51 protein-coding genes (2 of these 51 cut by a window edge) are annotated in these 56612 nt (G+C 64.8%); 23 read left to right on the forward strand and 28 right to left on the reverse strand.

Annotation, left to right across the window (positions count from 1 at the left end; genetic code table 11):
• Together aguA and AC27VQ_RS00525 are read left to right on the forward strand one after the other, a co-directional pair.
• Positions 1–1078, forward strand: partial view of an agmatine deiminase gene (gene aguA / locus AC27VQ_RS00520; protein ID WP_488714748.1) — the 3' portion only. The gene continues 35 nt to the left of window position 1, outside the view; 1078 of the gene's 1113 nt are visible here — the last part of the coding sequence; its start codon lies off the left edge, out of view; its stop codon occupies positions 1076–1078.
• A gap of 10 nt (positions 1079–1088) precedes the next feature.
• Positions 1089–2183, forward strand: a complete 1095-nt coding sequence (locus AC27VQ_RS00525; protein ID WP_488714749.1) for a polyamine ABC transporter substrate-binding protein — start codon at positions 1089–1091, stop codon at positions 2181–2183.
• On the opposite strand, the gene AC27VQ_RS00530 is transcribed toward AC27VQ_RS00525, so the two are convergent.
• From AC27VQ_RS00530 to AC27VQ_RS00560, 7 genes are all read right to left on the reverse strand, one after another.
• A complete protein-coding gene (locus AC27VQ_RS00530) occupies positions 2172–2933 on the reverse strand; it encodes a helix-turn-helix transcriptional regulator (protein ID WP_488714750.1) in 762 nt (253 codons plus the stop codon). The genes AC27VQ_RS00525 and AC27VQ_RS00530 overlap by 12 nt on opposite strands.
• A gap of 64 nt (positions 2934–2997) precedes the next feature.
• Positions 2998–3975 (reverse strand): NAD(+) synthase, encoded by a 978-nt coding sequence (gene nadE / locus AC27VQ_RS00535; RefSeq protein ID WP_488714751.1) that lies wholly within the window; start codon positions 3973–3975, stop codon positions 2998–3000.
• Positions 3975–5495 (reverse strand): class I adenylate-forming enzyme family protein, encoded by a 1521-nt coding sequence (locus tag AC27VQ_RS00540; RefSeq protein WP_488714752.1) that lies wholly within the window; start codon positions 5493–5495, stop codon positions 3975–3977. The genes nadE and AC27VQ_RS00540 overlap by 1 nt, the downstream gene beginning before the upstream one ends.
• A 6-nt stretch (positions 5496–5501) precedes the next feature.
• Positions 5502–5756 (reverse strand): acyl carrier protein, encoded by a 255-nt coding sequence (locus AC27VQ_RS00545; RefSeq protein ID WP_488714753.1) that lies wholly within the window; start codon positions 5754–5756, stop codon positions 5502–5504.
• 17 nt (positions 5757–5773) lie between these two features.
• Positions 5774–7702, reverse strand: coding sequence for an asparagine synthase (glutamine-hydrolyzing) (gene asnB / locus AC27VQ_RS00550; protein WP_488714754.1), 1929 nt, complete (start codon positions 7700–7702; stop codon positions 5774–5776).
• A 6-nt stretch (positions 7703–7708) separates the two neighbouring features.
• Positions 7709–8818: a hypothetical protein gene (locus AC27VQ_RS00555; protein ID WP_488714755.1), complete on the reverse strand. Its 1110-nt coding sequence runs from the start codon at positions 8816–8818 to the stop codon at positions 7709–7711.
• Between the two features lie 131 nt (positions 8819–8949).
• A complete protein-coding gene (locus AC27VQ_RS00560) occupies positions 8950–9729 on the reverse strand; it encodes a MauE/DoxX family redox-associated membrane protein (protein WP_488714756.1) in 780 nt (259 codons plus the stop codon).
• Positions 9730–9780: 51 nt separating this feature from the next.
• Here AC27VQ_RS00560 and AC27VQ_RS00565 point away from each other — a divergent pair, with 51 nt between their 5' ends.
• Positions 9781–10185, forward strand: coding sequence for a MerR family transcriptional regulator (locus tag AC27VQ_RS00565; protein ID WP_488714757.1), 405 nt, complete (start codon positions 9781–9783; stop codon positions 10183–10185).
• Positions 10186–10196: 11 nt separating this feature from the next.
• Here AC27VQ_RS00565 and argE read toward each other — a convergent pair whose 3' ends face one another.
• The 12 genes from argE to AC27VQ_RS00625 form a co-directional block, all read right to left on the reverse strand.
• Positions 10197–11354 (reverse strand): acetylornithine deacetylase, encoded by a 1158-nt coding sequence (argE, locus tag AC27VQ_RS00570; protein WP_488714758.1) that lies wholly within the window; start codon positions 11352–11354, stop codon positions 10197–10199.
• Between the two features lie 189 nt (positions 11355–11543).
• Complete coding sequence (locus AC27VQ_RS00575) at positions 11544–12221, reverse strand: DUF1028 domain-containing protein (protein WP_488714759.1); 678 nt, start codon at positions 12219–12221, stop codon at positions 11544–11546.
• A 10-nt stretch (positions 12222–12231) separates the two neighbouring features.
• Entirely contained in the window at positions 12232–12654 is a 423-nt protein-coding gene (locus AC27VQ_RS00580) for a RidA family protein (RefSeq protein WP_050743390.1), read from the reverse strand.
• 59 nt (positions 12655–12713) lie between these two features.
• Positions 12714–13730, reverse strand: a complete 1017-nt coding sequence (locus AC27VQ_RS00585) for an extracellular solute-binding protein (protein ID WP_488714760.1) — start codon at positions 13728–13730, stop codon at positions 12714–12716.
• A gap of 35 nt (positions 13731–13765) precedes the next feature.
• Entirely contained in the window at positions 13766–14575 is an 810-nt protein-coding gene (locus tag AC27VQ_RS00590; RefSeq protein ID WP_488714761.1) for an ABC transporter permease, read from the reverse strand.
• The gene (locus AC27VQ_RS00595) at positions 14572–15501 is read right to left on the reverse strand and encodes an ABC transporter permease (protein ID WP_488714762.1); all 930 of its coding nucleotides are present in this window, start codon (positions 15499–15501) and stop codon (positions 14572–14574) included. Before AC27VQ_RS00595 ends, AC27VQ_RS00590 begins: the two co-directional genes overlap by 4 nt.
• On the reverse strand, positions 15498–16571 hold the full coding sequence (locus AC27VQ_RS00600; protein ID WP_488714763.1) for an ABC transporter ATP-binding protein: 1074 nt from the start codon (positions 16569–16571) through the stop codon (positions 15498–15500). The genes AC27VQ_RS00595 and AC27VQ_RS00600 overlap by 4 nt, the downstream gene beginning before the upstream one ends.
• A 10-nt stretch (positions 16572–16581) precedes the next feature.
• A complete protein-coding gene (locus tag AC27VQ_RS00605) occupies positions 16582–18663 on the reverse strand; it encodes an oxidoreductase (protein WP_488714764.1) in 2082 nt (693 codons plus the stop codon).
• 300 nt (positions 18664–18963) lie between these two features.
• On the reverse strand, positions 18964–20445 hold the full coding sequence (locus tag AC27VQ_RS00610) for an aldehyde dehydrogenase (RefSeq protein ID WP_313529341.1): 1482 nt from the start codon (positions 20443–20445) through the stop codon (positions 18964–18966).
• On the reverse strand, positions 20442–21401 hold the full coding sequence (locus tag AC27VQ_RS00615; protein WP_488714765.1) for a LysR family transcriptional regulator: 960 nt from the start codon (positions 21399–21401) through the stop codon (positions 20442–20444). Before AC27VQ_RS00615 ends, AC27VQ_RS00610 begins: the two co-directional genes overlap by 4 nt.
• Before the next feature lie 153 nt (positions 21402–21554).
• A complete protein-coding gene (locus AC27VQ_RS00620; RefSeq protein ID WP_488714766.1) occupies positions 21555–22811 on the reverse strand; it encodes a flavin-containing monooxygenase in 1257 nt (418 codons plus the stop codon).
• A 128-nt stretch (positions 22812–22939) separates the two neighbouring features.
• Complete coding sequence (locus AC27VQ_RS00625) at positions 22940–23524, reverse strand: tyrosine phosphatase family protein (protein WP_488714767.1); 585 nt, start codon at positions 23522–23524, stop codon at positions 22940–22942.
• Between the two features lie 138 nt (positions 23525–23662).
• Between AC27VQ_RS00625 and AC27VQ_RS00630 the strand changes: the two genes are divergently transcribed.
• The 10 genes from AC27VQ_RS00630 (at position 23663) to AC27VQ_RS00675 (ending at position 34848) form a co-directional block, all read left to right on the forward strand.
• Positions 23663–24568 carry an SMP-30/gluconolactonase/LRE family protein gene (locus AC27VQ_RS00630; protein WP_488714768.1) on the forward strand — a complete coding sequence of 302 codons (906 nt, stop codon included), beginning with the start codon at positions 23663–23665 and terminating at the stop codon, positions 24566–24568.
• A 118-nt stretch (positions 24569–24686) separates the two neighbouring features.
• Positions 24687–25943 carry an efflux RND transporter periplasmic adaptor subunit gene (locus tag AC27VQ_RS00635; protein WP_488714769.1) on the forward strand — a complete coding sequence of 419 codons (1257 nt, stop codon included), beginning with the start codon at positions 24687–24689 and terminating at the stop codon, positions 25941–25943.
• A 7-nt stretch (positions 25944–25950) separates the two neighbouring features.
• Positions 25951–27891 carry a MacB family efflux pump subunit gene (locus AC27VQ_RS00640; RefSeq protein WP_488714770.1) on the forward strand — a complete coding sequence of 647 codons (1941 nt, stop codon included), beginning with the start codon at positions 25951–25953 and terminating at the stop codon, positions 27889–27891.
• A 159-nt stretch (positions 27892–28050) separates the two neighbouring features.
• Positions 28051–28560, forward strand: a complete 510-nt coding sequence (locus AC27VQ_RS00645) for an NUDIX hydrolase (protein WP_488714771.1) — start codon at positions 28051–28053, stop codon at positions 28558–28560.
• Between the two features lie 152 nt (positions 28561–28712).
• Positions 28713–29672, forward strand: coding sequence for a 3-oxoacyl-ACP synthase III family protein (locus AC27VQ_RS00650; protein WP_488714772.1), 960 nt, complete (start codon positions 28713–28715; stop codon positions 29670–29672).
• Positions 29673–29677: 5 nt separating this feature from the next.
• A complete protein-coding gene (locus AC27VQ_RS00655; protein WP_488714773.1) occupies positions 29678–30658 on the forward strand; it encodes an NAD-dependent epimerase/dehydratase family protein in 981 nt (326 codons plus the stop codon).
• The gene (locus AC27VQ_RS00660) at positions 30655–31476 is read left to right on the forward strand and encodes an MBL fold metallo-hydrolase (protein ID WP_488714774.1); all 822 of its coding nucleotides are present in this window, start codon (positions 30655–30657) and stop codon (positions 31474–31476) included. Before AC27VQ_RS00655 ends, AC27VQ_RS00660 begins: the two co-directional genes overlap by 4 nt.
• A complete protein-coding gene (locus AC27VQ_RS00665) occupies positions 31473–32744 on the forward strand; it encodes a CoF synthetase (RefSeq protein ID WP_488714775.1) in 1272 nt (423 codons plus the stop codon). Before AC27VQ_RS00660 ends, AC27VQ_RS00665 begins: the two co-directional genes overlap by 4 nt.
• Entirely contained in the window at positions 32741–33862 is a 1122-nt protein-coding gene (locus tag AC27VQ_RS00670) for a GNAT family N-acetyltransferase (protein ID WP_488714776.1), read from the forward strand. Before AC27VQ_RS00665 ends, AC27VQ_RS00670 begins: the two co-directional genes overlap by 4 nt.
• Positions 33859–34848, forward strand: coding sequence for a Rieske 2Fe-2S domain-containing protein (locus AC27VQ_RS00675; protein ID WP_488714777.1), 990 nt, complete (start codon positions 33859–33861; stop codon positions 34846–34848). The genes AC27VQ_RS00670 and AC27VQ_RS00675 overlap by 4 nt, the downstream gene beginning before the upstream one ends.
• Here AC27VQ_RS00675 and AC27VQ_RS00680 read toward each other — a convergent pair.
• A complete protein-coding gene (locus AC27VQ_RS00680) occupies positions 34833–36008 on the reverse strand; it encodes an ATP-grasp domain-containing protein (protein ID WP_488714778.1) in 1176 nt (391 codons plus the stop codon). The genes AC27VQ_RS00675 and AC27VQ_RS00680 overlap by 16 nt on opposite strands.
• A 52-nt stretch (positions 36009–36060) precedes the next feature.
• Positions 36061–36963, reverse strand: a complete 903-nt coding sequence (locus AC27VQ_RS00685; protein WP_488714779.1) for a LysR family transcriptional regulator — start codon at positions 36961–36963, stop codon at positions 36061–36063.
• Positions 36964–37143: 180 nt separating this feature from the next.
• Between AC27VQ_RS00685 and AC27VQ_RS00690 the strand changes: the two genes are divergently transcribed.
• The 3 genes from AC27VQ_RS00690 to AC27VQ_RS00700 all read left to right on the forward strand — a co-directional run bounded on the left by AC27VQ_RS00690 (position 37144) and on the right by AC27VQ_RS00700 (position 41114).
• Complete coding sequence (locus tag AC27VQ_RS00690) at positions 37144–38883, forward strand: amidohydrolase family protein (protein ID WP_488714780.1); 1740 nt, start codon at positions 37144–37146, stop codon at positions 38881–38883.
• A gap of 159 nt (positions 38884–39042) precedes the next feature.
• A complete protein-coding gene (locus tag AC27VQ_RS00695; protein ID WP_488714781.1) occupies positions 39043–39753 on the forward strand; it encodes a YczE/YyaS/YitT family protein in 711 nt (236 codons plus the stop codon).
• Between the two features lie 164 nt (positions 39754–39917).
• Positions 39918–41114, forward strand: a complete 1197-nt coding sequence (locus AC27VQ_RS00700) for an ROK family transcriptional regulator (RefSeq protein WP_488714782.1) — start codon at positions 39918–39920, stop codon at positions 41112–41114.
• 8 nt (positions 41115–41122) lie between these two features.
• On the opposite strand, the gene AC27VQ_RS00705 is transcribed toward AC27VQ_RS00700, so the two are convergent.
• The 7 genes from AC27VQ_RS00705 to AC27VQ_RS00735 form a co-directional block, all read right to left on the reverse strand.
• A complete protein-coding gene (locus AC27VQ_RS00705) occupies positions 41123–43144 on the reverse strand; it encodes a beta-N-acetylhexosaminidase (RefSeq protein ID WP_488714783.1) in 2022 nt (673 codons plus the stop codon).
• A 118-nt stretch (positions 43145–43262) separates the two neighbouring features.
• The gene (locus tag AC27VQ_RS00710; RefSeq protein WP_488714784.1) at positions 43263–43736 is read right to left on the reverse strand and encodes a GNAT family N-acetyltransferase; all 474 of its coding nucleotides are present in this window, start codon (positions 43734–43736) and stop codon (positions 43263–43265) included.
• An 11-nt stretch (positions 43737–43747) separates the two neighbouring features.
• Complete coding sequence (locus tag AC27VQ_RS00715) at positions 43748–44680, reverse strand: ABC transporter ATP-binding protein (protein ID WP_488714785.1); 933 nt, start codon at positions 44678–44680, stop codon at positions 43748–43750.
• Positions 44677–45492: an ABC transporter ATP-binding protein gene (locus AC27VQ_RS00720; RefSeq protein ID WP_488714786.1), complete on the reverse strand. Its 816-nt coding sequence runs from the start codon at positions 45490–45492 to the stop codon at positions 44677–44679. The genes AC27VQ_RS00715 and AC27VQ_RS00720 overlap by 4 nt, the downstream gene beginning before the upstream one ends.
• Positions 45489–46391 (reverse strand): ABC transporter permease, encoded by a 903-nt coding sequence (locus tag AC27VQ_RS00725; RefSeq protein ID WP_488714787.1) that lies wholly within the window; start codon positions 46389–46391, stop codon positions 45489–45491. Before AC27VQ_RS00725 ends, AC27VQ_RS00720 begins: the two co-directional genes overlap by 4 nt.
• Positions 46388–47371 carry an ABC transporter permease gene (locus AC27VQ_RS00730; RefSeq protein ID WP_488714788.1) on the reverse strand — a complete coding sequence of 328 codons (984 nt, stop codon included), beginning with the start codon at positions 47369–47371 and terminating at the stop codon, positions 46388–46390. Before AC27VQ_RS00730 ends, AC27VQ_RS00725 begins: the two co-directional genes overlap by 4 nt.
• Before the next feature lie 14 nt (positions 47372–47385).
• The gene (locus AC27VQ_RS00735; RefSeq protein ID WP_488715232.1) at positions 47386–49020 is read right to left on the reverse strand and encodes an ABC transporter substrate-binding protein; all 1635 of its coding nucleotides are present in this window, start codon (positions 49018–49020) and stop codon (positions 47386–47388) included.
• A 365-nt stretch (positions 49021–49385) separates the two neighbouring features.
• On the opposite strand from AC27VQ_RS00735, the gene AC27VQ_RS00740 reads away from it, so the two are divergent.
• The 7 genes in view from AC27VQ_RS00740 to AC27VQ_RS00770 are tightly spaced (at most 59 nt apart) and all read left to right on the forward strand, a layout consistent with a single transcriptional unit that may run on beyond the window.
• Entirely contained in the window at positions 49386–50600 is a 1215-nt protein-coding gene (locus tag AC27VQ_RS00740; RefSeq protein WP_488714789.1) for an ROK family transcriptional regulator, read from the forward strand.
• Positions 50597–51850, forward strand: a complete 1254-nt coding sequence (locus tag AC27VQ_RS00745; protein WP_488714790.1) for a M20 family metallopeptidase — start codon at positions 50597–50599, stop codon at positions 51848–51850. Before AC27VQ_RS00740 ends, AC27VQ_RS00745 begins: the two co-directional genes overlap by 4 nt.
• A gap of 38 nt (positions 51851–51888) precedes the next feature.
• Complete coding sequence (locus AC27VQ_RS00750) at positions 51889–52944, forward strand: substrate-binding domain-containing protein (protein ID WP_488714791.1); 1056 nt, start codon at positions 51889–51891, stop codon at positions 52942–52944.
• A 55-nt stretch (positions 52945–52999) separates the two neighbouring features.
• Positions 53000–54064, forward strand: a complete 1065-nt coding sequence (locus tag AC27VQ_RS00755) for a substrate-binding domain-containing protein (RefSeq protein ID WP_488714792.1) — start codon at positions 53000–53002, stop codon at positions 54062–54064.
• 59 nt (positions 54065–54123) lie between these two features.
• Positions 54124–55116, forward strand: coding sequence for an ABC transporter permease (locus AC27VQ_RS00760; protein ID WP_488714793.1), 993 nt, complete (start codon positions 54124–54126; stop codon positions 55114–55116).
• 11 nt (positions 55117–55127) lie between these two features.
• Entirely contained in the window at positions 55128–56327 is a 1200-nt protein-coding gene (locus AC27VQ_RS00765; RefSeq protein WP_488714794.1) for an alanine racemase, read from the forward strand.
• 9 nt (positions 56328–56336) lie between these two features.
• Positions 56337–56612, forward strand: partial view of an ATP-binding cassette domain-containing protein gene (locus AC27VQ_RS00770; protein ID WP_313527906.1) — the 5' portion only. It continues 468 nt past the right edge of the window; 276 of the gene's 744 nt are visible here — the first part of the coding sequence; its start codon is at positions 56337–56339; the stop codon falls past the right edge of the window.

Below are 56612 nucleotides of genomic sequence, written 5' to 3' on the forward strand. Positions count from 1 at the left end.
TGGTTTTCGCGCACCGGGGGAATTCGAGCCGAAGGCCGGCTGCTGGCTGATCTGGCCGGAGCGGTCCGACACCTGGCGTCTTGGCGCCAAGCCCGCGCAAAAACTTTTCGCGCGGGTCGCGGCGGCGATTGCCGAGAGCGAACCGGTCACCATCGCCGTCTCGTCGCGCCAGTGGCTGAACGCCCGCGCCATGCTGCCGGACAGCGTGCGCCTCGTCGAAATGTCGACGGACGATTCCTGGCTGCGCGACAGCGGCCCGAATTTCGTCATCAACGATCACGGCGTGGTGCGCGGTGTCGACTGGACCTTCAACGCCTATGGCGGCAATGACGGCGGCCTCTATGCGCCGTGGAACCTCGACGACCTCGCCGCCCGCAAGGTGCTGGAAACCGAGAATATGGACCGCTACCGCTCGAAGCTGATCGCCGAGGGCGGCGGCCTGCAATGCGACGGGCAGGGCACGCTGATCACCACGGAACAGTGCCTGTTGAACCGCAACCGCAACGGCCATCTCGGCAAGGCCGAGGTGGAGAAGCAGCTTTCGGACTATCTCGGGCTGGAGCATGTCATCTGGCTACCGCGCGGCTTCTGCTTCGACGAAACGGATGGTCATGTCGACGATGTCTGTTGCTTCGTGCGACCGGGTGTCGTGGCGATGAGCTGGACGGAAGACCGCGACGATCCGCAATACGAGATCGTGCGCGAGGTGGAGGACGTGCTGCGCTCGGCCCGCGATGCGCGCGGCCGGTCGCTGGAGGTGCACCGCATCCTGCATCCCCGCCCGATCGAGATGACGGCGGAGGAGGCCGAAAGCGTCGATCAGGTCGACAGCACCTGGGCGCGCCCGGAAGGCAACCGCATCGCGGCCACCTATATCAACTACTATCCCGGCAATTCCGCCGTCGTCGTGCCGCAGTTCGACGACGAAAAGCTGGACTTGGCCGCGAAAGCCAAGCTCGCCGAACTCTTCCCCGAACACCGCATCACGGGCATTGAGAATTCCCGCGAAATCCTGCTCGGCGGCGGTAATGTCGCCTGCATCACCCTGCCGGTCTATGCCGGCCAGACGAAAGCCTGAGGAGAAGACCATGCGCAAGACTGCTCTCGTCTCGGCCCTCGCTCTGCTCGCCGCCATGGGCGGCGCGCGGGCGCAGGAGGAAAAGGTCGTCAACGTCTATAACTGGTCGGATTACATCGCGCCGGATACGGCGGAAAAGTTCGAGAAGGAAACCGGCATCCGCGTCGTTTACGACGTCTATGACGGCAACGAGGTGCTGGAAACCAAGATGCTGACCGGCGGCTCGGGCTACGATGTCGTCTACCCCTCGGCCTATCCCTTCCTGAAGAACCAGGTGAAGGCCGGCGCCTTCCAGCCGCTCGACAAGCCGAAGCTCGGCAATATCGGCAAGCTCGATCCGCAGGCGCTGTCGCTGATTTCGGGCGCCGATCCCGACAATACCTACGCCGTGCCTTACATGTCCGTCACCGACGGCATCGGCTACAACATCGCCGCCGTGAAGCAGCGCATGGGCGACGCGCCGGTCGACAGCTTCGCCATGGTGTTCGATCCCGCTATCGTCGAGAAATTCGCCGAATGCGGCGTCGCCATGCTCGATGCGCCCGCCGAAATCATCCCGATGGCGATGAATTATCTCGGCATCGATCCGCATTCGACGAACCCGGACGATATCGCCAAGGCGGAAGAGCTGCTCCTGAAGGTGCGCCCGCACATCCGCTACTTCCATTCCTCGCGCTATATCAACGACCTCGCCAATGGCGATATCTGCGTCGTGCTCGGCTGGTCGGGTGATATCCTGCAGGCGAAGGCGCGGGCGGCCGAAAGCGAGAAGAAGCTGGAAATCGCCTATGCCATCCCGAAGGAGGGGACGTTGATCAACTTCGACACCATGGCCATGCCGAAGGACGCACCGCATCCGGAAAACGCGCTCGCCTGGATCGACTTCAACATGCGGCCGGAGATTGCGGCGGCCAATTCCAGCTACGTCTCCTACGCCAATCCGATCCCTGACTCACTGCCGCTGATGGATCAAGCCGTGGCGAAGGATCCCGGCGTCTTCCCGCCGGACGACGTCAAGGCGAAGCTCTTCGTGGTGGAAACGAGCGACGCGAAGCTCCTGCGCCTGCAGAACCGCCTATGGACACGGGTCGTTTCAGGGCAGTGAGAGCAGAGCGCGGCCGCCGTCGCGTGCGGCGGCCATCAGCTCCACCTGCGAGTGGATGCCGAGCTTGCGATAGACCGTCTTGATATGGTTGCGCACCGTGCCGGGCGAGATGGAGAGGTCGCGCGAAATGGTTTTCGCGCAGCCGCCGTCGATGAGGAGGAGGGCGATCTGGCGTTCCCTAGCGCTTAATTCGCCAAGCGACAGCGAGCTTTCGCCCGCCGGCCGCCATTGCCGCCATAGGCGCTCCAGCACCATGCGGGTCGCCTCGGCGGTGGCTTCAGCCATCGCCACGTCCTCGTCGCCGAAGGGGCGGGCACCACGGCGGCGCAGATAGGTGACGAAGCCCGCGGCATTGCGATCGAAATTGAAGACGCCGGTGATCTCGTCGAAACTGCCCGAGGGCTCGTAGAAATCCCGGTAATAGGCGCTGGTGTGGAAGTCGCCCTTGTCGAGCGCCGAAAGCGGTAGCAGAAAATCCTGCCGCGAGCCGGCGAACCGGCGGAAGAACGGGTCCTGCTGGTATTTGCGCGTGTCGTAATTGTGGTTCCAGTGGTCCGGATCACGCTCGTAGATGGTGATCGAGGCGTTGTCGCGCAGATAGAGGCCGATATAGACCTGATCGGAGGCGATGATACCGCGCGCGCCGGCCGTGAAATGCGCCGAAATATCTTCGGGCAAGGTGGCGCTGACAGCAGAGGCGATGCCGCTGCTCCAGCGCTGGAGCTGTTCGAAGGTGAGGTTCGGGCGCATGGCGACAGGATAGACGGGGCGGCCGGGAATTCAAGCGGGCCTATCCGAAGGGTTGGGGTGGCCGTCAGTTCACCCCGTCCATGACGAGCGGTGCGCAATGCAGGTAGCGGGCGACCTTGCGTTTCGCGGCGATATCGGTCCAGACCAGCTCGACCTGGCTTGAGCTGAGGCCCGTCGCCGCAGCAATCGCTTCGGCCGGCAATCCATGGTTCAGCCCGTAGAGGCAGATATCCATCTTGTCGTAGGGCAGGGCGAAGTAGAATTCCTCCTGCGTCTGCGGCAGAGAATAGGTGTCCGTCGTCGGCGGTCGCGAGAGGATTTCCGAGGGAACGCCGAGATAGGCGGCGAGCTGATAGACCTGCGACTTGTAGAGATGGGCGATCGGCTTGATATCGGCTGCGCCGTCGCCGTTCTTCACGAAGAAGCCCTGATCGTATTCCAGCTTGTTCGGCGTGCCGAGCACGGCGAAATTCAGCCGGTCGGCATGGTAATATTCGAGCTGCTTGCGGCTGCGCTGCTTCATGTTCGTCGCCGCGACGATGCCGAGATAGGCGCTGGCCGGCAGGCGCACCTTGCGCATCTCGCCCTCCGGCGTGCGCACGACGAGCGAGGAAATGTTGTAGCCGCCCGTCGTCATCGTGCTGTCGAAGACGATCTTGGAGGCCCAGCCGTCGCCGTATTCAGGCACGGCCTCGCGGATGGCGGCGTCGCGGCGCTCATAGCAGCCCATGGCGGCTAGCGCGGGGCCGATATCCTCGAGCGTGCTGTCGATGCCGAAGGTTTCGGCAACGGTGCGCCCGAGCCGCAGGCTTTCCGGATCGGAATCGTTTTCCGGCATATAAAGGGCAAAGACGTTCTTCGCGCCGAGCGCCTTGGCGGCAAGGGCCGCGCACAGGCTGGAATCGATGCCGCCCGAAAGGCCGAGCACCAGCCCGCGTTTGCGCAGGTCGAGCCGCAGCTTCTCGCGCAGCCATTGCGAGATGCGCTCTACCTCGGCGGCGGGATCGAGCACGAGCGGGGCGAAGGCGGGCGTATGGGGCATCATTTCGATCCTGTCGGGTTGGCGGGCAGGGCGGCGAGGCGGCGGCTGGCCTTGCCGCTATCGGTTTTGGGCATGGCGTCGCGGAATTCCACCGACTTCGGCACCATGTGGTCTTCGAGATGGCGGGCGCAGAAACGCAGCACCTCGCGCTCGGTGAGGGATGGATCGGAGGCGACGATGACGGCCTTGACGGCTTCGCCGAGCACGTCATGCGGCACGCCGACGACGAGCGCCTCGGCAATGCCGGGCATGCGGCACAGCACCTCCTCCACCGCCTGCGGCGCGACCTTCTCGCCGCGCGACTTGATGATGTCGTCCATGCGGGACACGAAGGTGAGATAACAGTCGGCATCGGCGGTGAAGAGATCGCCGGTATGGAGGCGGAGCGTTCCGGTATTGGGAGCAGGACGCAGGGCACGGCTCGTGGCGGCCTCGTTGCGCCAGTAGCCGCGCATGACATGCGGCCCCTCGATGACGAGTTCGCCGATCGTGCCGGGCGCAGCTGCCTCGCCCGCCTCGTCCACCACCACGGCACGCGTGCCGGGTATGGCGATGCCGACCGAACCGCGTTTTGTGTCGATCTTGTCAGGCGGAAGCCAGGTGGCGCGGGTGCATTCGGTCTGGCCGTACATGCAGAAGAGTTTCGTATGCGGCAGGAAGGCGCGCAGCCAGTCGAGATGGGCGAGCGGAAGGGGGGCGGCGGCGCTGGTGAGGTAGCGCAGGCTTGCAAAAAGCGAGGGGTCGAGGTCGCGCGCCTGCATCATCATCGCCGCCATGGTCGGCACGAGCGGGAAACCGGTGACACGTTCGGCGCGGATCGTCTCGAAAACGGCCTGCGGGAAGGCGAAGGACTTTTCGATGACCAGCGTCGCGCCTGAGAGCATCGCGGTCACCAACTGGTTGAGCCCGTAACCGAAGGACATCGGCAGCACGACGAGGATGATGTCGACGGCGCTGTTTTCGAGATAGCGGCTGATTGCGCGAGCGGCGGCGTCGAGCGTGTCGTGGCCGTGCATCACGCCCTTCGGCTCGCCCGTCGAGCCCGAGGTATAGATCAGCGCGGCAAGGTCGGTGTCGGGAAAAGGTTCGGCCGGGACGAAGGGCGCGGCCTCCAGCGCGGAATCGAAGCTACCCGCCTCACCGACGACGAGGCGCGGTAGGGCGGCAAGTGCTTGGCAGTCCTCGACGAGCCGTTCCAGGCGGCTTTCGACGATGACGAGCGCCGGCGCGCAATTGCCGGCGATGGCGGCGAGCCGCTCGGCTTTCGTGGAAGGATTGACCGGGCAAATCGCAGCTCCTGCCATCCAGGTCGCGAAAACGGCGACGGCCGTGCGCCAGCCGTTGTCGAGCAGGATGAGCACACGCTCGCCGCGCCCGGCGCCGTGGTTGTGAAGCGTCGTCGCGAGGCGCCGGGAGAGATCGAGCAGGCGGTCGTAGCTGAGCCGCGCCTCACCGGAGACGATCGCCGTTTTGGCACCGTCCTGCGCAGCACTCGCCTCAAGGGTACGCTCGATCCGCATCGCGCCTCAGGCGGCTTGCTTGCGGGCGATGAAGCCGGCGATGCGGTCGATCGTGTCGAGATTGGCGGGCACGATATCGGCATCCGCGACGGAAATGGCGAAGCGCTCCTCCAGAAAGCCGACCAGTTCGAGGATGCCGGTGGAATCGATCAGGTCGTTGTCTATCAGCGAGAGGTCGGTGGCGAGCGGCTGGCTGTCGTCGCCGAACAGGAAGTTTTCCACGATGAAGGCGCGGATGGCGGTTCTGGTTGCGTCGGACATGTCCGGGATTTCCCTCCCTATGCTGGATGTGTTGGCGCGGCTGCGCCGAGAAGCTGCGTCGAAAGAATGCCGATGAAGGCGGCGTTGTCGCGAAAACCGCTCGCCTGTCCCTTGAGAACCTTGTCCCTCAGCTTGCCGACCGCTGGGCCATTGAAGAGGCCGCCTTCGGCAATCCGCGCCGGCGAAAGAACGTCGCCGAGATAGGCCGGCGTGCCGGGTGCGGCGAAACTCTCGCTGTCCGGCGCGCGGTAGGGCTGTTTGGGGCGGTCGATGATCGCCACGGGTACGAGGCCGCGGGCGGCCTCCTTGAGGATGTGTTTTTCACGCAGCCCCCGCAGCTTCGCCTCCGGCGGCAGGCCGGCGGCGAAGGCGACGACGCGGGGATCGAGGAAGGGAAAGCGCCCTTCCACCGCATTGGCCATCATCACGCGGTCACCCTGGCTGGACAGGATATAGCCCGGCAGCAGAAACGCCGTTTCGAGATATTGCGCCTGATGCAGCGCATGCCAGCGGCCGAAATCCGCCGGCAGTCGGGCAGCGAGGTCGGCAGCGGCATCGTAGTCGCCGAGCGTGGTCTTCAAATCGGGCGAGAAGAAAAGCTTGGCGGCCGCCGTCGAGCGGAAGCGCGGGCGGTGGGAATAGAGCGGGTCGTCATGCGCTTCGGCGCCGAAGGCGAAGAAGCGGGCGAGATAATCCGGCGACTGCTGCTGCAAGCCCGGCAGGTAGGGATAGAGCCGCTGGAAGAGACGCGGACGGCGGGCTGACCCCGGCTGGCGGCCGCAGAAGCGGCGCACGCGCGCCTCGCGGAAAAGATCATAGCCGGCGAAGATCTCGTCCGCGCCTTCGCCCGTCAGCACGACCTTCATGCCGCACTCGCGCACGCGGGCGGCAAGGAGATGAAGTGGCACGGGCGCGGTGCGCAGGATCGGGCATTCGATATGACGCATCACCGCTGGAAGACTGTCAGCGATCGCCGCCGTAGTGCATTCCACGCTGTCGGCCTCGGCGTCGAGCGTCGCGGCCATCCGGCGCTGCCAGCTGCTTTCGTCATGTTCCTCGCTGCGGAAGGTCAGCGAGAAGGTGCGCAGGCCGTGCGTGACGGTGCGTGCGGCGAGCGCCGAGATCAGCGAGGAATCGAGGCCGCCGGAGAGATAGGCGCCGACAGGCACGTCGGCGCGCAGCCGGATGCGGGTGGCATCGGAGAGCAGAGCCCGCAGCTCCTCCACTTGTTCGTCCATCGGGCGGGCGGGCGGCACGTCGGCGCGGTCCGGATAGGACAGCTGCCACCAGGGGCGGATGGTGCGCACGCCGTCCTTCACCAGCATCAGGTGGCCGGGCGGCAGTTCGTGGATGCCGCGATAGGCCGTGCGTGGCGGTATGGGGCACCAGAGCGTGAAAATCTGGTCGAGCGCGACAGGATCGATCTCCGCCACCATGCCGGGCAGGGAGAGAAGCGCCTTGATCTCCGAGGCGAAGAACAGCGCGCCCGCGTGCTCGGTGTAGAAGAGCGGGCGAACACCCATGCGGTCGCGCGCCAGAAGCAGCGTGCGGCTCCGCGCATCGTGCAGCGCGAAGGCGAAATCGCCGTTGAAATCCGCAAGGCAATCGGCGCCCTTCGCCTCGTAGGCCTTCAGGAGCACTTCGGTATCGGAGGTCGTCCGGAAGCGGTGGCCGCGCGTCTTGAGGTCTTCGCGCAGCTCGACATAGTTGAAGATCTCACCGTTGAAGGAGACGGTGATGTCCGCATCGTCCGAGACCATCGGCTGGGCGCCGTCGGAAAGGCCGACGATGGAAAGGCGGGTATGGGCAAGGCCGGTATCGCCCCGCACAAGCGCGCCCTCGCCGTCCGGCCCGCGGTGGCGAAGCGCCGCGACCATGCGGGAAAGGTAGTCCGCGCCCTGTTCGGCCGAGAAATGTCCTCCGTGATATCCCGCGATCCCGCACATGCCGGGCTACTCGAAACGGTCGCCGATGAGGCGCGTCCAGCCCTCGCCGGCAAGGCCGTTGAGGAAGGGCTGGCCTTGCGTCAGAGCCGCGAGAATCGCTGGATCACGGGCATGCACGACGGTCGAGGAGGCGTGCAGGAAAGCGCATTTCTTGCCGATCATCGCCTGAAGCAGTTGCGGCTGCGTGCGGCCCCGGATCGCGACGAGACCGCGCTCATAGGCATTGCGGATGAGGCAGTCGATGACGATGGGCTCCTGTGCCGGTGCCGCCATGACCTGCACGGCGCGCCCGATGCCGCCGGGATTTCCATAGTAGAGATAGAGACCGACAGGCTTGCCGGTCCGCGCGCGAACGATGTGCTGGATGCGTTCGCCATGCAGCGTTTTGCGTTCGGCATGGTCCAGCATTCTCTCCAGTGTCGTCTGATCCCAGACGGGGCGCAGCGGAAACTGCGTGACCAGATCGCGGCAGAGTGCTGCGAATTCGGCGTTGTCGGCCGCGGTCGCCTCGAAGGCATCGGCCTTGCCGGCGAGCGGGGCGTAATGCGACCAAGCCTGCCGGTCGCCATGCCGGCAGAGGATGGCATCGCCGAGTTTCGCGAAAGGCGACAGCAGGCGAGCCGCCGAAATTTTCGCGGCCGCCGCTTCCAGTGCGAAAGACGCGGGCTTGAGGATGCGCAGCCATTCCAGGCTGTAGGGGGCCAGCACACCTGCCCGCATCGACCGCCACATGTCGGTGGACACGTCGTTGGACGTCTCGCTGAAGGAAAGATCCTGCGGGCCGGAGAGCGCGTCGCGCAGCAGGCGGGCGCCGGCAAAGGGATCGCTGTCGCGATCGTCGCTGGCGAAGGTGCCGCAATTGGCGGCGAGCAGGCGGCGGCCCTCGAGTTCCATTTCGACGGGCAGCACGCCGAGGAAGCCCGAGACGGTGCCGTCGGCGCGCACATGCACGCGCGAGAAAAGACCGGTATCGTGGCTGGCCTCGCCGAGAAAGAGCGCTTCCAGATAGGCCTTCAGGTCGTCGCTTGCCGGCGCGTCGGTCTTGCGCAGCAGCCGCTGAAAGAGGCTCGCCACCGCTTCGACATCCCCTGCCTCAAATGAACGCACGCTCGACATCGCGACCCACTCAGACCCTGTGCCATTCCGGTTCGCGGCAAAGAATTGCCGTCCGCTTTCCTTACGTGAGGAGCGTGAAGAAAGGGTCAAGACGGGAAAACGGCGCCGCTTCGGGGCGGCGCCGGGCCGTTTTACATGGCGTGGCCGCCGATATAGCCAAGCGAGGCAGCCGCCATCCAGACCGCCATCGCGATCATCATCAGGTTTTCCGTGAGCGAGATGAAGCCGAGCGGAACGTTGCTTGCGCCGCCGACACAGGCGCATTTCAGTTCGCGCTTGTCGATATAGACGGCCTTGAACACCGAGACCGCGCCGATCGTGCCGATGAGGAGGGCGATGGGGACGGACAGCCAGTTGAGCGCACCCGCCGCCATCAGCACGCCGGCAAGGCCTTCCGCATAGGGATAGATATAGCTGTAGGGCACCCAGCGCTTGGCGAGCAGGTCGTAGTTGAGGAACATGGTGGCGAAGCTTTCCACGTTCTGCAGCTTGAGCAGCGCCAGCACCACCATCGAGAAGGCGATGAACCATTCGGCGGCGCGCAGCGTGAAGGGTGAGCCGCTGACGGCATAGCTTGCCGCCATGGCGGTCAACGCCGTCAGCGCGAAGAGCACGACGACCGGGCGATAGGTGGTGGCCTTGGGGTCGGCAACGGGCTTGTCGAGATAGCGGCGCAGATCGTCGTAGCCGCCGACCCTGGCGCCGCCGATGAAGACCTGCGGCGTGGTGGCGACGCCATGTTCGGCCTTGAAGGCGTCGGTCGCTTCACGGGTCGTCAGGTGGCGGTCTTCCACCGCGTAGCCCGAGCGCTTGAGCAGGTCCTTCGCCTTGAGGCCATAGGGGCATGTGTGGCTGTCCATCACCATGCGGTAGAGAACGGCCTTCTTGGTATCCTGGGTTTTGTCCAACATCTCACGTCTCCTGTCTTGTGAAATCGTTGGCAGAACTATAGGTTCCGTACCATGGTACGGAGTCAACAGCCAAAAGATCTGACGATCAGAAAATTTGCGGCGGCGGCTGATGTCGGCGTCGAGACGGTGCGTTTTTACCAGCGCCGGGGCCTGCTTTCGACGCCCAAGCGCATCGACGGCATTCGCCATTACGGCGAAAGCGACGTCAACCGCCTGCGCTTCATCCGCCAGGCGCAGGCGGCCGGCTTCACGCTGGAGGAGATCCGCCAGCTTCTGGCGCTCGATTCCGGCGAAGATCGTGCTGCGGCACGCGAGATGGCGTCCAAACGCCTTGCCGAACTCGATGCGCGCATGGAGGCGCTGCAACACGCCCGCGCTTCGCTGCAAAAGCTCGTTTCCGAATGCGCCATCGGCAAGACCGGGCCATGCCCGATCCTGAAATCCTTCGGCGCCTGATCTTTAGGCGTTCAGGCGGCGGATAGTGCATCGACCAGGCGGGCAAGCATCGCGTCGCAGCGCGCAAGCTGCTCCGCGCTGACGAATTCGTCCGGCTTGTGCCCCTGGTCCATGAAACCGGGGCCGCAGATGGCGGTGGACAGGCCCAAGTCCTGATCGAAGAGCCCGCCTTCCGTGCCGAAGGCGACCTTGAGCGTGCCGTCGTCACCGAGAATCCTTTTCAGGAGGGTCACGACCGGTGCGTCCGCAGCGGTGTTGAGGCCAGGATAGCCGGAAACGGGCTCGATCTCGATACAGGCCATGGGAAAACGGTTGCGGTAAGGTTTGGCGATGGTTTCGGCATCCGCCGCGATGCCGGTGAGGATGGCATTCGGATCATCCTCGGCGATGTTGCGGATCTCGAAATCGATCTCGCAGCGGTTGGGCACGATGTTGAGCGCGGTGCCGCCCTGCATCATGCCGGCATGGATGGTGGAATAGGGAATGTCGTAGTCGTCGTCGCGCGTGCCGTGGTCGGCCAGCGCCTCCTGCCGTGCCTGAAGCGCCTGGATGAACGAGGCGCCGAGATGCAGCGCGTTCAGCGCGTTGGGGGCGAGCGCCGAATGGCCCTCCTGCCCGTGGCAGCAGGCACGGAAGGCGAGCTTGCCCTTGTGGCCGGTGGCGATCTTCATGCCCGTCGGCTCGCCGACGATGCAGAGCGCCGGCCGTTCGGGCCGCGTCGCCAGCGCCTCGATCATGCCGCGCACGCCGATGCAGCCGATCTCCTCGTCATAGGACAGCGCAAGATGCAGCGGCCGTTTCAGCGGGCGCTCGGCGGCAAGCAGCATCGCGCGCAGCGCCGCCGCGACGAACCCTTTCATATCCGCGGTGCCGCGGCCGTAGAACCGGCCGTCCCGCTCGATCAGCGTGAAGGGATCGCCCGTCCAGGCCTGCCCCTCGACGGGCACGACATCCGTATGGCCTGACAGCACGACGCCGTCAGGCCCCTCCGGGCCGATGGTCGCGAAGAGATTGGCCCGGCTGCCATCGGGATGAACAAAACGCTCGATGCGGGCGCCGGCGGCGCGCAGCAGGTCTTCGACATAGTCGAGCAGCGCGAGATTGGACGTTCGCGAGACCGTCGGCTCGGCGACGAGGCGGGCGAGGATTTCTGCGGTTGAGGGGATCATGGCGCTCTTTCGGTGGAAGTCGGGTGTTTGAGATATGTCGGAAGACCCTCTCTGCCTGCCGGCATCTCCCCCACAAGGGGGGAGAAAGGCTGGCAGCATGCTCTTCGCAATAGATTGTCCGCCGGAGAGCGCCGCGCTCAAGTCCCTTCCCCTTGTGGGGAGGGATTTAGGGAGGGGTCTTCTCTCCGTTCACAAATCCCCCGGCACACCGTAGCTCGGTGCCCCCGAGGGGTTGAGCGCGCGGGTGACATAGGCGTCCATTTCGCCGCGCCAGCGCTCCCACAGCGCCGCGCATTCCTCGATGGGGTCGCCCTCGGTCCAGTCGACGCGCAGGTCCGCGACGTTCCACGAGACCTTGTCGACCATGACGAGGCCCATGGAATGCACCGGGCCTTCCTCGCCGCCTGCCGCGATCGCCGCGCGCATGGCTGATATCAGTCGGTCGCCGAGATGTTGGTCCTTTGCCGCCTCGAAGGCTTCCACCATTTTCTGCGGGATGTCCGTCGTCGTCAGCATGTTGCCGGCGGCCACGACATTGTCGCCGCGCGCCGTCGCATGGGTGCCCAGCGTTTTCGCGCCGGAATAGCTTGCCGTGCCGCCCGTCGCATCGACGAGCGCCAGCTGGCGGTATTCGATATCAGGGGCCTCCGCGACGAGGCGTGCCAGCGCCGCCTCGGCGGAAAGGCCTGCTGCCATCAGGTCCAGTCCCTTCGGGCCGAGACGGGGATCGGTGACGTTCTGGGTCGAGACGGCGCCGACGCCGGCGCGCACATGGGCGCAGCGTGCCGCGACACTCGGCGAGGACGAGGACACGGCGATGCCGAACATGCCGGTTCTCTCGCAGCGGCCGGAGATGGAGAAGGTCATGCCGCCCTCCTCACGCTTCGTCGGGAATAACGGCGGTCGCTTCGATTTCGACCAGCCATTCCGGCCGGGCGAGAGCGGAGACGACGAGACCGGTCGAGACCGGGAAGACGCCCTGAAGATATTTGCCCATCTCGGTATAGACGGCCTCGCGGTAGCGGATGTCGATGAGATAGACCACGACGCGGCAGATATGGCTGAGGTCGGAACCGGCCTCCTCCAAGAGCATCTTGATGTTTTCCATGGCCTTGCGGGCCTGCGCACCGGCATCGCCGATGTGCAGGCTTTCGCGCGTGTCGAGGTCCTGTGCGATCTGCCCGCGTACGAAAACCGTCGCTCCCCGTGCCACCACCGCCTGGCAGAGATCGTTGTTCAGCTTTTGCTCGGGATAGGTTTCCTTCGTGTTGAAGGGGCGGATACGGGTGTGCACGGGCATTTTGGTCTCCTTGGATGGCGATGGATGGCGCCGCGGTCACCCGCGGCGCAAGAGCGGGGTTACTGGAGAAGCTGCGTCCAGACGCGGGTCACGAGATCCTGCGCGGCGGCCGAGCAGGTGCGCGAGAAGGTGATCGGTACGTCGGGATAGAGTTCCGGCGCCGTCTCCTTGGTGTTTTCCACCTTGGCCTCGATGACCTTCATCGGCGAGGAGTGCGAATAGAAGTTCATCTGCTCCGTGGCGTTTTCCGTGGTCGACATGAACTCGATGAATTTCACCGCATTGTCGTGGTTCGGTGCGCCCTTCGGGATGACGTAGCTGTCCATCCAGCCGACGAGGCCTTCCTTGGTCATGGCGAGCTTGACCGGCGAGCCGGTCTTGCGGGCGCGCAGCGAGTCACCGTCCCACCAGAAATGCGCCGAGACTTCGCCGGAGGCGAGGCGGCTTGCGATATTGTCCGAGGAATAGACGGCAACCGAGGGCTTCTGCGCCATCAGGAGATCGAGCACCTTCTTCATCTCCGCCTGATCTTCCGAGCAGAAGGGCACGCCGAGATAGAGCTGGGCGGCGCCGATCACCTCGTCGGGATAGGAGAGGAGCGCGATCTTGCCCTTCAGCTCACCCTCGGGCTCGAAGAAATATTTGAAGCTGTCGGTCGGGCCCTTGTACTGGTCGGTATTCACCACGAAGCCGGCGGTGCCGTAGGCGAGCGGGATGGAATAATCCTGCGTCTCGTCCCACCACTGGTTACGCCACTTCTCCTCGATATTCTCATAGGCCTTCAGCTTGCTGGCCCCGAAATTCTCGATGATGCCCTGATCGATCATCACGCGCAGGAAGTGCTGCGAGGGGGTGGCGATATCGTAGCCGGAGGAGCCGGCCTGCAACTTGGTCAGCAGATCCTCATTGGAGGTGAAGCTGTCGACATTCACCTTCACGTCGTTCTCCTTGGAGAACTTTTCGATGAGCGCGGGCGAGATGGATTCCGCCCAGGCATAGATGTTCAGTTCGCCGGCTGCCTGCGCACTCGTGGCGAAGCAGAGGGCGAGGGCTGTGGCTGCAAAGTATTTCTTCATTTTATGTTCCTCTCTTTGATTATGGTTCGGCCCGGTTATTGGTCAGGGTTGTCGCGTGTGCCCCGCGCCGCAACGAGAAGCGCTGCGGTGGCAAGGACGAGTGAGGCAAGGATCAGCAGCGTCGCGATGGCGTTCAGTTCCGGCGAGGTGCCGGCGCGGATCAGCGAGAAGATGTAGACGGGCAGCGTCGTCGAACCGCCTGTCGCAAGCAGGTTTGAGGTGATGAAGTCGTCCATCGAAATGAGGAAGGCGAGCATCGCGCCGGAGAAGACGCCGGGGAAGATCAGCGGCAGCGTCACGCGGCGGAAGGTCGTCAAGCGGTCGGCGTAGAGGTCGGCGCTCGCTTCTTCGAGATCGAGCGACATGCCCTGAAGGCGCGCGCGGATCGGCAGGAAGGCGAAGGGCGTGCAGAAGGCGGAATGGGCGACGATGAGCCGGACAAGGCCGTTCTGGATGTCGAGCAGCGAGAACAGGATGAGGGTCGCGACGGCCAGCACGATCTCCGGCAGGAGCAGCGGCAGGTTGACCACCGTTTCGGAGAGCTTGCGGAAGCGGACGTTCTTGCCGCGGATGATGGCAAGCGCCGCCGAGAGCGCGATCAGGGTGGAGACGATGGTCGCCACGGCAGCGATCGTCAGCGAGGTTTCCAGCGCGCTCATCAGCGCGGCATTGTTCAGCGCCGAGCCGTACCATTTCAGCGAAAAGCCCGTCCACACGCCCGCAACGCGGTTGGCGTTGAAGGAATAGACGACGATGACGGCGAGCGGCACATAGAGATAGAGGAAGAAGAAGATGGTGAGGGGGCGAAGTCCCGGATAGCGCTTGACGTCGTGGCGGATGCTCATGGCCGGGCCTCCCGGCGGGCGGCGCGCAGTGCCGTGAAAATCAGGAAGAGCATGACGACGGCCATCAAGGTCATGGCGATGGCCGCGCCGAAGGGCCAGTTGCGGCCGCCGCCGAATTGCAACTGGATCAGCGAACCCATCATCATCTGCTTGCCGCCGCCCATCAGCGTCGGTTCGAGCACGGCGCCGAGCGCCGGTACGAAGACGAGGATGGCGCCGGCGACGAGACCGGGGGCGGTCAAGGGCAGGATGACACGGCGCAGCGTCACCCAGCGGTCGCCGTAAAGGTCGTGCGAGGCCTCGATCAGCGTGCCGTCGAGCTTTTCGATGGAGGCGAAGACGGGCAGCACCATCAGCGGCATGGCGGTATAGACCATGGCCGTCAGCGTCGCGCCGTCGTTGAACATGAAGCTCATGCCGGCGGGAAAACCTAGCTGTTCCAGGAAGCTCGGCAGGGTGCCGTCCTTGCCGAGAATGATCATCCAGGCATAGACGCGCAGGATCATCGAGACCCAGAAGGGAAGTGTCACGAGATAGACGAGGATCGCCTTGCGGTTCGCCGGCTGGCGCGAGATGAAATAGGCGACGGGCACGGCGAAGAGGAGGCAGATCAGCGTGGTGGCGCCGGCCAAAAGGAAGGTGCGGCCGATGATCAGCAGGTATTGAGGGGTGAATTCCAGTTCCCCGGTCCAGCCTTCGTTGAAGAGGATCTGGCTGTAGCCGGCGAGGTTGAAATCCCAGGTGAAGCCGCCATAGGCGCCGCGCGTCGCCACCGACACGGCGGCGATGATGAAGATCGGCAGGATCAGCGCGAAGCCCATCAACAGCCGCGACGGCAGCAGGCCCCAGAAGGAGAGGTTGTGCCAGAACCGGGCGCGCGGCGCGCGCTCCAGTCCGGCGTGGGTGTGAAGGGCGCTGTCCGTCATGCCGCTAGCACCCGTGCGGAGCCCGCGACGAAGCCGACGGGAACCGTCGCGCCGAGCGGGATCGTATCGCCTTCGCGCGAGGCGTTGCGGCGCGAGGCGCGCAGCTCCGTGCCCGCGACGTCGAGCGTATAATGGGTGTAGCCGCCCATATAGTTCTTGTTGGTGACGCGGCCTTCGAAGGTGATGCCTTGTGCCTGGTTGCCGAGATTGATCTTTTCCGGGCGTACGGAGAGCGTCGCGCGGCCCTTGGCAGTACTGCCGGTCGCCGGCACGGTAATATCAGGGCCGAAAGGCATGCGAATGGTCGCCTGCCCTCCGAGGGTCTCCAGCACCTCGACATCCAGGAAATTCGTCTCGCCGACGAAATCGGCGACGAAGCGATTGACCGGCTCCTCGTAGATTTCCGTGGGCGTGCCGATCTGCTGCACCTCGCCGCCGCCGAGCACGGCGATGCGGTCGGACATGTCGAGCGCCTCTTCCTGGTCGTGGGTGACGAAGACGAAGGTGATGCCGGTGTCGCGCTGCAAGGTGCGCAGCTCGTCGCGCATCGCCTGGCGCAGTTTCAGGTCGAGGGCGGACAGCGGCTCGTCGAGCAGCAGCACTTCCGGCTCGGGGGCGAGCGCGCGGGCAAGCGCGATGCGCTGGCGCTGGCCGCCGGAGAGCTGCGTGGGCTTGCGCGTCGCCATCGCCGACATGTGGACGCGTTCCAGCATTTCGCCGACGCGGGATTTGATGCGGCCCTTCTCCCAGCCGAGGTTTTCGAGGCCGTAGGCGACGTTCTGTTCCAGCGTCATGTGCGGAAAAAGAGCGTAGCTCTGGAAGACCGTGTTGACGCGCCGCTTGTGCGGCGGGATCGAGACGACCTCCTCGCCATTGAGCAGGATCGAGCCCGTATCCGGGCTTTCGAAGCCGGCGAGCATGCGCAAAAGCGTGGTCTTGCCGCAGCCGGACGGGCCGAGCATCGTGAAGAACTCGTTGCTGCCGATGCCGAAGCTGACGGATTTCAGTGCCTGATAGGCCCCGAAGTTCTTGGAGACGGACTGGACTTCGATGGCCTTGGCTTGGGTCATGCCGTGATCCTCACGCCGACTCGAGCTGGGTGATTTCGCGGCGGAAGGGCAGGGCATCGCCGATATCGGGCGTGTCCAGTTCTCGCGCGTAGCGATGGCCGGCATAGGTCGCCCAGGCGATGGGCGCGGGGGCCGCGGCGTCGCCGATGATCTTGACGCTCTTGATGCCGGCGTCGGCCCAGTCGTCCTTGCGGGCGATCAGGTCGTTGTAGAGCGCATCTTCCGAAAGCCGCGAGGCGACCATGACGACGGCGTCGCAGCCGATGGCGGTCTTGCGGCCGGTATAGGTGCAGTTGGTCTCGACCTCGCCGGCGCGGATGGCGGTGACGCCGCGGTTGAGGCGGATATCGACGCCGAGATCGTCGAGGCGGACATGGATCGCGCCCTGTTCCAGCGTGTTGCGCGTCCAGTCGGAGACATAGGCCGAGGGCGTGACGAGAATGACCTTGGCGCCGGCCTTGGCCATCACCTCGGCCATCACGCCGCCCATGTAATAGTGGTCGTCGTCATAGACCACCACGGTCTTGCCGGCGAGGCTTTCCGGGTGGATCTTGCCCATCACGTCGTCGGGCGTCCAGACGGTCATGCCGCCATCGATCGGCATGGGCACGACATGCTGGCGGGCCACACCGTCGCGGCGCCAGTGCGAGCCGGTGGCGATGGCGACATGCTCGAAGCCGAAGCCGAGCACGTCGTCGGCCGTGAGCCGGCTGTCGAAATAGGTCTCGACATTGGTGCGCTGGGAAATCTGGTACTGGCGGTAATCGACGACGCGGCCCCAGGCGGAAAGGCCGGGCAGCAGCCGTTCGCGGGCGACGCGGCCGCCGAGCGTTGTCGTGGCTTCTGCCAGCGTCACGTCATAGCCGCGCATCGAAAGCGCGCGGGTGGCTTCGAGACCGGCCGGGCCTGCGCCGACGACGAGCACGGTCTGGCTGTCGCCCTTCTCGTTCATGCGCTCCGGGTGCCAGCCCTTGCGCCATTCCTCCATGAAGGTCGGGTTCTGCGTGCAGCGGCTGATCGACATGGTCATGTCGCCGGTGATGCACATGTTGCAGCCGATGCACTCGCGGATATCCTCGATGCGGCCTTCCTCGATCTTCCTCGGCAGGAAGGGATCGGCGATCGACGGACGGGCGCAGCCGATGAAATCGAGCACACCCTGGCGGATCATGCGCGCCATCACATCCGGCGAGGTGAAGCGGCCGACGCCGACGACGGGCTTCGTCGAGAGTTCGCGGATGCCCTTGACCAGCAGCTCCTGCGCGCCCTCCTCCTTGAAGCGCGAGGGGCCGGAACAGTCTTCCCAGGCGCCGTGCGCCAGGTCCCAGAGATCGGGCAGGTCGGCGTTCATCTCGACGAATTCTCGCACTTCGGCATTGGAGAAACCAAGTTCGCCGATCGTCTCGTCGAGACTGACGCGCAGCGTGATCGCCGTCGTATCACCAACGGCGTCACGGATATCGGCGATGACCTCGCGGGCGAAGCGCGAGCGGTTTTCGAGGCTGCCGCCGTATTCGTCGGTGCGCTGGTTGGTGGCGCGCGACAGGAAGTGCTGGAAGATGCCGAAGCCGTGCGCGCCGTAAAGACAGATCAGGTCGAAGCCGGCGACCTTGGAGCGCTTGGCGGCGTTGACGAACCAGCGGCGCAGATCCTTGATCTCGGTCTTGTCGAGCGCGCGGGCCTGTACCGGGTCGTTGGTGAAGGTGCGGATCGGCAGCGCCGACGGCGCGAGCGGCACTTCCTTTGTGTAGAAATTCGGGCCGTTGATGCCGGAATAGGCAAGCTGGATGCCGGCGAGCGCGCCGTGCACCTTCATGGCGTCGGACATGCGGCGAAGGCCGGGAATGTCCTTGTCCTCCCACAGGCGCAGCTCGATGAAGGGCGTGATCTCCGAGGTGTGGTGCATCTCGGTCTGCTCGGTGAAAATGACGCCCCAGCCGCCTTCCGATTTGATGCCACGCATGGCGGCAGCCGCGGACGGGTCGCGGTAGCCGCCGCCGTTGCAATGCGGCACCTGGTAGAACCGGTTCTTCGCGATGTGCGGACCGATCGCGAGAGGTTCGAACAGGATATCGTATTTGGCGTCGCGCATGGCAGTCCTCAGGGTTTCCTGGCTCTATAGGATTGGGCAACGGGCTTCCGGTAAATGACGCGTTCCGGAAACATGGATTAGGTTCAGGCTAATCAGAGTTCGCCGTGTGGCAGTGGCTTGATTTCAATCTGCGCGCGAAGGTGCGATTACTCTTCAGAGGTTGAAGAATTCTCTTTTATTTTCAGCGCGTTGTGAAGCGGGAACTGGCGGTCTGCGATCCCGCAGACATACGGGACCAAAAGATGCCGCCATCGATGTTCGAAAACCGGGCGGCGTGCTGCCGCCCGGGCAGGCAGGTGCCTAGTATTTCACCCACACGGTTTTGAGCGCGCAGTACTTGTCGAAGCTGTGGATCGAGAGGTCGCGGCCGAAACCGGACTGTTTCATGCCGCCGAAGGGCGTCATGGCCGAGAGCGCATCGACGGTGTTGACCGAGACCGTGCCGGCATTCAGGCGATCGGAGACACTGAGTGCGCGCGACAGGTCCTTCGTCCAGACGGAGGCGGCGAGGCCGTATTCGCTGTCGTTTGCCATGCGCAATGCCTCGTCGTCGCTGTCGAAGGGCGTGATGGCGAGCACCGGGCCGAAAATCTCTTCCCGCGCGATGCGGGCATCGGGTGCGACGTCGTTGAAGATCGTCGGCTGGATATAGCAGTCCGAACCGTCGCGCGTCTCGCGCTCGCCGCCATGGGCGAGGCGGGCCTCCTTGCGGCCGATGTCGATATAGCTTGCCACGCGGTCGGCATGGGCCTTTTCCACCAGCGGCCCCATGCGGGTCGCGGGATCGAGCGGGTCGCCGAGCGGCCAGGCGGCTGTGGCGGCGATCAGCTTCTGCGTAAACTCCTCCTGCACGGAACGATGCACCAGCAGGCGGGAATTGGCCGAGCAGACCTCGCCGGAATTGAACAGAATACCAAAGGCGGCCATCTCGGCGGCCTTGTCGAGATCGGCATCGGCGAAGACGAGGTTCGGCGATTTGCCGCCGGTCTCCAGCCAGACCTGCTTCATGTTGCTTTGCCCGGCGTAGGTCATGAACAGCTTGCCGACCTTGGTCGAGCCGGTGAAGACCAGCGCATCGACATCCGGATGCAGGCCAAGTGCCCGGCCGGCATCCTCGCCGAAGCCCGGCACGACGTTCAGCACGCCATCCGGCAGGCCGGCCTCGGAGGCGAGTTCGGCGAGCATCAAGGCGGAGAGCGGCGATTGTTCGGCCGGCTTCAGCACCACGGAATTACCGGTGGCAAGTGCCGGCGCGAGTTTCCACGTCGCCATGTCGAGCGGGAAATTCCACGGCACGACGGCGCCGATGACGCCGAGCGGCACGCGGCGGATGAGGGCGAGGTCACCGCGTCCGGTCGGCGCGATCTCGTCATAGAGCTTGTCGATAGCCTCGGCATGCCACTGGAAGAAATGCGCCGAGCCGGGCGCATCGATGGTCGAACTGTCGCCGATCGGCTTGCCGACATCCAGCGTTTCCAGGAGCGCCAGTTCCGGGATGTTCTCGCGGATGAGGGCGGCAAGCCGCAGCAGCACCTCCTTGCGCTCGGCCGGCGATTTGCCCGACCAGCGGCCGTCCTCGAAGGCGCGGCGGGCGGAGGCGACGGCGGCATCGATATCCTCGGCGGTGCCGCGCGCGACGGCCGTCAGGACCTGCGCATTGGCCGGATTGATGGTCTCGAACCGGCCGCCCTTTGCCGCATCGCGGAACTTGCCGTCGATATAGACGCCATTGCGGAATTTCAGGCTCTGGGCGCGGGCGCGCCAGTCGATCGTCGTGCTCATGAACTGCCTTTCTGGTCTTTGGGGCGAGCGGCGGAAACCGGCAGGTCCATGACCATGTCGCCGATCTTCTCGCCGCAGAAATCGATGAAGCGCCGCACCGTCAGCGCCGGGCTCGCGCCGCCCATGGAGAGGATGCCCATGCGCATGGGGCGCAGGTTGCCGGTGAGCGGCACGAAGGAGAGCTTGCCGCCATCGAGCGCATAGGTGGAGACGGGGCGGATATTGGCGATGGAATAGCCGAAACGATTGGCGACCATGGCGCGCATTACCGACATGTCGCGCGTGCGCTCGACGATCTGCGGCGTCAGGCTCGCATCGCGGAAGAGCGAGAGGAAATAGGCGGAGCTATGCGGCAGGTCGAGCAGGATCATCGGATAGGGTGCCAGATCCGCGATCGTCACCGCGCTGCGGCCGGCCAGCGGATGATCCTCGTGCAGCACCGCATAGGGCGGCAGCACCGCCAGTTCATGGAAGGCGATGTCGGCGGGGATGTCGAGATCGTAGGACAGCGCGATGTCGAAGCGCGCCATGCGCAGCCCCTCCAGGATACGCGCCTGGTCGCGCTCGTACTGGAAGAAATCGACATCCGGATATTCGTCGGAAAAGGCGCGGCGCAGCGCCGGGATGACGGCCTGGGCGAAGGTGACGAGGCAGGCGACATGCAGCGGCCCGCGGATCTGCCCGGTCAGTTCGTTGGAGAGCGCGTTGAGCTTGGCGGCTTCGCCGAGAATCTGGCGCGCCTGATCGACGAAGGTGTGGCCGGCCTGCGTCAGCGAAAGCCCATGTGCGTGGCGGCGCACGAACAGCGTGATGCCGAATTCCTTCTCGAGCTGCGAGATCGCCGCCGAGACCGAAGGGGCGGAAACGTTCACCCGCTCGGCCGCCTCGGTGACGGAGCCATATTCCCCGACCGCGACGAGATATTCCAGTTGCCGGAGCGTGAAGCGCAACACCATGTCTGTTCCCCTGTTGAGACCCCAATTAAGGAACAGATTTTTCTGCGCGGGAAGAGCGTGGCTCTCCGGGCTGTGGATGAGGCGGCCCGCGCCGGGGTTCTGGTCGCGCATCATCGTATGCTCAGCCTCCTCCAGCCGCCGCGTTCAACACCCTCAGGAGGCCGCGGCTGCGGCCTCGGTTTTCTCGTCGCTGCGGTGCTCGGCAATATAGCCGGCCAGATAATCCGCATCGTGCCAGCAGCCCCAGATGAAGGAGGAAGCGCGGCGCGACAGCCAGGGCAGGCCGACGAAGAACAGGCCCGGCACTTTCGACACGCCGCGCTCATGCACCGGCCGGCCCTTTTCATCGAGCGCGTCGAGCTTCAGCCAGCTGTAATCGACCGCGTAGCCGGTCGCCCAGATGATGGAGGTGATGCCGGCTTCCTTGAGGTTCAGCGCAAGGATCGGATCGGTCACGCAGGCCGGGTCCGGCTCCTTGTGGCGGGCTTCCGGTTCTTCGGGCAGGTCGAGATTGTTTTCTGCGGCATAGGCGTCGGCGCGGTCGAGCAGCGACAGCTGGTTGGCGTCGCCGCGGGCAATGTTGTCGGCAAGGTCGGGGGCGATCTGCAGCACGCCGTCCTTGAAGCTCTCCGCCCGGCCAAGCAGGGTCATGCCGCGGTTGCCGAGGCGGCGGAAATCGACGGTGTTGCCGCCATAGGCGCCGCTGACGGCGATGGTGACATGTTCGGTGTTCGGCGCGGGCACCTTGAGGTCCCAGATGCCGAGCACGCCGAGCCACCAGCAGAAATCCTTGCCGCGATAGCGGCGCGGCGGCCGGTCATGCGGGCCGATGGAAAGATAGACGCGCTTGCCCGCGCGCAGCAATTCGTCGGCGATCTGCGTGCCGGAGGAACCGGCGCCGACCACCAGGACCGCACCTTCCGGCATCTGGCCGGGATTGCGATAGGTGTTGGAATGGATCTGCGTGAGGCCTTCTTCCGCCGGCACCAGCGCCGGCATGATCGGCCGCTGGAAGGCGCCGGTGGCGGAGACGACGTTCTTCGCCTCGATGACGCCTTCGGAGGTTTCCACGCGGAAGCCGCCGCCCTCGCGGGAGACGCTTTTGACTTCGATGCCGGTGCGGATCGGCGCCTTGATCATCTCGGAATAGGCGACGAAGTAGTCGGCGACCTGCTCCTTCGGCGCGAAGGCCTCGTCTTCCAGACCGGGAAAGGTCATGCCGGGGAAACGGTCGTGCCAGGCGGGACCGTTGGCGACGAGGCTGTCCCAGCGGGCAGTGCGCCAGCTTTCGGCAATGCGGTTCTTTTCCAGCACCAGATGGGGCACGCCGCGCTTGCCGAGATGTTCGCTCATGGCGACGCCGGCCTGGCCGGCGCCGATGACGAGCGTGTCCACTTTTTCCACTGACATGCCGGCTTCCCCTTGCTTTCCGCTGGCTCGGCCCTTGCGGCCGCGACATGCGAAAGGTGTAGAGGAAGCCTGTTTTGCCCGACATAAGAGTTTGGTTCAGCGCTGATTAGGTGGCCGCTAAGCCGGTTCTAGTCGAGAACCGCCATATCGAGTTCCGCCTTGCGGCCGAGCTTCGTCATCCACTCCACATATTGCGGCTGCTTGCGGATCTGTCGTCCGTAGTGGCGGCGAAGGGCTGCGGTGAGGTCGCCCTTGCGGCCCAGCTGTTCGTCGGCAAAGCCGATCATCTGCGAATTCGGCCAGGCCTGCGGGCGGATGACCGCGAGGCGGGTGAAGAGGTTTTCGGCCTCCTCGTCGGGATTACCCTGCGCCATCAGGGTCAGCATGGCGGCCGTCGAGCGGGATATGCCCATATGGCAATGGACGAGCAGATGGCTCGGCGCCGCCCGCTCCTGCCGGTTCAGGAAATCCTGTCCGAAGGCGAGGATCGATTCGATATGATCGGGCCGCGGCCGCACCCGTTCGGGCAGGTCGTCGATGATGTCGTGGAAACGCAGCGTCGTGCGCAGGTGCTTGCCGTAGCTCTGGAAGGCCTCGAGTTCGGGCAGTTCCGGATCGAGCAGCGAGAGCACGTGGGTTACGTTCCGGGCGCTCTGGTTAGGCAGCTCCTCGATGCCGCAGATGGTGAGCTCCGGAGAAAAAACGACGTCCATTTCCAAATCCCTCATGTCAATTGATTTGCGCAGGATACAGGCGGCCTGTGGGGAAACGAAGGCGTTTTTCGGCCGACCTTGCCCCACGCGCTTCGATCGTTATCCTGCGGCTCTGCCGTTTGAGAGGGGAGCAACGGGATGTCGTTTTTTGTCGCGGAAGAACCCGAATTCTCCACCTTCGTGCTGGGCAACGCGCCGCTGAAGAAACTGGCCGGCGGCTTCGATTGGGTCGAGGGACCGGTCTGGTTCGGCGATCACGATTGCCTGCTGTTTTCCGATATTCCTAACAACCGTATGCTGCGCTGGAGCCCGACATCAGGTATCAGCACCTTTCGCGAGCCGTCGAACTTTTCGAACGGCAACACCCGCGATCGGGAAGGGCGGCTGGTGACGTGCGAGCACTGCACGCGCCGTGTCACCCGCACGGAACATGACGGCACGATCACCGTCATTGCCGACCGTTTCGAAGGCAAGCGGCTGAATTCGCCGAATGATGTGATCGTCGCCTCCGATGGCGCGATCTGGTTCACCGATCCGCATTACGGCATCGCCTCCGACTACGAGGGCACGCGCGCCGAGCAGGAATTGCCATGCAACGTCTATCGCGTCGATGCGCTCTCGGGTGAAATCCGCGCCGTGCTCACCGATTTCAGTTGCCCGAACGGCCTTGCCTTCAGCCCGGATGAGAAGCGCCTCTATGTCGCCGATACCGGCCGGATGTTTCAGGATGATCCGCGCCATATCCGCGCCTTCGACGTCGGGGCGGACTGGGCGCTGACCGGCGGCAAGGTTTTCCACGCTATCTCGCCCGGCTGTGCGGACGGCATGCGCGTCGATGCGGCGGGCAATCTCTGGTCTTCGGCGGGCGACGGCGTGCATTGCATCGCGCCTGACGGGCGGCGTCTCGGTCGCATTCTGGTGCCGGAAACCGTGTCCAACATCTGCTTCGGCGGCCGGCAGGGCCATCGCCTGTTCATCACCGCAACGACGTCGCTCTATGCCGTCTCGCTGGCCATTCGCGGTGCAGCCCGGCCCGTACGCTGACAAGCAAAGCGCAACATTACAAAAATATAACGAGGCACTGGCCTTTCCGTCCGCTATGGGTGGCTCCACATGAGATGGAAAGGGACGGACGAGGCGTGGCCTCGCCATGGGATTGCCGATGACCAGGAACGTGAAACCGCAGAAGGATGAGAAGCCCGCCGGTGAGGCCGGGCACACGAATGTCACCTTCATGCCCGGCGCCGTGCCGCCGGCCCGCCGCAAGCGCCGCTCGCGTGCCTGGATCTGGCTGCCGGTCATCGTCGTACTTGCGGGTGCCGGCTATTACGGCTGGCGCGCCTATGCGCCGGCAGAGGCGACGACGGCCATCATTACCCAGGCGGTGGTGCGCGGCGATATCGAAAATGCCGTGACGGCGGTCGGCACGCTGGAGGCGGTGAAATCCGTCGATGCCGGCGCACAGGTGTCGGGCCAGTTGAAGACGCTGCATGTGGCGATCGGCGATGCCGTGACGAAGGACCAGCTGCTCGCCGAGATGGACCAGGCGACCATCGAAAACCGCATCGAGATCAACCGCGCGGAACTGGCGAACCTCCAGGCGCAACTGGAATCCAAGAAGGCGCAGCTTGCGCTGAAACAGGCCAATATTGCCCGTCAGCGCAACCTGGTGGCCGGCAATGCCGCCGCAAAGCAGGCGCTCGATCAGGCCGTCGCCGACCTTGCTGCCGCCGAAGCCGACGTCAACGCCACCGAGGCGCAGATCCGCAAGCAGCAGGCCACGCTTGCCGGCGACGAGGTGGATCTCGGCTATACCAAGATTTATGCGCCGATGGCGGGCACCGTCGTTTCCAACCCGGTGAAGGAAGGCCAGACGCTGAACGCCGTGCAGAGCGCACCGACCATCGTCACCATCGCCGACCTCTCGACCATGACGGTGCGGGCGGAAGTCTCCGAGGCCGATGTCAGCCGGCTGAAGGTCGGCATGGAGGCCTATTTCACCCTGCTCGGCCAGCCGGGCAAACGCTTTACCGGAAAACTGCGGCAGATCGAGCCGGCCCCGACGGTCGAGAACAATGTCGTGCTCTACAATGCGCTGTTCGACGTGCCGAACCCGGACTACGAATTGATGATGTCGATGAGCGCGCAGGTCTTCTTCGTGCAGGCGGCGGCGCGCAACGTGCTGCTCGTGCCGGCCGGCGCCGTCAGCACCACGAAGGACGGGACAGAGGTTACCGTCGTCACCGCTTCGGGGGCGAAAGAGGTGCGCAAGGTCGAGACCGGCATCCGCAACCGCGTCAGCATCGAGGTGAAGAGCGGGCTTTTCGAGGGCGACAAGGTCGTCGTCACCGCCGGCTCGACGGGCGACGCGGCCCCGCGCAACTCGCGGCGCAACAACCGCATGCCGCCGATGTTCTGAGGCTGCCATGACCGCGCTCATCTCGCTCAAGGACGTCACGAAGACCTTTTTCAACGATGGTTTTGCCGTCGAGGTCCTGCATGGCGTGTCGCTCGATATCGAGGCGGGCGAGTTCGTCGCGATCATCGGCCAGTCCGGCTCCGGCAAGTCGACGCTGATGAACATTCTCGGCTGCCTCGACCAGCCGACTTCGGGCGAATACCGCATCGACGGCGAGCCGGTCTCGGATTTCGAGACGGATGAGCTGGCGGCGCTGCGCCGCCGCACCTTCGGCTTCGTCTTCCAGAGCTACAATCTCATTCCGACGGCCAGCGCCCGCGAAAATGTCGAGGTCCCCGCCATCTATGCCGGCATTTCCGCACGCGAGCGGCAGGAGCGGGCGGACATGCTGCTGTCCTCGCTGAAGCTCGGCGACCGGCTCGATCATCGGCCGAACCAGCTTTCCGGCGGCCAGCAGCAGCGTGTCTCCATTGCACGGGCGCTGATGAACGGCGGCCGTGTCATCCTCGCCGACGAGCCGACCGGCGCGCTCGACAGCCAGAGCGGCGAGGAGGTGATGGCGCTCTTGCGGCGGATGCATGAGGACGGCCACACGATCATCCTCATCACCCATTCGCGCGAGGTGGCGGAGGCCGCCGACCGGCTGATCGAGATCCGCGATGGCCGCATCATTTCCGATCGCGCCAAGAAGGCGCGTCCCTCGTCCGAAGCCGCTGCCGGCTTGCAGAAGGCGGTGAAGGAGGGATCGGCGGCCATTGCCGATGTTTCCGAGGCCGTGAAGATGGCGATCCGCGCGCTGCACGCCAACCTGTTCCGTACCGTGCTGACGCTGCTCGGCATCGTCATCGGCGTTGGTTCCGTCGTGGCCATGCTGGCGATCGGCACGGGCGCACAGAATTCCGTGCTGGACCGCATTTCCGCGATGGGCTCGAACGTTCTCCTGGTCCGCCCCAGCATGGCGAATTTCCGTGGCGGCGGCAGTGCTCCGGTGACGCTCATTCCGTCCGATGCCGATGCGATCCTCGAATTGCCAAACGTCTCCTTCGCCGTGCCGGAAATGACCAGCTCCGTGACCCTGCGCTACGGCAATATCGATTATCAGACGACGGCGAACGGCACGGTGCCGGCCTTCACGCAGGCGAAGAACTGGAAGGTCGCCGAGGGCGAATTCCTCAATGCCGACGACATGGACACCTATGCGCCCGTCGCGGTGCTTGGCCAGACCGTGGCGAAAACCCTGTTTCCCGATGGCGCCAGTCCGCTCGGGCAATATGTGCTGGTCAACAAGATCCCCTTCCAGGTCATCGGCGTGATGGCGGAGATGGGTGCGAGCGCCGGCGGCAACGACCAGGACGACACGATCCTCGTGCCGCTCTCGACCGGCAGCATGCGGCTCTTCGGCCAGCGCAACGTGCGCACGATCACCGTGCAGGTCGAGGATTCCGCGGCGATCGACCTGACGCAGGATGCCATCCAGACCCTGCTCGATACGCGTCACAAGGCCGAGGACACGCAGATCACCAACATGTCCTCCGTGCGCGAGGCCTTCACCGAGACCTCCAACACGATGAAGCTTTTCCTCGGCTCCGTCGCCGCGATCTCGCTTCTCGTCGGCGGCATCGGGGTGATGAACATCATGCTGGTTTCCGTGCGTGAGCGCACCCGCGAGATCGGCGTGCGCATGGCGACGGGGGCGAGGCGGCGCGATATCCTCTTGCAGTTCCTTATCGAGGCGCTGGTCGTCTCGGCGATCGGCGGCGCCATTGGCGTGGGGCTCGGCCTCTCCATCGGTGCGCTCGCAAAGGTCTTCGGCATGCCGGTCAGCTTCACCCTCGGCCCGGTGGCGCTCGCCTTCGCCTGCTCGTTCCTGACCGGCCTCGTCTTCGGCTACCTGCCGGCCCGCAACGCCTCGCATCTCCAGCCGGCGGTGGCGCTCGGGGCGGATTGAGCCGCAGAGGTCGGCGGTCCGCTCGTCGTGCCGGTAGGGCGGGGTGCGGCCATACATGCCTTTTTACAAGATTTCCCTTTGACATGGCGGCATCGTTGCTTGATGTCAGCCGACATTGCCGGACAGGGTGTGCGAGCCGATGCCGCGAGACAGGGACCGTTGAAAAGTACGAAGAAAGACAAGGTGCTGCGGCCGAACAAGCCGAAAACCCTGCTGCAACAGCTTGCCGCCAAGCCGGAGAAGCTGTTTTCCGGGGCGTTTCGCCAGCAATATGCCGCCCTGTGCTTTCGTTTCCTTCCTGAGGACGCCGGCATCGAAATCCTCGTGGTGACCTCGCGGGACAGCGGGCGCTGGATCATTCCCAAGGGTTGGCCGATGAAGGGCAGGAAACCCTACGAGGCCGCCGCGATCGAAGCCGTCCAGGAGTCCGGCGTTTCCGGGAAAATCCGCAAGAAACCCGTCGGCAGCTACACCTACCTGAAGCTGCTCGACGATGGCGACGTCGTGCCCTGCATCGTCGATGTCTTCCAGATCGAGGTCACGATGACCGCAGGCAAGTTCAAGGAGAAGGGCGAGCGCATCCTCGCCTGGGTCAGCCCGGACGAGGCGGCGCGGCGCGTGCGCGAGATCGAGCTGAAATCGCTGCTGGTGGAATTCGTGCCGCGGTAACTTTATCCGGGCGCACCGAATTTTTTTTGATGCCGCAGACCTGCATCGAGGATATCTGAAACGTTCTGAGTGTGTGGGGCCGGGGCCTCGCGATCGAGTTGCGACCGGAGATGCGCGCCATTTTTTCCATCCGCATAGCAGGAACGGGGCACGTGGTGCCGGCGAAGGTGGTTCTGTCCGAGGAACTCGACCGATGGCTGGGATTTCCTGCCGGCCATCTGGAAAGGCTTTCGGGAGTGCGCAGCCGGCATGTCTGCGAGACGGAAGACCAGATCGACCTTGCCGTCGGTGCCGCCCGCCTCGCCATGGAAAGGGCGGAGGTTGTTGCAGCGGATATCGACCTCGTGCTGGGCGCCTGCGGCATTCCCTATCAGACCCTGCCGGCAACCGCGCCGCTCGTGATGCGCCGTCTTGGGATTCCCGACGGTGCGGCTGCGGCTTTCGACGTCAATGCCACCTGTCTCAGCTTCCTCTCCGCTCTCGACCTGGCCGCCGGCCGCATCGCGGCCGGGCAGTCCCGCATGGCGCTCGTCTTCTCCTCGGAAATCGCCTCGCGGGCGCTGCCGTGGAAAGAGCAGCCGGATGTCGCGGCGCTGTTCGGCGACGGCGCGGCCGCCGTCGTGTTGACGGCGGCGCCGGAAGGCGCGGGCGCAATCCGCGCAAGCCTCATGCGCACCTACCCCTCGGCTTATGAGGCCTGCGAGATCGGTGCCGGCGGCACGCGCTTCGATTTCGCGCTGGAGCCGACGGCATTTACCGCCCACGCCGTCTTCCGCATGGACGGCAAGGAACTTTTCCGCATCACGCACCGGTATTTCCCCCGCTTTGTCGACGATCTCTTGTCCGCCGCCGGATGGACGCCCGCCGATGTCGACCTCGTCGTGCCGCATCAGGCAAGTCCGCTGGCGCTGGAGCATATGATCGCGCAGACGGGCATGTCCGGCGCGCGCGTGGTCAACATCGCGGCACGGTTCGGCAACCAGATCGCCGCGTCCATCCCGACCGCGCTCGACATCGCCTGGACCGAGGGGCGGATCAGCAGGGGAACACGGCTTCTGCTGCTCGGCACCTCGGCCGGCGTTTCCTTCGGTGGCATGGCCATCGAGGTTTGACCCGGATGCGTGTCCTGGTCACCGGAGCGACGGGATTTCTGGGCGGCGTGCTGGTCCGGCATCTTGCCGCCTGCGGGCTCGATCCCGTCAGCCTTGGTCGAAATGAAGCCCGATGCCGCACGCTTCAGGGCGCCGGTTTTAGGATCGTCTGCGCCGACCTTTCCCATTCCGTCCTGCATCTGGCGGGTATCATCGGCCGGGTGGATGCCGTCGTTCATTGCGCCGCGCTCTCCGCCCCCTGGGGTCGTCTTGCAGCCTTCCACGCCGCCAATGTGGAGGGCACGCGAAACGCGCTCGATCTGGCCGAAGCGCTCGGCGCACGCCGCTTCGTCAACATCTCCTCGCCGACGGTCTATTTCGAGATGAAGGACAAGGTCGCCGTCACGGAGACCGCATCCCTGCCGCGCCCGATCAATGCCTATGCCCGGACCAAGGCGGAGGCCGAGCAACTGGTTCTCGCCCGCCCCAAACTCGGCCCGGTCAATCTGCGGCCCCGAGGAATTTATGGCGCGGGAGAGGAGACGCTGCTGCCGCGCCTGATCGCCGCCGCCCGCCGCGGGCCTTTGCCGCTGCTGCGTTCCGGCGCTGCGGCCATCGACCTTACCCATGTGAATGACGTGGTGGCCGCTATCGAGACGGCGCTGAACGCCGGTCCTGCGGTTGAAGGGAAGACCTTCAACATTTCGAGCGGCGAAATGGTGCTCGTACGCGATCTCGTTGAGCGCGTCTGCTCGGCGCTTGCCGTGCCGCTGCGCTGGAAGCCGGTGCCGTTCTATCCGGCGCTTCTGCTGGCGCGTCTCTCGGAAATCGCGAGCCTTGCACGCCCAGTTCCGAAGGAACCGGCGGTCACGCCCTACACGCTCGGCCTCTTCGCCTTTCGGCAAAGTCTCGATATTTCCAAGGCGCGCTGCATGCTCGGCTGGCAACCCCGGATTTCGCTCGAGGCAGGTCTGGCCATGACCCTGGACGGAAGGCGTAAGCCATGAAGCCGGTCTTCGCCAACAGTGCTTTCGTCACGGCGCCGGAGCGTTTGTTCCTGCGCGGCGGCGCATGGCGGCGCGTGCCGTTGAAGGTGCGCTACGGCTTCTTTCGGCACCCGACAGCCGGCCCCGTGATGATCGACACAGGGTATGGTCCAAGGGTGACAGAGGGGCCGCGCAGTCTGGCGCTACGTCTCTACAATGCGATTCTTGGTCCCAATCTGGCAACGGAGGGCCAAACGGAACCCGTTCTGCGGCGGCTCGGCTTGAAGTCTGATGAGGTCGGCACCATCATCGTCACGCATTTCCACGCCGATCACGTCGCAAGTCTTAATCTTTTCCCGAAGGCGCGGATCATCGCAAAGGCTGACTTGCTTAGGAAAATCCTGAAACAGCCTGCGCGCAAAAACCTGTGCCACGGCATTTTCCGCGACCTTCTACCGAACGATCTTGCTTCGCGGGTGGATGACGTCGATGGCGTTGCTGTGCGTGAGGCTCCGCTCGGGCTCGGATTGGGCCGCGATCTCTTCGGCGACGGCAGCGTGCTCGCCATCGATCTCCCCGGCCATGCCGAAGGCCATTTCGGTCTCTGTTTTACTAGCCTGCCAGTGCCGCTTCTCTATGCCGTGGACGTCCAATGGTGCACTGAGGCGTTGGAGGAGGACCGCCGCCCCGGTTTCCCGGCCAGCCTGATTGCCGACGATCCCCATGCGCTTGCCGAAAGCACCCGCCGTGTCCTGGCGTTCCGCCAGGCGGGTGGTGGCGTCTTGCTGTGCCATGACCCGGCCGAGAGCCGCTACGACCTTGCCGCGGAGGCGCCATGACCGGCCGGCTCCGCATCGCCTCGGCCTTCGCGCAAACGCTATGGGCTTGCCGCGCCGGCCGTTCGCGCGCTGCTTTCGAGCGGGGACAGGCCGCTGCCCTTCGCCGCTGGCTTGAGCGCGACCTGCGCGGCGTCGATTTCTACCGCGGCGCGTTGCCTCGGCTGGAGGCGCTGCCGATCATCGACAAGGCCGTCGTCATGGCGGATTTCGCGGCTTTCAACCGGGGGCGCATCACGGCGGAAGCGGGCTGGCATGCGTTTGAAACGACCGGCCGGTGTGGTGATATCAGCATCGGCGCCAGCACGGGCACCAGCGGCAACCGCGCGCTCTACGCCATTACATCAGCCGAACAGGACCGCTGGCTCGGCACCATCCTCGCCAAGGCGGTGCCACGGTTTCTGGTCGAACCCGAGCGCGTCGCCGTCATCCTGCCTCAGAATTCCGCACTCTACGAAGGCGCCCGCCAATCGCGCCTGCTGCGGCTGGAATTCTTCGACCTGCGGCAGGGTGTCGAAAGCTGGCTGCCCGTGCTGGAGACCTTTGCGCCGACCACCATCGTCGCGCCGCCCCTAGTGCTGCGCCATCTTGCGGAACATTCCGAACAGCTGAAGCCGCGGCGGCTTTTCGCCGGCGCTGAAACTTTGGACCCGGTGGATCGCACCGTCATTGAGGCGCGTTTCGGCATAAAGCTTGGGCAGATCTATATGGCGACGGAGGGGCTTTTCGCCGTCTCCTGCGCCGAGGGCCGGCTGCATCTGGCGGAAGACGCCAATGTCTTCGAGTTCGAGCCTGTCGCGGACGGGCTGGTCGCGCCGGTGGTGACGGGCTTCTGCCGCCGCTTCCAGATCATGGCGCGCTACCGCATGAACGATCTCCTGCGCCTGTCGGGTCACTCGTGCGCCTGTGGTTCCCCGCTGCGGGTGGTGGACGAGATCGTCGGCCGGCTGGACGATACCTTCGTTTTCGCACGCGGCGATGGCGCGCGGCTTCTGCTGACGCCAGACGTGATGCGCAACGCCGTGCTCGACGCTGCCCGCGCGATCGCCGATTTCCGCATCATCAGGGAGGCGCATGGCGGGATCAGCCTCGTGCTGGAGCCGGGACTCGCAGACGAAAGCGCCAAGGCGGCGCGGGACGCGCTTGGCCGTGTGTTTTCGCAGCGCGGGCTCAGCCCGGAGATTGACGTGCGGCGCGAGGCGATGGCGTTCGAGGTGCATCGCAAGCTCCGGCGTGTGGAAAACCGCTACCGGTCGGAGGGCGGGGTATGATCGCGCTGCCGCGGGAGGACGAGCGGGTGCGCAATGCGCCGGAAGCGGTTCGCCGCTTCGTTGCGCTTTTCAACGCTCATCCCGTATCCAATCTTATCGGCAACCTCGTAACGGCGGTCGATTCCATCGCGGTCGAAGGGCGGCATTTCCCGATCACCCTCAACGACAAGCAGGACGCGCCGACCTGCTATATCTGCTGCCCGAGCAGCGCCTATGTCGACTATGCCATCGACGAAACACGCAATTTTGCGGCTGCCCCCATAGTGCGCGGCACGGCGCGCGCCCTCATCCGCGCCTGCCGTCCGCTGGTGGCGGCAAGCGGGCTCGACCAGCAGGTGCAGGTCAACAACTGGCTGCTGTCCACCAACCCGGTACCGGCCATCTCTCCCTCGGCAGCCTCCCTGCTCGTGGCGCAATTGCGCGAAAAATGTCCCGACAGGGCGATCGTCATCCGCTCGCTCAACGAGACGGCGGACGGTCCCTCCATCGCCAGTCTCAGGGCGGCAGGGTTTCGCTTTCTCGCGGCGCGGCGCGTCTATCTGTTTTCCGGTGAAGGGCCGCGCAAAACGCAGAACCAGGGATATGACCGCGCGCTGCTCTCCCGCACACCCTATCGCTTCGCGTCCGGCGAGAGCTTTACGCAAGCGGATTACGAGCGCGCCGCCGAACTCTACAAGCTGCTTTATCTCGACAAATACACGCCGCTCAACCCTCACTACACCGCCCTCTATATCCGCGAGATGCACCGGAACGGTCTGTTCGACCTCATCGGCTTCCGGGATGGTGACGGGCGGCTCGTGGCGGTGTCGGGTTTCTTCGCCAATGGCCGTACGCTGACGCAGCCCATCGTCGGATATGACACGCGCCTTCCGCTGAAGGATGGGCTCTACCGGCTGGTGATGGCGACGGGGCAGGATATTGCGGCCGAACGTGGCCTATTCTTCAACATGAGTGCCGGTGCCGGCCGATTTAAAAGCCTGCGCGGCGCCGAACCCGTTATCGAGTACAACGCCGTCTATGTCGCCCATCTTCCGCTGAAACAGCGCCTCGCGGTGCGGTTCATGGAGGGGCTGTTGCGGCGTATCGGCATTCCGCTTCTGGAGGCATTCGATCTATGAGCTTTTTCCCCGATGAATGGCAGGCGGTCGCCATCGCGTCCGGGATCGGCAAGACGCCGAGGCGCATCCTGCTGTCCGGTCTGCCGGTCGTGCTGTTTCGCAGCGGAGCGGAGATCGCCGCCCTGCACGATCGCTGCCCGCATCGGCATGTGGAATTGTCGAAGGGCAAGGTCGAAAATGGCGAGATCGAATGTCCCTATCACGGCTGGCGCTTCAACGCGGCCGGCGCCTGCACGGCCATTCCGGGGCTGACGGGCGCGGTGCCGGGCTATCGGGTGCCAAGGCTGAAGACCGTCGTGAAGGAGGGCGTCGTCTTCGTCGCACGCGGCGAGCCGGAAGGGGAGCCCTACCTGCACTGCGCGGAGGGGCAGAGGATCATCCTGAAGCTCGTGGAGAGCAGCACGCGCTCGACGCTGGTCGATACCGCCGAAAACATCCTCGACGCCACGCACACGCATTTCACCCATAAGGGGCTTCTGCGCGGCCTGAGCAGCGAGCGCCAGCGCGTTCGCGTCGATGTATCGGGCGGTCCGGGCTGGGTCGAAGCGTGTTACACCGGCGAGGAGCGCCAGCATGGCCTGATCAGCCGGCTTCTGGAGGGCGATCGGGTCAAGACGATCGGGCGCTTCCGCGCGCCCGGCATCGCGGAATTGGAATACTGGGGGGCGAAAGGCCTCGTGCTCGCCACGACCTTCCACCTGCGGCAGGCGGCGGAAAACCAGGTGGACGGCATCGGCTGCCTGATCGGCCCGCGCGGCGGGCTGCTCGATCACCTCAAATCCCTTGCCTTCCGGCCGATGTTCCGCATCGCGCTGGAACAGGATCGCCGGGTGCTGACATCGGCGAGCCTCAACGCAGCCCACTGGCCGGAGGCCTCACCTGTCGTCGGTCCGCTGGATTTCCTGCGCCCCAGCATCGAGGCGATTATGGCCGGTGCCTTGCCGCCCGCCGCGGAAAGGCCGGAGACGTTTTACATCGAGCTTTGATCCGGCCCATCCCATTCGATGTCGCGGGTGGAGGCGCGCTGCAGGGAAATCCGGTGGCGCAGCGCCAGCGCCGCGATCTCGCCGAGCGCCCGCCACTGCGCCCGTTTCGGGGCCGGGTCGTCCGGCCAGTCGAGAAGCTCGTCGGCGCCCTTGAGGTTGCGCAGGAAGCCGCCGATCGCACCCGAGCGCAACGCGGCCGGCAGGCCGTAGAGCCAGAGCGCGAGGCGGACCGTTTGCGGGCGTACGACATCCGGTTCGACGGTTCCTTCGCCAGCGGCAATGACCGCTGCGAAAGCCTGCGGATCTCTGAAGAAATGCAGGCCGCTCGTTGCACGCGGATTGCACTCCAGCGGCAGCACGCTGCTGTCGGGCCGTCGGATCAGGTCGAAGGAGAGCTGGCCCGTCCAGCCGGTGCCGGCGGCGAAGCGGCTGACGAAAGCCTTGGCGGCTCCATTCTCGACCGGCACGAAATAGATGCCGGCCCCCTTGCCGGCCCGATAGACCGAACGATAGAGCGAAAAAGCTTGCAGGCGGCCTTCATTCGCAATGGCGTAGGCGCTGAGTTCCTCGCCTTCGAGGAACTCCTGGGCGACCCATGGCGCCTGCGGCGTCGGGGCAAGCGCGTCGAGTTCTTCCGGCCTCGGGCGAAGGAGGACGCGGCTTGCGAAACGCGACCAGGCCGGCTTGAAGACCAGCCTTGACGTTGACCTGCTGATGGCGGCGAGGCCGGTCCTATCCCTGATGAGGGTCGTTTGCGGCGCGGCAAGGCCGAGGTCTTTGCAGAGTTCGATGAAATCGAACTTGTTGTGCGCGCGGGCAAGGAGATCGCTGTCCGGGGCGAAGAGTCTTGCCGTCAGGCGTCGCTCGCGCCAGACGGCGGCGAGGTAGAACACCTCCTCGCAGGTCGGCAGGACCAGCGAGATGCCTTCCCGTTTGACCAAATCCTCGACGGCGTCGCCGTAGCCTTGCGGCTTGAAGCGCGGCGGCGGTAGGCGGATATAGCGGGCGCAGGCGCTGCTGGCAGCGGAGAGGGGGGAGGCCGGCGTATCGGCCAGCACCACGCGCCACCCCGAGCCATGAAACAGCCGCGCCAGATGCAGCGCCACGGGTGCGCGTGCGCCGGTGATCAGGACGGATTTGGGCGGGGTGGAGGCTGGCATCGGGTTCGGTTTTCTGAAGGTCCTGTTTTATAGACGATTCTCTCGCGCCGGATCACTCCACCGCCGCGCGCAAGGCCCGCGTGATCTCGTCGGCGAACATGGAGGCGGCGAGCGCCCGGCCGCGTTTTTCACGCTGGACGAGGGAGAGCACGTTCTTGCCGAAGGTGCGGTCGCGGATCTGCACATAGGTGAGCAGGCCGTTGCGCTGCTCCTCGGCGATGTCGAACTTGCTGAGGAAGGCGATGCCGTCGCCGCTGGCGGCGAGGCACTTCATCGCCTCGATGGAATTGGTCAGGAAGGCCGGTTCCACGGCAAGTCCCGCCTCCAAAAAGGCATCGGCGACGATGCCGTGGATCAGCATCGACTTGTCGGCGAAGATCAGCGGATAGGGTTCGCAGAAAGACAGCGGCAGGGTCTCCATGCCAGCGAGCGGATGTTCCGGCGAGACGACGGCGCCAAGCCGCGTGTCCATCTTCCAGAGCGTTTCGAGTTGCGGCATGGCCGGAAGGTTGAAGGCGAGGCCGAGATCCGCCTCGCCGTCGATGACCGCCTGCACAATATCGCGCACGAACATCACGCGGATCGAGATTTTCAGCCGCGGATGGCGGGCGCAGAAGCTGGCGGCCGCCTTCGGCACGATGCCGCCGGCAAGGCCGTTCATGGTGGCGATGATCACCTCGCCGCTCTGCAAGGTCTTGATATCGCGGATCTCCGCCTCGACCTGGCTGTATTCCTTGATCGTACGGCGAACATGGGCAAGCAGGATTTCGCCCGCCGGCGTCAGCCGCAGGCCGCGCGGCAGGCGCTCGAACAGCGGCTCGCCGATCGCCTCCTCCAATTGCAGCACGTGCTTGTTGATGGCCGACGGCGCGACGTTCAGCCGTTCGCCGGCCGCGCGGATCGAGCCCAGCCGCGCCACCTCGTCGATATAGCGCAGCACGCGGGAGTGCAGCATCGTCGCCTCCTTCAACTGTTCTCGAAAAGCGTACGCTTTGCGCGTAAAATACTGCTTTTCGGGAACGGTTCAATGGCGTCTTATGATTTTCGAGAGGCGCGGAGGCAGGAGCCGCGCTGGCGGGGGAAACCCCGAACGAATGCCGGCCCGGCGACGGGCCGAAGAGACCGGAGGACCATCATGAACCAGCATGTGACCATCGCGGAGGCCGCCCACTACGACACGGTGCGGGCGATCTTCGCCATCCTGAACGGCGAGCGGGAGGCAGACCTGCTCCTGAAGAACCTGAACATCCTCGATGTTCACGGCGAGACCGTCTATCACGGCTCGATCCTCGTCTATGACAAGCGCATCATCGCGCTCAATCCGGACGAGAGCATCCTGAAGGTGAAGGAGGTCTTCGACGGCAAGGGGCTCTATGCCATTCCAGGCCTCATCGACGCCCATATCCATTTCGAATCCCAGCTCGCCCATCCGACCGCGCTTGCCGAAGCGATGGTGCCTTGCGGGACGACGACGATCTATTCCGAATGCCTCGATCTCCTCAGTGCGGCCGGCGAAGAGGGCGTCGAGGCGGCGCAGAAACTGTTCAAGGACTATGACAAGCTGCCCTATCGCCTCTATGCCTTCGCGCCGGGCAAGAAGACGGCGGCCAATGTCACCGAGGCAGTGCTGAAGATGGAGCCGGTGATCGGTCTCGGCGAGTTCGAGCATTTCACCTATTCCTCCGGCAATGACGACGACTTCCGCAAGGCGGCGTGGGTTCGCGCACAGGGCGGCTTCATGAACGGCCACTGGGGCGTCACCGCGCTCTCCGACATGATCCTCAACTACCTGCCGGCCATCGGCTGCTCGAACAACCACGATGTCTGGAACGAGAAGGACCTCGAAAAGAGCGTCCGCTACGGTTTCCCGACCCATATCAAGTTCGGCGTCGGCAGCGCGGAGGTCATCAAGGTGCTGCTGCGCGCCATCGTCGACCGCAAATGGCCGACCGACAATTTCATGCTCTGCACGGACAACATCTCCATCGAGCGCCTGCTGACCATGGGCCACATGGACTGGATCATCTCACTCTGCGCGGAGATGGGCATCAACCCGATCCATGCGATCAAGATGGCGACGCTCAACACGGCGCGCTCCTTCCACATGGAAGACAAGCTCGGCTCGCTGACGCCAGGCCGCTTTGCTGACATCGTGCTGACCGACAGCCTGTCGAAGATCAATCCGCGCTATGTCTTCAAGGACGGCGAACTGGTCGCCAAGGACCGCAAGCTGCTGACGAATGCCGAGATCGACTATTCCGGCATGTGCAAGAAGGGTGTTCCGGGTCTCGCCGACCTCGCGGCCGACCAACTCGATATCGTGCCGCTCGAAATCTCCGAGGACGGCAGCAAGGCGAAGGTCTATCTGTTCGACGTCTATGGCCGCGGCCATGCGAAATTCTACCAGGAGGTCTGGGTGCCGCTGCGCGACGGCAAAGTGGTGCCGGAGGTCGATGGCGTCAAATATTCGCGCCTCTCGGTCATCCAACGTTATGCCGATGGTAAACGCCACATCGTCAACGGCCTGTTCAAGGGCGTGTCGATCGATCGCGGCGCGGTCGCGACCTTCTGGCCGGCGCCGAAACCCTACTTCGTCGTGGTGGGCGAGGAGAGTGCGGAAATGTGCCACTGCGTCAAGCAGGTCGACACCTATGCCGGTGCCTGCATCGTGACGGAGAACAAGGTGGAGAAGGCAGTGATGCCGCTCGAAATCTACGGCGTCATGGCGAACATGACCGTGTCCGAGCTGACGGCGGCGGCCGGTTCCATCGATGCGGCGCTCGCGGCGATGGGCAACCGCAACGAGGGCGAGCCCGTGGTCAACAAGCTGCTCAGCCTGTTCATCTCGCTGCACCGCTTCCGGCTGATGCACTGACGGGAAGAACCGTACCGGCGGGCACCTCGTGCGCCTGCCGGTGCCTAAAAGTTACGGATTGACCGGGAGAAGGAGTTCCGGGACATCCGCGAAAACGTTTTTGAGCGCGGCAGGCCGGGAGTGACGGGAGGCTCCGCGCAACGCCTTTGGGAGGAAACCATGGCACACAATGCGGCGGAAGCCGAAATCGTCGATACCGGCAGCCTCACCCGCCGCTGGATCATGTATGTCCTCGGCATCTACATCCTGACCTTCGGCGTCAGTCTGGCGATCCGCGCCGGTGTCGGCATCTCGCCGCAGAGCAGCCTGACGCGCACCATGACGCTGGTCTATCCGCCGCTGAGCCAGGGCACCTACAATTTCATGCTCGAGCTGATCATGCTCGCGCTGACCTATTTCGTGCTGCCGAAGGACTTCAAGCTCAAGAATTTCGCCTCGCTCATCCCAGCCTTCGTGCTGGCGGTGTTCCTCGATCTCAACCTAAAGCTCACCGAATTCATCGTGCTGGAGGATTACTATTACCGGGTCGCGCTGCTGGTCTTTGCTGATGCGGCGCTTGCCTTCGGCCTCTTCCTGATGATCCGCGCCAATCTCGTGCTGATGCCGATCGACATGTTCGTCAACACGATCTTCAAGCGCACCGGCTGGAAGTGGGGCAACATCAAGACGGGCTTCGACTGCACGCTGCTCGTGACGTCGGCGCTGATCGGCCTCGGCTTCCTCGGCGAAATCCAGTTCATCCGTGAGGGCACGATTATCAATGCCATCCTCATCGGCCAGTACATCAGGCTCTATTTTTTCCTCTATAAGAAGATGAGCGCCGGGAAGAGCGCGCCTGCGACCGGCACTCTCGAACCGGCGGCGAAGTAACGGCAGAGCCTTCAAAATTCCAAGGCAGGGCACCCCGAACGGGTGCCCTGCCGCTTTTGCGGGATAACCAGCCAATTCGCTGGCCACGCGGCCGATTCCCGCTTATGCCGAATGGATTGAAAGCGCTTGCGGGCGCGGGTGCATCCGGTGAAACTATCCCCATCATGAAAGCCATTTCCGGCACCAATCTCGAACAGGCGAAAGCGCACAACCGGCGGGTCGTGATCGAGGCGATCCGCACCAACGGTCCATTGTCGCGCGCCGCGATCGCCCGCCTGACGGCGCTGACGGCACAGACCGTGTCGAACATCGTCGAGGAGCTGGAAGGCTCGCAACTCCTGAAGGCCGACAGCCCGCAGAAGCTGGCGCGCGGCCAGCCCTTCACGCCCTATTCGATCAATCCCGACGGTGCCTATTCGATCGGCCTGGAGCTGGAGCGCGATCATGCGGCCGGCGTGCTGACCGACCTCTCGGGCACGATCCGCGCCCGTATCGTCAGGCCCATCGACCCGCCGACGCCGGAGCAGGCGATCCCGATCCTCGCCGCGATCAGCAGGGAATTGCAGGAGGCCTTCGCCTTCGACCGCAACCGCCTGCTCGGTGTCGGCATCGCCATGCCCGGGCGCTATGCGGCTGAGGGCGTGACCTCGCTGACCCCCATAGCCCTGCCGGGCTGGCAGCATTTCGAGGTGGGGCCGGCGCTGGAGCGGCTCGTCGGCGTGCCTGTTCTGGTTGAGAACGATGCGACGGCGGCGGCGATCGGCGAACGGCTCTATGGCGTCGCCCGTGGCCTCAGCAGCTTCGTCTATCTCTTCCTCGGTGGCGGCATCGGGGCGGGCATGTTCCTCGACGGGCATCTTTATCGCGGCAGCCGGGCCAATGCCGGCGAGATCGGCCATATCGTCGTCGAGCCCGATGGCCTGCCCTGCATCTGCGGCAAGCGCGGATGCCTCGACCGTTACGTTTCGCTCGGGGCGGCTTACGAGCACCTGAAGATATCAGATCCCGGCGCCTACACAGTCGATGAACTGGATGGGATGGTGGAGGGAGCCGGGTCCGCTCTCGACGGATGGCTCGACGCGGCGGCCGAGCCGATGCGCCGGACCATCGATTTCCTGGAACTGGCTTTTGATCCCCAGACCATCGTGCTGGGCGGGCCGATGCCTGCGGGGCTGCTGGCGCGGCTCGCCGCGCGCATGGAACCACTCTATCCGCCCGTCGATCCGACGGAAGAGCGGCGCATACCCCGCATCATGATCGCGGCGACCGGCAAGGACACGTCTATTCTGGGCGCTGCCGCTTTGCCGGTCTTTTCCGAGACGAACCCGCAATTTGCGGTGTTGCAGAAGCCCGTCGCGTAAGCTTTTGCTTACGCGAGCGGGAAGCCGTAGAGCACCGGCATCAGGCCGGCGGCGGCCTTGAAGCGCTCCCAGGATTTGCGCTCCGGCACCGTCCAGCCGGTTTCGGCGATGGCCGAAAGGCGCGGGAAGACAAGACGGTCGAAGACGGCACGATCCTTCATCGGCTCCGACCAGATGCAGGCCTGCACGCCCCGAAGGTTCGCTTTCTGCGCCGCGTTCCAGCCGGCGACGGGATCGAACTGGTAGGTCATTTCCGGGGCAGACCAGCCCGCCCAGCTGGCGCCCGGCTCGTCCCAGTCGGGGCTGTTGGCCATGTCGAGATAATAGGCCTGGCCGGGGCAGACGACCATGGAATAGCCCTCGCCGGCAAGTGCTGCCGAGACGTCCATGTCCCGCCAGCCGCAGAGATAGGTCGCGGCCTTGTCGATGACATTGCCATGCGCCGCTTCTTCCCACCCACCGGTAACGCAGCCCTGCGAAGCGAGGAAGGTCTGGATCCGCTTGAGGAAGATTGCCTGCAGCACCGCCGCACCCGAACCGTCGATGGCGTCTGCGCCATGCGTGTTGGTGATGACGTTCAGCCGGCGCGCATGGGCCTCGGCCATGGCCGCGCCGCTGATGTCGCACAGTTTCGCCAGCGCCTCCGGCGAGCCCGACCAGGCGCCGATCGGCACCTCGTCGGCGCCGACATGGATCGTCTTGAAGGGGAAGAGCTCGATCAGTTCCTTGAAGATCGTCTCCAGCACGTCATAGGTCTTTTCGCGCGCCGGGTTGAGGCAATTGTCCGGGAAACCCTGGACTGAATAGTAGCTGCCCTGTTCCTGCGGGTCGCGCAGCTCCGGAATCGCCATCTGCATGGCGAAGCAATGGCCGGGCACGTCGATTTCAGGCACGATCTCGATGCCGATCGTCCGGGCATAGGCGACGATGCTGCAGATCGTGGCTTTCGTATAGAAGCCGCCGGTCCTTTCCGGGCCGGTGCCGAGCAGCGGCGGGACGGGGAGACCATGGCCGCGCCAGGCGCCGATCTCGGTCAGCGCCGGATAGGCGTCGATTTCGACGCGCCAGGATTCGTCGTCGGAGAGGTGCCAGTGGAAGCGGTTGAGCTTGCTCCAGGCGAGGATGGCAAGAAGCTTGCGGATCTCGGCCTCGCCGTAGAACTGGCGCGCGACATCGAGATGCAGGCCGCGCCAGTCCATGGAGGGGGCGTCGGTGATCGTGCCCGCAGCGGGGAAGCTGTAGGCATCAGGGAAATGCCGCGCGCCGCGCCAGATCTGGCCGAGCGTGATCAGGCCATAGAGCAGGCCGGTGCGCCCGGAGGCGGCAATCGAAACCGAGCCGGCGGCGAAGGTGACCTCATATGCCTCCGCTGCAAGTCCGTCCTTCAGGTGCAGCTGGACTGGCAGCCCGCCTTCCGACGCGGAGCGGACGATGCCTTCCACGGCAAACAGGTCTTCCGTGAGCCTTGTGAACGCTTCCGCGGCGGCCGTCGCCTCAGTGACGTCGGCGATCAGCGTGAAGCCGGCGGGTGTAGCGCGTCGGCCGGAAACGGCGACCTCTTTCGGCCAGGGGATTACCGAAACGGGGACCGGCGGGCTCATGGGAACAGGGAAGGCGGCGACGCCGCGCTTCGGCGGTGCGTTGCCGCCGACCTTGAGCGTCGGCCCGGTGCCGACGGAAAGCGTACTCCCGTCGGCCAGCACGAGATAGGCGCCGCGCGCGCCGTCCGTCCAGTGCTTGAAGGCCCAGCTGAGGCCGTACACGGCGACGGTCCAGGTGGACTCGGGCTCCAGCACGAAACCCTCCGGCGGCAGGAGTTCGGTGAAGTTGGAAAGCCGCGTGCCGAGCGAGCCGCCATCGATGCTTGCGGCCGGATCGACCCGGCCCGGCCCGCTGACGCAGAGGCGGAAGCCGGCAAGCGACGATTTCGAATGGTTGGTCAGCTTGAGAATATAGGCGAGTGGCTGGTCGTCGGTGGCGGGCGCCCAGGAGGTTTCAAGGGCAAAGGTGGAGCGGCCGGATGTCGGCATGGCAGTCTCTGAGGTCTGGAGCATGTCCGGCCGCAGCGGGATCGCTTCGGCGCGGGACAATGCGGTTAAAACGGAACCCCTGGAGCATTTCCGGCGGACCGGAGATGCTCCAGGAGGATCAGGTAACGTCGAGCAATCCGGCATAGACGCCGGGGGCGGAATTGGGGATCGGCATGGCGCCGACCGTCTTTTCGTAGAAGGCCGAGGGGCCGACATCGCCGATGATGGCATAGCCGTAGCCCATGTTTTTCAGGTCGAAGAGGGAGGCGAGCAGCAGCGCATGGCCGATGCCGAGCCCGCGCACCGCTTCGTCGACGCCGGTCGGGCCGAAGAAGCCGCGGGCAATCGATTCATGACAGGCGAAGCCGACGAGTTTTTGCGCGCGTGTCGCGATGAAGCAGGTCGGCGGCTGACGCGACAGCGAAACGGCCGTCTCGCTCGCCCAGCCCTTGCCGAATTTTTCCTCGACCCATTCGGTCACCAGCCGCGCTTCCGGCGCCAGCGGCCGGCGGATGGTGACGCCGGCCTCCGCCATTCTGGCGTCGAGGTCCGGCTTCGGGGTGAGGAGCGAGAGATTGACGAGATAGTCCAAGCTGAAATCCTCTAGCTTTGCGGCGCAAGCGCTCGCACGAAATGGTTCTTCCCGACCTGCTCGACCACGGTCGAGGTCGGGCGCGAGAGCGCACGGACCTTTTCCGCCCGTTCGAGAAACCGCGCGCTCTCGCCGATGATAAAGGGTCTGGCGCCGTCAGGCACGGCCGAAAGCAAGAGCTGCGTATAGGGATGGCGTGCATCGGCGATGACGGCCTCCGTCTCGCCCCACTCGACCATCTGGCCGGCGAACATCACCACAATCTCTTCCGCCACATGGGCGGCGGTCGCGATGTCGTGGGTGATGTAGAGCAGCGCCAGGCTGCGCTCATGCTTTATGCGGGCGAGCAGTTCCAGGATGCCGAGGCGGATCGAAACGTCGAGCATCGAGGTCGGTTCGTCGGCCACGAGCACGCCCGGCTGCACGGCGAGCGCACGCGCAATGTTGACGCGCTGGCGCTGGCCGCCCGAAAGCTCGTGCGGATATTTCCGCCGTGTCACCGCGGGATCGAGCCCGACATCGGCCAGCAGGGTGGAAACCGCATCCGCGACATCAGCCTTGCCCTGGGCATGGCGGTGCAGAAGCACGGGACGGGAGAGGTGGTGGTCAATGGAAAAGACCGGATTGAGCGAGGAGAACGGGTCCTGGAAGACCATCTGCACCTCGCGGCGATAGGCTTTTTCCTCGGCGCGCGTGCCCGTTACGGTGACGTCGCGGCCACGGAAGGAGAGGCGGCCCGATGTCGGCTGGTCCATGCGGGCGATGATGCGGGCGCAGGTCGTCTTGCCGCAACCGGATTCGCCGACCAGCGCCAAGGCGCGGCCCGGCGTCAGCGACAGCGAAATGCCGCGCAGCGCCTGCACGGCGCCGAAGCTGCGCTCGATAGCGTCGAGACGGATGATCGGCTCCGCGGTCGGAAGGGAAAGGCTGGGGGCGAGGTTCATGCTACGCCTCCTGCCAGTTCCCGGCGGCCGGGCAGCTGCGGAATGGCGTTCCAGAGCTTGCGGGTATAGTCGTGCGCGGGAGCACTGCTCACCTGCTGGACATCCCCGACCTCCACCAATTCCCCCTTCAGCATGACGCCGATACGATGGCAGAGCTGCGCCATCAGGTGCAGGTCGTGGGTGATGAAGAGCACGGAGAAGCCGTGGCTGCGCTGGAGGTCGATGACCTGTTCGAGGATTTCGCGTTGCACGACCACGTCGAGCGCCGTCGTCGGTTCGTCCATGATGATCAGTTCCGGCTGCAAGGCGAGGCAGATGGCGATGACGATGCGCTGGCGCATGCCGCCGGAGAACTGATGCGGATAATCCTTAAGCCGGCTTGTCGATATGCCGACCAGCTTGAACATAGCTTCCGCCCGTTCGCGCGATTGCGCCCGCGTCGCGCCGGTATGCCGGTGCAGCACGTCGTGGAACTGCGCCTCGACGCGCATCAGCGGGTTCAGCGAGTTCATGGCGCTCTGGAACACCATGCCGACCCGCCGCCAGCGCACCTTCTGCATCTCGCCTTCCGGCAGTTTCAGCAGATCGCGCCCATCGAGCAGGATCTCGCCGCCGGTCACCCAGGCCGGCGACTTGGCAAGGCGGGTGATGGCAAAGGCAATGGTGCTCTTGCCGCAGCCCGATTCCCCGGCAAGCCCGAAGATCTCGCCGCGGCCGATATCGAAAGAAACGTTCTTCACGGCGCGGAAGGCGCCCTTGTCGAGGAGATAATCGACCTCGAGATTGCGAATTTGCAGCAGCGTGTCGCTCATCGTGCGCCTCCAAGGCTTCGGTTGCGCAGGCGGTTGAGGCGCAGCCACCGCGTCAGCGCCGGGCCGGAGCGCAGCTGTGGATTGGCGATCTCGTCGAAGGTGAAATTGACGAGGGCCAGGCCGAGCCCGATCAGCGCGATGCCGGCGGCGGGCGCGCCGATATCCCACCAGGCGCCGAGGATGATCGCGGAAGAATTCTGCGCATTGTAGAGCATCGTGCCCCAGGTGACCTGCAAGGGATCGCCGAAACCGAGATATTCGAGCGTCGTCTGGGCGACGACGGCATAGATGATGCTGCCGACGAGATTGATGCCGATTAGCGGCAGGAGATTGGGCAGGAGCTCGACGAAGAGCACGCGCCAGGCGGGCTCGCCGATCATGCGTGCGGCGGTGATGAAATCGCGGTTGCGCAGCGCCATGGTTTGCGAGCGCGTCATGCGCGCCCCCCAGGGCCAGGAAGTCAGCGCGATGATCGCCATGATGGCGAGCGGCCCGACGGTGCCGGCAAAGGAGGCGAGCAGGATCAGAAGCGGGATGTTCGGGATGACGAGCACCGCATTGGTCGCAAGGTCGAGGGCTGCATCGGTGCGCCCGCCGGCATAGCCGGCGATCAGGCCGATGGCGGTGCCGACGATGGTGATGGCGATGCCCGTCGCGAAGCCGACGGCGAGCGAGGTGCGCGAGCCCCAGACGAACTGGGTATAGACGTCGCGGCCCATTTTCGTCGTGCCGAAAACATGCTCGACGGTCGGCGGCTGGTGCGAACGGCCGACGCGGGCGCTCGGCGCGCCGGGCGCGATGACGGGTGCGAAAAGCGCCATCAGGCACAGCGCCACGATGATGATCAGGCCGGCGACGGCCTTTTTCTGCTGCATGAGGATTTTCAGGCCGGATATCATGCGGAACCGTCCTTCAGTCTCGGGTCGATGACGCCGTAGATGATATCGACGAGAAGATTGGCGCCGAGCGTGGCGAGTGTCATCAAGAGCAGCTGGCCCTGGATGACGGGATAGTCGCGCGCCACGCTGGCGGTGAAAAGCGTGAGGCCGAGGCCCGGATAGTTGAAGACGATCTCGGTAACGATGGAGCCGCCGAAGACGGCGCCGAGCATCAAGGCGAGATTGGTCAGCACCGGCAGCATGGCGTTGCGTGCGCCGTAGCCGAGCATGACGGTCGCCGCCGTCAGCCCTTTGGCGCGGCCCATCGTGACATAGTCCTCGCCGAGCACGGAGATCATCGAGGAGCGCATGGTCGTCTGGAACTCGCCGATGAGATAGGGCGAGAGCGTCAGCACGGGCAGGATGGCGTGGTAGAAGACGCTGCCGGCGAAGGTGAAGTTGATGCCGGGATCGAGGTTTGGATCATAGGCATAACCGACCGGGAACCAGCGCAGCGACACGCCGAAGACGAAGAGCGCGGAAAGCGCGATGATGACGGGCGGCACGGCGATCATGACCACCGAAAACGGCGAGACGACCGTGTCGAACCGTCCGCCGCGCCGCCAGGCGGCGATGGCGCCGAGCAGGGTGCCGACGACGAGTGAGAAGGTGATCGCCGTCACGACGAGGAACAGCGTCCAGAGCGTTGAGCGGGCGAGCACCTCGGTCACGGTCTGCGGGTAATATTTGACGGAGACGCCGAGATCGAGCGTCGCCAGCCCCTTGATATAATCGAGGAACTGGGCGGTGATCGGCGCCTCGACGGCGCCGAACCTGGCCTTGATCGCCTCGATGGCGGCGGGTGTCGCGCGCGGCCCGAGCTGGGCGACCATCGCATCGACGGGGGACCCCGGCATGAGCCGGGGGACCGTGAAGTTCATGACGATCGCAAAGCCGAGCGCCACCGCATAGACGCCGAGGCGCCGGGAGGAGATGTACATCCCTTAATCCTGCCTTATTCCACCGGCTTCAAGCGGAGCAGGTGCACGAGGCGCATGCGGTTGTTGTCATGGTTCTCCGGGTTCATGACGGGTTCCTTGTCCGTCACCCAGCCGGTGAAGCGCTTGGTGGAATACTGGAACCAGGTCGGGCCGTTGAAGATCGGAACCATCGGCAGGTCGTCGGCGACGATCACCTGGATGTCGTTGAAGATCTTCTTGTGCTCCTCGTCCGTCGTCACCTTGCGATAGGCATCGAATAGGGCGTCGAGCTTCGGATTGGAGTAACGCGACGGCGCGGTGGTGATGCGGCCGGCAAAGGCCGTGGACATCGACTGGTAATAGCCGCGGAACGGCGTCGAGCCGTCGGCGCGCGACTGGAACGCCACGTCGAAGCTGCCTTCGAGCAGCTGCTTCTGCCACTGCTCGTATTCCGGCGTCGCGACCGTGGCGTTGAGGCCGGCGGCGCGCAGGCCTTCGGCGGCGATCTGCGCGGTATCGATCCAATCGGTCCAGCCGTTCGGGATGATGATGGTGAAGGCAAGCGGCTTGCCGCTCTTCGTCTTGCGCATGCCGTCGTCGCCCTTGGCGTAGCCGGCATCGTCGAGCAGCTTGCTGGCCTTTTCGACGTCGAAGGTCATCCATTCATCCTTGGCGCCCTCCGCTTCAGGGTTGCGCCAGGCCTCGAAGCGCGGCGGCAGGCCGCTTGCATGCAGGTTGACCTTGGGATAGCCGAAGCTGGCGATATCGACCATGGCGGTGCGATCCATGGCAAGGCTGAAGGCGCGGCGGAAATTCAGGTCGTTGAAGGCTTCGTTCTTCGCCGCGTCGCTGCTCTTCAGGTTCATCTGGAAGGCGACGGTTTCGGCCGGCGGCTGCCAGTAGCCGTTATGCTCGGGGTCGAGCGCCACGAAGGTCTTGTCGATCTGCGGCAGGAAGGAGCCGATCCAGTCGAGATTGCCTTCCGGCAATAGCGCCAGCATCTGGTCGTTGCCGGCGATCTGCGGCAGCTTCAGGCAATCGACATGCAGCGAGGCGGCGTCCCAGTAGTTCGGGTTGCGGCACTGCTCATAGACCTGCGGCGTGAAGCGGCGGATTTCGGTCATCGGGCCGGAGCCCACGGGCTTTTCGTTCTTGAAGGCGACGGGATCGCTGACATCCTTCCAGATATGCTCCGGCACGACGGCCAGGTCGGAGAGCGATTCCGGGAACTGGCTGTTGACGCCCTTGAGATTGATGACCACCTCGGTCGGCGAGGGCGCCTCGACGGAGGCGACGGTTTCGCCGACGCCGGCGGTGTCGAGGGCCGGGTTCTTCAGCATCAGATCGAGCGTGTATTTGACATCAGCCGAAGTCAGCGGCTGGCCGTCGGACCATTTGACGTCGGGCCGCATCGTGTAGGTGATCGACGTCATGTCGTCGGAGAACTTGAAATCCGTGGCGAGGCGGAAGACCGGCTTGCCGCCGTCATCGGGGTTGAAGATGACCAGCGGCTCGTAAATGAAATCCATCGTGCTCTGGCGGCGTCCGCCGAGGTCGAACGGGTTGAAATTCTGCACCCAGCTCGTCTGTTCCTCGATGTGCATGGTGAGCACGGCCTCGGCCTTCGCCGATGTCGCGAAGGCACCGCCCACCATCAGCGAGGCGCTCATCGCCGCCGCCGACAGAAGCAGCCCCCGGCGCGTCATGAAAAGATAATCCTTTGTATTGATTGGCATTTCATTCCCCTTTTCGCTCTCATTTTTAAGAGTCAATCAATTTGATTTAATCGTGCGCTGATTTTTTCCGGTCCGTCAATCGGGGACCGAAAAAAATCTTGAAGGCGTGCTGGCTACCGATTTTGGGAGGCCATGTCCTCGGTCGCGACCACGAAGGGATGGTGGCGAAAACACACGCCGGCTCCGGTTTGGGCAGCGCCGAACCACCGCCGCCCGTCACGATTTTTTCCCCGCCACCCTTGACGGACATTCAAAACCATTATTTAGTTCGGTGACTGAACGAATTAAATGAGGCGGATGTGAGCGAGACCCTTCGGATATCCCGGAAATTCTCCCAGCGGGCGGTCATGGAAACGATCGTGCAGGGCGGCCCCATCTCGCGGGCCTCGATCTCCAAGCTGACGGGCCTTTCCAAGCAGACGATCTCGGAAATCGTGCGCCAGCTCGAAATCGAGGGCTGGGTGCGCGAGACCGGGCGCACCAGCGGCCATGTCGGCCGCACCGCCGTGACCTACGAGCTGGTGCCGGATGCCGCCTATATCGCCGCGGTCGATCTCGGCGGCACCAAGGTGCGCGTCGCCATCGCCGACCTCACCTGTCAGGTCTTCGCCGAGGATGTGGCGCCGACCGACCCTCGCGGCGGCCAGGCGGTCGTTGACCAGATCGTCGACATGTGTTTTCGCGCTGCCGATGCACAGGGCATTGCCCGCGAACGCATCCGGCTGGCCGTCATCGGCGCGCCCGGCGCGCCCGATGACAAGACCGGCCGCATCCTGCTCGCGCCGAACATTCCCCATCTCGATACGATGAACGTTGCCGCTGCCTTCGAAGAGGGGTTCGGCTTCGACGTCATGCTGGAAAACGACGTCAACCTCGCCGTGCTCGGCGAGAACTGGCTGGGGCAAGGGCAGGGCATCGACAATCTCGCCTATATCGCGCTCGGCACGGGTATCGGCGGCGGCTTGATGGTCGGCGGCAATCTGGTGCGTGGCGCAAGTCATGCGGCGGGCGAGCTCGGCTTCCTGCCCTTCGGCGCTGATCCCTTCGAGCCGGAATCCCTGCATTACGGCGCCTTCGAACGCGTCGTCGCCTCCGCCGGCATCATCGACCGCTTTCGCGCGGCGAGCGGCAAGACCCTCGCGGTGCCGGCGATCTTCGATCTCGCCACCGAAGGCGATGCCGATGCGCTGAAGGTACTCGACGACACGGCGCGCCTGCTGTCTCGCGGCATCGGCGCCATCGCCGTCATTGCCAATCCTCAGAAGGTCATCCTCGGCGGCTCTATCGGCCTGCGCCCGGAAATGCTGGAGCGGGTAAAAATCTTCCTGCCGCAGTGCTTCCCCTATCCGATTGATGTCGAGGCGAGCGCGCTCGGCGCGCGTGCCGCCCTGGTCGGCGCTGCCGCCATAGGGCTTGGCCATCTGCACAACACGCTGTTCGGCGCCGATACGCCCGATAGCCGCATCTCGCTGCCGCCGGCCAGCACGGTCGCCCTCCGGGAGGTCGCGCAATGACGACTGTCCTCATCGAGCGCCTGCGCGCCGCCCTCGACCGTGACGATGCCATCGCGCTGCTGCGCGGCGCCATCGGCTGCAACAGCGTCACCGGCAACGAGGCGACCGTCGTCTCCTATCTCGAAGCCCAAATGCGCGCGCGTGGCGTTGAGGCCGTCGAGACCGCGGACTTCCTGCCCGGCCGGCCGAATGTCTGGGGTGAACGCAAGGGCGTCACCGGCGACCGCCGCCTGCTGTTCATCGGTCACACGGACACCGTCCATGTCGAAGGCTGGCGCGAGCATTGGGCCGGTACCGAACGCGAAGACCCCTTCGGTGCGCCGATCATTGACGGCGCGATCTGGGGACGCGGAGCAGGGGATCTCAAGGCCGGTATCTGCACCTCGCTTGCCGCCCTCTCCCTGCTGGACAAGGCTGGTATCCGCCTTGCCGGTGATCTTGGCTTCGCCTTTGTCGGCGACGAGGAGAGCGGCGAACCCGGCTCCGGCATTTCGGCCGGCATAAAGGATTATGTCGCGCGCATCGAAAGCGGCGCCGTCGCCCGCCCCGATTTCACCGTCTATGTCGAACCGACCCGCCTTGCCGTCTATCCGGCCCAGATCGGTTTCTTCATCGCCGACATCACCATCACGGGCAAATCCGCCTATTTCGGCGTGCCGGAACTCGGCAAGGATGCATTGAAGGCGAGCCATGCCGTCATGTCCGCCCTCTGGCGCCATTCCGATGTGGTTTCGGCGCGTGCCGAACACGACCTGATCGGCCGTGGCTTCTTGCTCATCACCGGCCTGCAAGGCGGCGGCTTCATCGCCGTGCCGGAGACCTGCAAGCTCTCGCTGATCCGCAAGCTCCTGCCGGGGGAATCGCTGGATACCGCGGCGGCCGAGATGGAGGCCGTCATCCGCGGCGCCGTCGAAGACCCCGAGATTCGCGTCGAGATCGCCTATCCCGCCGGTCGCGACCATGCGCTCGGCGGCACGGCGGCGGAGATCGCCGCCGACAGTCCCGACGTCGCGCTGCTGTCGGAGGCTGTGGCCGCCGCCATGCCCGGCCGCGGCCTTGTCGAAGGGGCGCCCTTCTGGTCGGAATCGCCGTTCTTCGTCAACCGGCTCGGCGTGCCTGCGGTCTATTGCGCGCCCGGCGACATCAGGAACTGCCACACATTCGAGGAGCATGTCGATGTCGAGGAATATCTCGCCGGCATCGTCGCCTTCGCAAGCTTCATGGCCCGCTATTGCGGCGTGATCGACTGAGTGAACGAACAATCAAAAGAGGGAACGACATCATGTTCATGCGCAAATTTCTGAATGCCACCGTGCTGGCGGGTCTGCTGCTTTCGACCGCGCCCGCGCTTGCCCAGACCGTCGGCCCGGCCGGTGAAGCAGCGACTCCGAGCGCCGAGGTAACTCTTTCTGACGCGGATATCGCGGCGCTGAAGGACAAGGGCTACAAGGCGGCCCTGCTCTGGCACACCTCCTCCGACTTCGTGAACGCCGTGACGGCGGGCGCCAAGGACGAATTCGCCCGCGCGGGCGTCGAGGTCGTGGTGCAGACGGATGCCGGCTTCGATGCTGCCCGCCAGCGTTCCGACATCGAGACGGCGCTTGCCGCCAAACCGAATGTCATTCTCGCGCTGCCGCTCGATCCGGTCACCTCGGCCGAAGCTTTCCGCCAGGCCGTCACGGATGGCAGCAAGCTCGTCTTCCTGTCCAACCTGCCGGCCGACTACAAACACGGCAAGGACTATGCGGCCATCGTCACCGACGACCTCTTCCAGATGGGCAAGCAGGCAGCCGATGCGCTGGCCAAGGCGATGGGCGGAAAGGGCAAGGTCGGCTGGATCTTCCACGACGCGACCTATTACGTGACCAACCAGCGCGACAATGCCTTCAAGTCGACCATCGAGAAGGACTATCCGGATATCAAGATCGTCGCCGAGCAGGGCATCACCGACCCGGCCCGCGCGGAGGAACTTGCCAGCGCCATGCTGCTGAAGCATCCCGATCTCGACGGCATCTACGTCACCTGGGCGGAACCGGCAGATGGCGTGCTCGCCGCCCTTCGCGCGGCCGGCAACACCAGCACGAGGATTGTGACGCTCGATCTTGCCGAACCCGTCGGCCTCGACATGGTCAAGGGCGGCGCCGTCGTCGCGCTCGTGGCGGACAAGGCCTATGAGCTCGGCCGCGCCATGGCCACGACTGGCCTGAAGTCGTTGCTCGGCCAGGAAACGCCCGCCTTCATCGTTGCCCCGGCGCTCACCGTCACCAAGGACAACGTGGCGGAAGGCTGGAAGGAATCGCTCAACCGCGATGCGCCGCAGAGCATTCTCGACGCCGCGAAGTGATCCCCGGAGGGCGCTTTGGCGCCCTCCCATCACCGGTTTCATTGGAGGAAGAACGATGCCCAGATTTTCAGGACTGCCCGCACTTGCAGCCGCGTGCCTTGTTTCCACCAGCCTGTTTGCCGCCGATGGTGCGACCGTCGGCCCGCATGGCGAAAAGCCCACCCCGGCTGCCTCCGTCACGCTGACGGACGCCGAGATCGCGAAGGTCAAGGAGGGCAAATATTCCGCCGCCCTCGTCTGGCATGAGATGAGCGAATATACCGGCGCGGTCGATCGCGGCGCCAAGGACGAATTTGCAGCACTTGGCATTGAAGTCGTGGCGCAGACGGATGCCGGCTTCGACGCGGCCCGCCAGCAGGCCGATGTCGAGACGGTGCTTGCCAAGAAGCCGACCATCATCCTGTCGCTGCCGGTCGATCCGGCGACGGCCGCCGCCGTTTACGATCCCGCCCGCAAGGCCGGCGTCAAACTCGCCTTCGTCGACAATTCGCCCGCCGGCTACGAACACGGCAAGGATTATGTGACGATCGTCTCCGACGACCTCTTCCAGATGGGCAGCAAGGCGGCGGATGCCATGGCCACGGCGCTCGGCAAGAAGGGCAAGCTCGGCTACATCTTCCATGACGCCGATTTCTACGTGACCAACCAGCGCGACCAGGCGTTCAAGAAGACGATCGAGCAGGATTATCCCGACATGTCGATCGTCGCCGAGGCCGGCATGGCTGATCCGGCGCGCGCCGAGGAGATCGCTCAGGGCCTGCTGACGCAAAACCCGGATCTCGACGGCATCTACGTCACCTGGGCCGAACCGGCGCTCAGCCTGCTCTCCAGCCTTAAGGCTGCCGGCAACACCAAGACGAAGATCGTCACGCTCGATCTCAACGAACCGGCGGCGCTCGACATGGTCAAGGGCGGCCATTTCGCGGCGATCGTCGCGGATGAAGCCTATAACATCGGCCGCACCGCCGCGCGGGCCGCTGCCGGATCGCTGATCGGCAAGGAGGCTGCCCCCTTCCTCGTTGTGGATTCGCTTGCCGTCACCAAGGGCAACGTGCTCGACGGCTGGAAGGCCTCGCTCAACAAGGATGCGCCCGAAAGCATCGTCGAAGCCCTGAAGTAAGCCATGCGGCGGGAGTTCGTCTCCCGCTGAAAGACCCGGCTCCCGTGAGGATGATCGCCATGTCCCAACCCAAGCAGACGGCCACGCCGTTGTCGGCGCCGATGGAGAGATCGCCTCTTCTGAAGCGCATCAATCTCCAGCACTATGTCGTCTATCTCGGCTTCCTGGCGATCTTCCTGTTCTTTGCCATCGTGTTGCGCGACAGCGGCTTCCTGACGGTGCGCAACCTCTCCAACATCGTCCTGCAGACCGCGCCGGCGACGATCATGGCGATTGGCCTCGTCTTCGTGCTCTCGGCCGGCGAGATCGATCTTTCCATCGGCTCCATCGTCGCCGTCTCCGCCCTTGCCGCCGCCGTCACCATCAATGCCTATGGCATGGTGGCCGGTGTTGCTGTCGGATTGGGTGCGGGCCTTGCGATCGGTCTCGTCAACGGCGTGCTCGTCGCCTATGTGCGCCTGCCGTCCTTCCTGGTCACGCTGGCCACGATGGGGCTCTTTGCCGGCGTGGCGCGCTCGCTGACCGACCTGCGCTCCATCCCCGTCACCGACAGCGCCTTCACCGGTTTCTTCGGTTCGGGTGCACTGCTCGGCATTCCCTCGCTCGTCTGGTGGACGGTCATCGCCATCCTGATCGGCCATATCGTCTATCGCGAAACCCGTTTCGGCGCCCATGTGCTGGCGACCGGCGACAACAACCGCGCGGCGAGCGTTTCCGGTATCGGCGTGCCGCGCATCCGCCTTGCCGTCATGATGCTCTCGGGCGGCCTCGCGGCGCTTGCCGGCCTGCTCTATGCCGGCCGCTTGCAGGCGGCGAAATACACGCTTGGCGAAACCGACCTGATGACGGTCATTGCCGCCGTCATCGTCGGCGGCACGCTGCTCAATGGCGGCAAGGGCTCGGTCGTCGGTGCGCTCGTCGGCTCGCTGATGATGGGCATGCTCAACAACGGCCTCATCCTGATGGGCCTGTCCGTTTCCGACCAGATGATCGTTCGCGGTCTCATCATTCTCGCCGCAGTCGCCGTCTCGCTGCGCGAAAAAGCCCGCTGAAGGAGGATTTCATGTTTCTCGACGTTCTGCGCCGCCGCAACCCCGCCTTCATCGAAGCCGCCATGGCGCTGCACCAGCAAGGCCTCATCCCCGCCAATGCCTATGTGCTCGATCTCGATGCCGTCGAAGCCAATGCCCGCGTGATCAAGGCCGAGGCCGATAAACACGGCCTGAAGACCTTCGCCATGACCAAGCAGGTCGGTCGTGCGAGTTCCTTCTGCGCCGCCGTACAGCGCGGCGGCATCGACCGTGCCGTCGCCGTCGACATGGCCTGCGCCCGCGCCACGCACAGGGCGGGCCTCAAGGTCGGTCATCTCGGCCATCTCCAGCAGGTCGCCCGCCACGAGGCGAAGGCGGCGGCCGAGCGCATCCGGCCGGATTACTGGACCGTCTTCAACGACACGAAGGCGGAGGAAGCCGCTTCCGGCGCAAAGGCCGCCGGCTATGTGCAGAACCTGCTCGCCCGCATCCGTGCCGAAGGAGACACCTTCTATCGCGGCCATGAGGGCGGTTTCGATGCCGCCGATATCGCCGCCGTTGCCGACCGTCTCGATGCGCTTGAGGGCGGCCGCTTCGCCGGCATCACCACCTTCCCGGCGCTGCTCTTCGACCATGCCAGCCGCAAGGTGCTGCCGACGCCGAACCTCGCGACACTGACCAAGGCCGCCGAGGCGCTGGCCAAGGCCGGGCGCCGTGATATCGAGGTGAATGCCCCCGGCACGACCTCCTCAGTCTTGCTCGGCGCGCTTGCCGAAGCCGGCGCCACGCAATGCGAGCCGGGCAACGGCCTGCACGGCACGACGGCACTGCATGTCATGGAAGACCTGCCGGAACTGCCGGCCGTACTTTACCTCACCGAGGTCTCGCATCTTTCGGGCGGCAAGGCCTATTGCTTCGGCGGCGGCTTCTATATCGATCCGATCTTCCCGGCTTACGACGTGAAAGCCGTCGTCGGCCGCGAGCCGACCGTTGCGGCAAGCGCGCTGCGCAGCGTCGAGGTGCCGCCGCCCTCGGCCATCGATTATTACGCGATGATCGATGCCGAAGGCCCCGCCGCGCCGCAGCCGGGCGATACCGCCGTCTTCGGCTTCCGCGGACAGGCCTTTGTCACGCGCGCTTTTGTCGTCGGCGTCTCGGGCATCTCGAAGGGGGTGCCGAAAGTCGAGACCATCGAAAACAGTTTCGGCGAAACCGCCGCCTGGCCGGTCTAGGAGAGAACGATGCAGACGCAATCTTCCGAACCCGTCCTCGTCCTGAAGGACATCCGCAAGAGTTTCGGTGCCGTCACGGCCATCGAGAATTTTTCGCTCGATATCCATCCGGGCGAGATCGTGGCGCTCGTCGGCGATAATGGTGCCGGCAAGTCGACACTGATCAAGATCGTCTCCGGCGTTTATGCACCGACCTCGGGCTCGATCACCATAGAGGGCGAGACGGTGTCGATGGCGAGCGCCAGCATGGCGCGCGCCCATGGCATCGAGGTGGTCTATCAGGAC

It is taken from the genome of Shinella sp. 20P9.1.1 (assembly GCF_057798995.1).

Excerpts from the sequence above, each read along its gene's own strand:
- AC27VQ_RS00525 (WP_488714749.1), top strand. The coding sequence starts at position 1,089 with ATGCGCAAGACTGCTCTCGTCTCGGCCCTCGCTCTGCTCGCCGCCATG.
- AC27VQ_RS00530 (WP_488714750.1), bottom strand. The coding sequence starts at position 2,933 with ATGCGCCCGAACCTCACCTTCGAACAGCTCCAGCGCTGGAGCAGCGGC.
- nadE (WP_488714751.1), bottom strand. The coding sequence starts at position 3,975 with ATGCCCCATACGCCCGCCTTCGCCCCGCTCGTGCTCGATCCCGCCGCC.
- AC27VQ_RS00540 (WP_488714752.1), bottom strand. The coding sequence starts at position 5,495 with ATGCGGATCGAGCGTACCCTTGAGGCGAGTGCTGCGCAGGACGGTGCC.
- AC27VQ_RS00545 (WP_488714753.1), bottom strand. The coding sequence starts at position 5,756 with ATGTCCGACGCAACCAGAACCGCCATCCGCGCCTTCATCGTGGAAAAC.
- asnB (WP_488714754.1), bottom strand. The coding sequence starts at position 7,702 with ATGTGCGGGATCGCGGGATATCACGGAGGACATTTCTCGGCCGAACAG.
- AC27VQ_RS00555 (WP_488714755.1), bottom strand. The coding sequence starts at position 8,818 with ATGTCGAGCGTGCGTTCATTTGAGGCAGGGGATGTCGAAGCGGTGGCG.
- AC27VQ_RS00560 (WP_488714756.1), bottom strand. The coding sequence starts at position 9,729 with ATGTTGGACAAAACCCAGGATACCAAGAAGGCCGTTCTCTACCGCATG.
- AC27VQ_RS00565 (WP_488714757.1), top strand. The coding sequence starts at position 9,781 with ATGGTACGGAGTCAACAGCCAAAAGATCTGACGATCAGAAAATTTGCG.
- argE (WP_488714758.1), bottom strand. The coding sequence starts at position 11,354 with ATGATCCCCTCAACCGCAGAAATCCTCGCCCGCCTCGTCGCCGAGCCG.
- AC27VQ_RS00575 (WP_488714759.1), bottom strand. The coding sequence starts at position 12,221 with ATGACCTTCTCCATCTCCGGCCGCTGCGAGAGAACCGGCATGTTCGGC.
- AC27VQ_RS00580 (WP_050743390.1), bottom strand. The coding sequence starts at position 12,654 with ATGCCCGTGCACACCCGTATCCGCCCCTTCAACACGAAGGAAACCTAT.
- AC27VQ_RS00585 (WP_488714760.1), bottom strand. The coding sequence starts at position 13,730 with ATGAAGAAATACTTTGCAGCCACAGCCCTCGCCCTCTGCTTCGCCACG.
- AC27VQ_RS00590 (WP_488714761.1), bottom strand. The coding sequence starts at position 14,575 with ATGAGCATCCGCCACGACGTCAAGCGCTATCCGGGACTTCGCCCCCTC.
- AC27VQ_RS00595 (WP_488714762.1), bottom strand. The coding sequence starts at position 15,501 with ATGACGGACAGCGCCCTTCACACCCACGCCGGACTGGAGCGCGCGCCG.
- AC27VQ_RS00600 (WP_488714763.1), bottom strand. The coding sequence starts at position 16,571 with ATGACCCAAGCCAAGGCCATCGAAGTCCAGTCCGTCTCCAAGAACTTC.
- AC27VQ_RS00605 (WP_488714764.1), bottom strand. The coding sequence starts at position 18,663 with ATGCGCGACGCCAAATACGATATCCTGTTCGAACCTCTCGCGATCGGT.
- AC27VQ_RS00610 (WP_313529341.1), bottom strand. The coding sequence starts at position 20,445 with ATGAGCACGACGATCGACTGGCGCGCCCGCGCCCAGAGCCTGAAATTC.
- AC27VQ_RS00615 (WP_488714765.1), bottom strand. The coding sequence starts at position 21,401 with ATGGTGTTGCGCTTCACGCTCCGGCAACTGGAATATCTCGTCGCGGTC.
- AC27VQ_RS00620 (WP_488714766.1), bottom strand. The coding sequence starts at position 22,811 with ATGTCAGTGGAAAAAGTGGACACGCTCGTCATCGGCGCCGGCCAGGCC.
- AC27VQ_RS00625 (WP_488714767.1), bottom strand. The coding sequence starts at position 23,524 with ATGGACGTCGTTTTTTCTCCGGAGCTCACCATCTGCGGCATCGAGGAG.
- AC27VQ_RS00630 (WP_488714768.1), top strand. The coding sequence starts at position 23,663 with ATGTCGTTTTTTGTCGCGGAAGAACCCGAATTCTCCACCTTCGTGCTG.
- AC27VQ_RS00635 (WP_488714769.1), top strand. The coding sequence starts at position 24,687 with ATGACCAGGAACGTGAAACCGCAGAAGGATGAGAAGCCCGCCGGTGAG.
- AC27VQ_RS00640 (WP_488714770.1), top strand. The coding sequence starts at position 25,951 with ATGACCGCGCTCATCTCGCTCAAGGACGTCACGAAGACCTTTTTCAAC.
- AC27VQ_RS00655 (WP_488714773.1), top strand. The coding sequence starts at position 29,678 with ATGCGTGTCCTGGTCACCGGAGCGACGGGATTTCTGGGCGGCGTGCTG.
- AC27VQ_RS00660 (WP_488714774.1), top strand. The coding sequence starts at position 30,655 with ATGAAGCCGGTCTTCGCCAACAGTGCTTTCGTCACGGCGCCGGAGCGT.
- AC27VQ_RS00665 (WP_488714775.1), top strand. The coding sequence starts at position 31,473 with ATGACCGGCCGGCTCCGCATCGCCTCGGCCTTCGCGCAAACGCTATGG.
- AC27VQ_RS00670 (WP_488714776.1), top strand. The coding sequence starts at position 32,741 with ATGATCGCGCTGCCGCGGGAGGACGAGCGGGTGCGCAATGCGCCGGAA.
- AC27VQ_RS00675 (WP_488714777.1), top strand. The coding sequence starts at position 33,859 with ATGAGCTTTTTCCCCGATGAATGGCAGGCGGTCGCCATCGCGTCCGGG.
- AC27VQ_RS00680 (WP_488714778.1), bottom strand. The coding sequence starts at position 36,008 with ATGCCAGCCTCCACCCCGCCCAAATCCGTCCTGATCACCGGCGCACGC.
- AC27VQ_RS00685 (WP_488714779.1), bottom strand. The coding sequence starts at position 36,963 with ATGCTGCACTCCCGCGTGCTGCGCTATATCGACGAGGTGGCGCGGCTG.
- AC27VQ_RS00690 (WP_488714780.1), top strand. The coding sequence starts at position 37,144 with ATGAACCAGCATGTGACCATCGCGGAGGCCGCCCACTACGACACGGTG.
- AC27VQ_RS00695 (WP_488714781.1), top strand. The coding sequence starts at position 39,043 with ATGGCACACAATGCGGCGGAAGCCGAAATCGTCGATACCGGCAGCCTC.
- AC27VQ_RS00700 (WP_488714782.1), top strand. The coding sequence starts at position 39,918 with ATGAAAGCCATTTCCGGCACCAATCTCGAACAGGCGAAAGCGCACAAC.
- AC27VQ_RS00705 (WP_488714783.1), bottom strand. The coding sequence starts at position 43,144 with ATGCCGACATCCGGCCGCTCCACCTTTGCCCTTGAAACCTCCTGGGCG.
- AC27VQ_RS00715 (WP_488714785.1), bottom strand. The coding sequence starts at position 44,680 with ATGAACCTCGCCCCCAGCCTTTCCCTTCCGACCGCGGAGCCGATCATC.
- AC27VQ_RS00720 (WP_488714786.1), bottom strand. The coding sequence starts at position 45,492 with ATGAGCGACACGCTGCTGCAAATTCGCAATCTCGAGGTCGATTATCTC.
- AC27VQ_RS00725 (WP_488714787.1), bottom strand. The coding sequence starts at position 46,391 with ATGATATCCGGCCTGAAAATCCTCATGCAGCAGAAAAAGGCCGTCGCC.
- AC27VQ_RS00730 (WP_488714788.1), bottom strand. The coding sequence starts at position 47,371 with ATGTACATCTCCTCCCGGCGCCTCGGCGTCTATGCGGTGGCGCTCGGC.
- AC27VQ_RS00735 (WP_488715232.1), bottom strand. The coding sequence starts at position 49,020 with ATGAGCGCCTCGCTGATGGTGGGCGGTGCCTTCGCGACATCGGCGAAG.
- AC27VQ_RS00745 (WP_488714790.1), top strand. The coding sequence starts at position 50,597 with ATGACGACTGTCCTCATCGAGCGCCTGCGCGCCGCCCTCGACCGTGAC.
- AC27VQ_RS00750 (WP_488714791.1), top strand. The coding sequence starts at position 51,889 with ATGCGCAAATTTCTGAATGCCACCGTGCTGGCGGGTCTGCTGCTTTCG.
- AC27VQ_RS00755 (WP_488714792.1), top strand. The coding sequence starts at position 53,000 with ATGCCCAGATTTTCAGGACTGCCCGCACTTGCAGCCGCGTGCCTTGTT.
- AC27VQ_RS00760 (WP_488714793.1), top strand. The coding sequence starts at position 54,124 with ATGTCCCAACCCAAGCAGACGGCCACGCCGTTGTCGGCGCCGATGGAG.
- AC27VQ_RS00765 (WP_488714794.1), top strand. The coding sequence starts at position 55,128 with ATGTTTCTCGACGTTCTGCGCCGCCGCAACCCCGCCTTCATCGAAGCC.